This window comes from Reyranella soli (genome assembly GCF_007992495.1).
Taxonomy (GTDB): domain Bacteria; phylum Pseudomonadota; class Alphaproteobacteria; order Reyranellales; family Reyranellaceae; genus Reyranella; species Reyranella soli.
Genome location: NZ_BKAJ01000048.1, coordinates 1 through 57,306, shown reverse-complemented (window position 1 = coordinate 57,306; position 57,306 = coordinate 1). Strand labels below are relative to the sequence as shown.

At 65.9% G+C, this 57,306-nt stretch carries 50 protein-coding genes (1 of these 50 only partly in view); 21 read left to right on the top strand and 29 right to left on the bottom strand.

The features are described from left to right. The 6 genes in view from RSO01_RS15260 to RSO01_RS15235 are tightly spaced (at most 52 nt apart) and all read right to left on the bottom strand, a layout consistent with a single transcriptional unit that may run on beyond the window. Positions 1-356: the start of a M24 family metallopeptidase gene (locus tag RSO01_RS15260; protein ID WP_281291459.1), read on the bottom strand. It extends 727 nt beyond the left edge of the window; 356 of the gene's 1,083 nt are visible here — the first part of the coding sequence; its start codon is at positions 354-356; the stop codon falls past the left edge of the window. Positions 357-408: 52 nt separating this feature from the next. Further along, positions 409-1,212 (bottom strand): ABC transporter permease, encoded by an 804-nt coding sequence (locus RSO01_RS15255; protein ID WP_147149968.1) that lies wholly within the window; start codon positions 1,210-1,212, stop codon positions 409-411. Positions 1,213-1,216: 4 nt separating this feature from the next. Continuing rightward, positions 1,217-2,068 carry an ABC transporter permease gene (locus RSO01_RS15250; protein WP_147149967.1) on the bottom strand — a complete coding sequence of 284 codons (852 nt, stop codon included), beginning with the start codon at positions 2,066-2,068 and terminating at the stop codon, positions 1,217-1,219. 2 nt (positions 2,069-2,070) lie between these two features. Further along, complete coding sequence (locus RSO01_RS15245; RefSeq protein ID WP_147149966.1) at positions 2,071-3,138, bottom strand: ABC transporter ATP-binding protein; 1,068 nt, start codon at positions 3,136-3,138, stop codon at positions 2,071-2,073. Next, the gene (locus RSO01_RS15240) at positions 3,135-3,515 is read right to left on the bottom strand and encodes a RidA family protein (protein WP_147149965.1); all 381 of its coding nucleotides are present in this window, start codon (positions 3,513-3,515) and stop codon (positions 3,135-3,137) included. Before RSO01_RS15240 ends, RSO01_RS15245 begins: the two co-directional genes overlap by 4 nt. 15 nt (positions 3,516-3,530) lie before the next feature. Beyond that, complete coding sequence (locus RSO01_RS15235) at positions 3,531-4,607, bottom strand: ABC transporter substrate-binding protein (RefSeq protein ID WP_147149964.1); 1,077 nt, start codon at positions 4,605-4,607, stop codon at positions 3,531-3,533. Between the two features lie 132 nt (positions 4,608-4,739). Between RSO01_RS15235 and RSO01_RS15230 the strand changes: the two genes are divergently transcribed. From RSO01_RS15230 to RSO01_RS15205, 6 genes are all read left to right on the top strand, one after another. Next, positions 4,740-5,690: a LysR substrate-binding domain-containing protein gene (locus tag RSO01_RS15230; RefSeq protein ID WP_147149963.1), complete on the top strand. Its 951-nt coding sequence runs from the start codon at positions 4,740-4,742 to the stop codon at positions 5,688-5,690. A 198-nt stretch (positions 5,691-5,888) separates the two neighbouring features. Further along, on the top strand, positions 5,889-7,046 hold the full coding sequence (locus RSO01_RS15225) for a sugar ABC transporter substrate-binding protein (RefSeq protein ID WP_147149962.1): 1,158 nt from the start codon (positions 5,889-5,891) through the stop codon (positions 7,044-7,046). A 13-nt stretch (positions 7,047-7,059) separates the two neighbouring features. Continuing rightward, a complete protein-coding gene (locus RSO01_RS15220; RefSeq protein WP_147149961.1) occupies positions 7,060-8,610 on the top strand; it encodes a sugar ABC transporter ATP-binding protein in 1,551 nt (516 codons plus the stop codon). After that, positions 8,607-10,610, top strand: coding sequence for an ABC transporter permease (locus RSO01_RS48970; RefSeq protein ID WP_147149960.1), 2,004 nt, complete (start codon positions 8,607-8,609; stop codon positions 10,608-10,610). The genes RSO01_RS15220 and RSO01_RS48970 overlap by 4 nt, the downstream gene beginning before the upstream one ends. A gap of 4 nt (positions 10,611-10,614) precedes the next feature. Next, positions 10,615-11,718 carry an LLM class flavin-dependent oxidoreductase gene (locus RSO01_RS15210; RefSeq protein WP_147149959.1) on the top strand — a complete coding sequence of 368 codons (1,104 nt, stop codon included), beginning with the start codon at positions 10,615-10,617 and terminating at the stop codon, positions 11,716-11,718. Between the two features lie 44 nt (positions 11,719-11,762). Then, positions 11,763-12,737 (top strand): LysR family transcriptional regulator, encoded by a 975-nt coding sequence (locus RSO01_RS15205; RefSeq protein ID WP_147149958.1) that lies wholly within the window; start codon positions 11,763-11,765, stop codon positions 12,735-12,737. Between the two features lie 486 nt (positions 12,738-13,223). On the opposite strand, the gene RSO01_RS15200 is transcribed toward RSO01_RS15205, so the two are convergent. Genes RSO01_RS15200 through RSO01_RS15175 form a run of 6 tightly spaced genes read right to left on the bottom strand, consistent with a single transcriptional unit; the run spans position 13,224 to position 20,715 of the window. Beyond that, complete coding sequence (locus RSO01_RS15200) at positions 13,224-14,441, bottom strand: M20 family metallopeptidase (RefSeq protein WP_147150007.1); 1,218 nt, start codon at positions 14,439-14,441, stop codon at positions 13,224-13,226. Between the two features lie 5 nt (positions 14,442-14,446). Next, a complete protein-coding gene (locus tag RSO01_RS15195; protein ID WP_147149957.1) occupies positions 14,447-16,048 on the bottom strand; it encodes a dipeptide ABC transporter ATP-binding protein in 1,602 nt (533 codons plus the stop codon). Positions 16,049-16,055: 7 nt separating this feature from the next. Further along, on the bottom strand, positions 16,056-16,880 hold the full coding sequence (locus RSO01_RS15190; protein ID WP_147149956.1) for an ABC transporter permease: 825 nt from the start codon (positions 16,878-16,880) through the stop codon (positions 16,056-16,058). Continuing rightward, entirely contained in the window at positions 16,873-17,820 is a 948-nt protein-coding gene (locus RSO01_RS15185; RefSeq protein WP_147149955.1) for an ABC transporter permease, read from the bottom strand. Before RSO01_RS15185 ends, RSO01_RS15190 begins: the two co-directional genes overlap by 8 nt. 13 nt (positions 17,821-17,833) lie before the next feature. Continuing rightward, positions 17,834-19,387, bottom strand: a complete 1,554-nt coding sequence (locus RSO01_RS15180) for an ABC transporter substrate-binding protein (protein WP_147149954.1) — start codon at positions 19,385-19,387, stop codon at positions 17,834-17,836. Beyond that, entirely contained in the window at positions 19,384-20,715 is a 1,332-nt protein-coding gene (locus RSO01_RS15175) for a M20 family metallopeptidase (RefSeq protein ID WP_246158427.1), read from the bottom strand. Before RSO01_RS15175 ends, RSO01_RS15180 begins: the two co-directional genes overlap by 4 nt. A 37-nt stretch (positions 20,716-20,752) precedes the next feature. On the opposite strand from RSO01_RS15175, the gene RSO01_RS15170 reads away from it, so the two are divergent. Next, entirely contained in the window at positions 20,753-21,541 is a 789-nt protein-coding gene (locus tag RSO01_RS15170; RefSeq protein ID WP_147149953.1) for a GntR family transcriptional regulator, read from the top strand. Positions 21,542-21,601: 60 nt separating this feature from the next. Here the strand turns inward: RSO01_RS15170 and RSO01_RS15165 are convergent, their stop codons facing one another. The 3 genes from RSO01_RS15165 to RSO01_RS15155 form a co-directional block, all read right to left on the bottom strand. After that, positions 21,602-22,624, bottom strand: coding sequence for a helix-turn-helix transcriptional regulator (locus RSO01_RS15165; RefSeq protein ID WP_147149952.1), 1,023 nt, complete (start codon positions 22,622-22,624; stop codon positions 21,602-21,604). A 119-nt stretch (positions 22,625-22,743) separates the two neighbouring features. Next, entirely contained in the window at positions 22,744-23,493 is a 750-nt protein-coding gene (locus RSO01_RS15160) for a lysophospholipid acyltransferase family protein (RefSeq protein WP_170303076.1), read from the bottom strand. A gap of 92 nt (positions 23,494-23,585) precedes the next feature. Further along, entirely contained in the window at positions 23,586-24,599 is a 1,014-nt protein-coding gene (locus RSO01_RS15155) for a 1-aminocyclopropane-1-carboxylate deaminase (RefSeq protein WP_147150005.1), read from the bottom strand. Positions 24,600-24,714: 115 nt separating this feature from the next. Between RSO01_RS15155 and RSO01_RS15150 the strand changes: the two genes are divergently transcribed. After that, positions 24,715-25,194, top strand: coding sequence for an Lrp/AsnC family transcriptional regulator (locus tag RSO01_RS15150; protein ID WP_281291458.1), 480 nt, complete (start codon positions 24,715-24,717; stop codon positions 25,192-25,194). Positions 25,195-25,214: 20 nt separating this feature from the next. Here the strand turns inward: RSO01_RS15150 and RSO01_RS15145 are convergent, their stop codons facing one another. Further along, positions 25,215-26,270, bottom strand: a complete 1,056-nt coding sequence (locus tag RSO01_RS15145) for an SGNH/GDSL hydrolase family protein (RefSeq protein ID WP_170303075.1) — start codon at positions 26,268-26,270, stop codon at positions 25,215-25,217. A gap of 102 nt (positions 26,271-26,372) precedes the next feature. Beyond that, entirely contained in the window at positions 26,373-27,515 is a 1,143-nt protein-coding gene (locus RSO01_RS15140) for an amidohydrolase family protein (RefSeq protein ID WP_170303074.1), read from the bottom strand. 119 nt (positions 27,516-27,634) lie between these two features. On the opposite strand from RSO01_RS15140, the gene RSO01_RS15135 reads away from it, so the two are divergent. Next, positions 27,635-28,552: an amidohydrolase family protein gene (locus RSO01_RS15135; RefSeq protein WP_147149947.1), complete on the top strand. Its 918-nt coding sequence runs from the start codon at positions 27,635-27,637 to the stop codon at positions 28,550-28,552. A 30-nt stretch (positions 28,553-28,582) separates the two neighbouring features. Here RSO01_RS15135 and RSO01_RS15130 read toward each other — a convergent pair whose 3' ends face one another. Continuing rightward, positions 28,583-28,888 (bottom strand): hypothetical protein, encoded by a 306-nt coding sequence (locus tag RSO01_RS15130; protein WP_147149946.1) that lies wholly within the window; start codon positions 28,886-28,888, stop codon positions 28,583-28,585. Positions 28,889-29,035: 147 nt separating this feature from the next. On the opposite strand from RSO01_RS15130, the gene RSO01_RS15125 reads away from it, so the two are divergent. Then, entirely contained in the window at positions 29,036-30,316 is a 1,281-nt protein-coding gene (locus tag RSO01_RS15125) for a Rieske 2Fe-2S domain-containing protein (RefSeq protein ID WP_147149945.1), read from the top strand. Positions 30,317-30,338: 22 nt separating this feature from the next. On the opposite strand, the gene pobA is transcribed toward RSO01_RS15125, so the two are convergent. From pobA to RSO01_RS15085, 8 genes are all read right to left on the bottom strand, one after another. Then, positions 30,339-31,511: a 4-hydroxybenzoate 3-monooxygenase gene (pobA, locus tag RSO01_RS15120; protein ID WP_147149944.1), complete on the bottom strand. Its 1,173-nt coding sequence runs from the start codon at positions 31,509-31,511 to the stop codon at positions 30,339-30,341. Positions 31,512-31,559: 48 nt separating this feature from the next. Beyond that, positions 31,560-34,772 carry an autotransporter domain-containing protein gene (locus RSO01_RS15115; RefSeq protein ID WP_147149943.1) on the bottom strand — a complete coding sequence of 1,071 codons (3,213 nt, stop codon included), beginning with the start codon at positions 34,770-34,772 and terminating at the stop codon, positions 31,560-31,562. 54 nt (positions 34,773-34,826) lie between these two features. Continuing rightward, positions 34,827-35,984, bottom strand: coding sequence for a M20 family metallopeptidase (locus tag RSO01_RS15110; RefSeq protein ID WP_147149942.1), 1,158 nt, complete (start codon positions 35,982-35,984; stop codon positions 34,827-34,829). A 17-nt stretch (positions 35,985-36,001) separates the two neighbouring features. Beyond that, entirely contained in the window at positions 36,002-36,988 is a 987-nt protein-coding gene (locus RSO01_RS15105; protein ID WP_147149941.1) for an oligopeptide/dipeptide ABC transporter ATP-binding protein, read from the bottom strand. Continuing rightward, positions 36,985-37,974, bottom strand: coding sequence for an ABC transporter ATP-binding protein (locus RSO01_RS15100; RefSeq protein ID WP_147149940.1), 990 nt, complete (start codon positions 37,972-37,974; stop codon positions 36,985-36,987). The genes RSO01_RS15105 and RSO01_RS15100 overlap by 4 nt, the downstream gene beginning before the upstream one ends. Next, complete coding sequence (locus tag RSO01_RS15095; RefSeq protein ID WP_147149939.1) at positions 37,971-38,813, bottom strand: ABC transporter permease; 843 nt, start codon at positions 38,811-38,813, stop codon at positions 37,971-37,973. Before RSO01_RS15095 ends, RSO01_RS15100 begins: the two co-directional genes overlap by 4 nt. Next, complete coding sequence (locus tag RSO01_RS15090; protein WP_218037343.1) at positions 38,810-39,820, bottom strand: ABC transporter permease; 1,011 nt, start codon at positions 39,818-39,820, stop codon at positions 38,810-38,812. The genes RSO01_RS15095 and RSO01_RS15090 overlap by 4 nt, the downstream gene beginning before the upstream one ends. Before the next feature lie 202 nt (positions 39,821-40,022). Then, entirely contained in the window at positions 40,023-41,612 is a 1,590-nt protein-coding gene (locus RSO01_RS15085; RefSeq protein WP_147149938.1) for an ABC transporter substrate-binding protein, read from the bottom strand. 161 nt (positions 41,613-41,773) lie between these two features. On the opposite strand from RSO01_RS15085, the gene RSO01_RS15080 reads away from it, so the two are divergent. From RSO01_RS15080 to RSO01_RS15045, 8 genes are all read left to right on the top strand, one after another. Next, positions 41,774-42,778, top strand: a complete 1,005-nt coding sequence (locus tag RSO01_RS15080; protein WP_147149937.1) for an isopenicillin N synthase family dioxygenase — start codon at positions 41,774-41,776, stop codon at positions 42,776-42,778. Positions 42,779-42,811: 33 nt separating this feature from the next. After that, the gene (locus RSO01_RS15075; protein WP_147149936.1) at positions 42,812-43,789 is read left to right on the top strand and encodes a Bug family tripartite tricarboxylate transporter substrate binding protein; all 978 of its coding nucleotides are present in this window, start codon (positions 42,812-42,814) and stop codon (positions 43,787-43,789) included. 56 nt (positions 43,790-43,845) lie between these two features. Then, the gene (locus tag RSO01_RS15070) at positions 43,846-45,633 is read left to right on the top strand and encodes a flavin-containing monooxygenase (RefSeq protein WP_147149935.1); all 1,788 of its coding nucleotides are present in this window, start codon (positions 43,846-43,848) and stop codon (positions 45,631-45,633) included. 160 nt (positions 45,634-45,793) lie between these two features. Next, entirely contained in the window at positions 45,794-46,219 is a 426-nt protein-coding gene (locus tag RSO01_RS15065; RefSeq protein WP_147149934.1) for a hypothetical protein, read from the top strand. A 139-nt stretch (positions 46,220-46,358) separates the two neighbouring features. After that, positions 46,359-48,197 carry an FUSC family protein gene (locus tag RSO01_RS15060; RefSeq protein ID WP_147149933.1) on the top strand — a complete coding sequence of 613 codons (1,839 nt, stop codon included), beginning with the start codon at positions 46,359-46,361 and terminating at the stop codon, positions 48,195-48,197. Further along, positions 48,194-48,397, top strand: a complete 204-nt coding sequence (locus tag RSO01_RS15055) for a DUF1656 domain-containing protein (RefSeq protein WP_147149932.1) — start codon at positions 48,194-48,196, stop codon at positions 48,395-48,397. Before RSO01_RS15060 ends, RSO01_RS15055 begins: the two co-directional genes overlap by 4 nt. Positions 48,398-48,407: 10 nt before the next feature. Beyond that, positions 48,408-49,517 carry an HlyD family secretion protein gene (locus tag RSO01_RS15050; protein ID WP_246158425.1) on the top strand — a complete coding sequence of 370 codons (1,110 nt, stop codon included), beginning with the start codon at positions 48,408-48,410 and terminating at the stop codon, positions 49,515-49,517. A gap of 50 nt (positions 49,518-49,567) precedes the next feature. Beyond that, on the top strand, positions 49,568-50,470 hold the full coding sequence (locus RSO01_RS15045; RefSeq protein WP_147149930.1) for a LysR substrate-binding domain-containing protein: 903 nt from the start codon (positions 49,568-49,570) through the stop codon (positions 50,468-50,470). Positions 50,471-50,476: 6 nt separating this feature from the next. On the opposite strand, the gene RSO01_RS15040 is transcribed toward RSO01_RS15045, so the two are convergent. After that, positions 50,477-51,103 (bottom strand): FMN-dependent NADH-azoreductase, encoded by a 627-nt coding sequence (locus tag RSO01_RS15040; RefSeq protein ID WP_147149929.1) that lies wholly within the window; start codon positions 51,101-51,103, stop codon positions 50,477-50,479. Between the two features lie 257 nt (positions 51,104-51,360). Between RSO01_RS15040 and RSO01_RS15035 the strand changes: the two genes are divergently transcribed. Then, on the top strand, positions 51,361-52,203 hold the full coding sequence (locus RSO01_RS15035) for a pirin family protein (RefSeq protein WP_147149928.1): 843 nt from the start codon (positions 51,361-51,363) through the stop codon (positions 52,201-52,203). Between the two features lie 19 nt (positions 52,204-52,222). On the opposite strand, the gene RSO01_RS15030 is transcribed toward RSO01_RS15035, so the two are convergent. Together RSO01_RS15030 and RSO01_RS15025 are read right to left on the bottom strand one after the other, a co-directional pair. After that, positions 52,223-53,422 carry a CaiB/BaiF CoA transferase family protein gene (locus tag RSO01_RS15030; protein WP_147149927.1) on the bottom strand — a complete coding sequence of 400 codons (1,200 nt, stop codon included), beginning with the start codon at positions 53,420-53,422 and terminating at the stop codon, positions 52,223-52,225. 14 nt (positions 53,423-53,436) lie between these two features. Continuing rightward, positions 53,437-54,540, bottom strand: coding sequence for an amidohydrolase family protein (locus RSO01_RS15025; protein ID WP_147149926.1), 1,104 nt, complete (start codon positions 54,538-54,540; stop codon positions 53,437-53,439). A gap of 29 nt (positions 54,541-54,569) precedes the next feature. Between RSO01_RS15025 and RSO01_RS15020 the strand changes: the two genes are divergently transcribed. Both RSO01_RS15020 and RSO01_RS15015 read left to right on the top strand, forming a co-directional pair. Next, entirely contained in the window at positions 54,570-56,003 is a 1,434-nt protein-coding gene (locus tag RSO01_RS15020; RefSeq protein WP_174825934.1) for an APC family permease, read from the top strand. Positions 56,004-56,081: 78 nt separating this feature from the next. Further along, positions 56,082-57,269, top strand: a complete 1,188-nt coding sequence (locus RSO01_RS15015; RefSeq protein WP_147149925.1) for a pyridoxal-phosphate-dependent aminotransferase family protein — start codon at positions 56,082-56,084, stop codon at positions 57,267-57,269. Positions 57,270-57,306 lie beyond the last annotated feature (37 nt).

Here is a 57,306-nt window from a genome sequence, read left to right as displayed (position 1 = left end):
AACTCGACATTGGGCAGCGCGGCCTTGAGCTGGGCGAAGCGACCAAGCGGCATGCCGTAGGAATTGAAGTCGAGTCCGATGCGCGCACCCGACAGCCCGCGATCGGCGAAACGCTCCGCCAGCACGGGAAACGGATCCTCCCAGTCGCGGTACTGCGGCACGTCGGCGATCCAGTTGCGCTTGCGGCACTGTCCGGCATCGAGGGCGCGGATGAGGAAGAACGGTTCCTTGTCGACCGGAACGACGACGCAACGCCAGCGGTTCTCCGAATTGCCGTAGCCGGTGATCCAGGTCATGGCCTCGATCTCGTCAAACAGCGCGGCCTCGACGCCGAGGGCGCGCAGCCGGCTGCGCAGCCGCTCGAGACGGCCGGCGAACTCGGCCGCGAGAAGTGAGGATTAGCGTTCGTCATGTCTCCGTCTTTCTGGTGAGGCTGCCGCGCAGGCGCCGGATGCCGCCGTCGACCAGCAGGACGATGCCGGTGACGCCGATGAGGAAGGTCGCGGCTGCGGCGACCACGGGCTCGATCTCGAGATGCAGGCTGTTCCAGATGCGTACCGGCAGGGTCTGTGCCCGCGCACCGGCCAGGAACAGGGAGATCACCAGCTCGTCGAACGAGGCGAGGAACGCGAACAGCGCCGCCGACATGACGCCGGGAAAGGCGATCGGCACCACGACCTTGAAGAAGACGCGGCTCCGGCTGGCGCCCAGGCTGAGAGCGGCGCGCTCGAGGTTGACGTCGACGCCCTGCAGCGCGGCCAGCAGGATCAGCAGCACCACCGGCAGGGCGATGATGGCGTGGCAGAAGCCGATCCACAGCATGTTGCCGACCAGCCCCATCTTGGCGGTCAGGAAGTACATGGCGATCGCGGTGATCACCGTGGGCACGATGATCGGCATCAGCATCAGCGACAGGATGAACTTCTTGGCCCGCATCTCGCTGCGCACCAGCGCGTAGGCGGCGAGGAAGCCGATGACCGTGGCGATGACGCAGGCGATCAGGGCGATCACGGCGCTCGACGCCAGCGACTGTCGCCAGCGCGTGTCGCCGAAGAAGGTGTTGAACCACTTCAGGGAGAAGGAGGTCGGCGGAAAGTGCAGATAGCCCTCGCCGCCGAACGACAGGATGACGACGATGATGATCGGCGCCAGGAGGCCTGCGCAGGCGAAGGCCACGTAGGTCGACAGGGCGGGGGAGAAGCGCTGCGCCACGGCGTCAGGTTCCCATCATCCGGCGCACGTCGGTCACCCGGTAGTACACCGCATAGAGCACAAGGGTTACCGCCAGCAGCAGCAGCGACATGATGGCCGCACTCGGCCAGTCGAGCGTGATCTCGACCGAGCGCTCGATCAGCATGGCGATCATGACGTCGGACGGCCCGCCCATCAGCGCCGGCGTGATGAAGAAGCCGATGGCGAGGATGAAGACGATCAGGCATCCCGACAGGACGCCATGCGCACTGAGCGGGAGATAGACGTGCAGGAAGGCGTAGGTCCGGCTTGCCCCCAGGGCGTGTGCCGCGCGCAGGAAGCTGGGGTCGATCGCCTTCATCGCCGCGTAGAGCGTCAGGATCATATACGGCAGCAGCACGTAGGTCATGCCGATCACGATGCCGAGCTTGTTGTAGAGCAGCGCGATGGGATGGTCGACCAGGCCGCTGCCAAGCAGGAGCTGGTTGATGATGCCGTTGCGGCCCAGCAGCACCATCCACGAGTAGGTCCGCACGATGACGCTCGTGAAGTAGGGCACGATGATGCAGAACAGGATCAGGGTGAAGCGCAGCCGATCGCTGTTGGCCAGGACGTAGGCGATGGGATAGCCGGCGAACAACGTCAGCAGGGTCACCAGCAGCGCGATCCAGTTGGTGGTGAACATGGCATTGACCACGGCGCGCGAGGAGATCGTGGTCACGGCCTCGTCGACGATGTCGGCGAAGCTGCCGATCTCGCGCAGCGTCTCGACGAAGAACAGGGCCAGAGGGACCGCGAAGCCCAGCACCAGAAAGGCGATCGCCGGCACGATGAGGATGCCAGGATCTCGCCATATCGCGGTGGTGGTGCGGGTCATGGTCAATCCGCCAGCACCAGGCTGTCCTCGACCAACCAACCCAGCGCGATGGGATCGTCGACGGCATAGGCTTGCCGCCGCGAATTCTGGACGTCGACCACGACATGGGTCGAGGACGCGATCTCGACCTGGTAGCGCACGATGTTGCCGAGGAACGAGACGCGCCGCACACGGCCCTCGACGCGATTGCCGGTCGCATCGCCAATCGCAACGCGCTCGGGGCGCACGAACAGGGAGGCGCGCTGCCCGACTTTCGCCGTATCGCGCACCTTGGCGCGAAGAGCGAGGCCGGCGATGCGCAGGATCGCCGTGTCGCCCTCGATCGCTTCGACCCCGCCGTCCAGGATGTTGGCCTCGCCGACGAAGCGGCCGACGAAGGCGTTGGCCGGACGCTCATAGACCTCCGACGGCACGCCGACCTGGGCGATGCGCCCGCGGTTCATGATGGCGATGCGGTCTGACATGTTCATCGCCTCCTCCTGGTCGTGCGTCACGTAGACGACGGTCATGCCCAGCCGCCGCTGGATCTCCTTGATCTCGACCTGCATGTCGTAGCGCAGGTTCTTGTCGAGCGCGCCCAGCGGCTCGTCCATCAGCACGATGTGCGGCTCGAAGACGATGGCGCGGGCGATGGCGACACGCTGTTGCTGGCCGCCCGACAATTGCCGCGCAAAGCGGTCGGCGAAGGCGCCGAGCTGCACGAGATCGAGCGCCCAGGTGACCCGCTCGCGGATCGTCGGCTCGGGCCGGTGGCGGGCGCGCAGCGGAAAGGCGACGTTCTCGAACACGTTGAGGTGCGGGAAGATCGCATAGTTCTGGAACACCATGCCGAAGCCGCGGCGTTGCGGCTCCAGCGCCGACACGTCCGCACCGTCAACGGCAATGCTGCCGCCATCGACCCCGGCAAAGCCCGCAATCATCATCAGGGTCGTGGTCTTGCCCGAGCCGGAGGGCCCGAGGAACGTGAAGAACTCGCCCGGCCGGATGGCGAGGCTGATGTCGTCGACGACGCGTTCCTCGCCGTACCGTTTGGTGACGCCTCGAAGGTCGATCGCGCCCTTGAGGCTCATGCCTTGCCGAGATTGGCGTGGGCCACGATCTCGACCAGCGTGCCTTCGCCCATCAGCTCGGCGACGATCGTCGCCCGGCTCGGATAGGGGTCGTGGAAGAACTCCTTGTAGACCTCGTTCATGCCGGCGAAGTCGGACTTGGCTGTGATGTAGATGATCACCTGGGCCACATCGGCCAGGGTGCCGCCGCCGGCCTCGATCGCCTGCTTGAGGTTGCTGAGCGTCTGGCGCATCTGGACCTTGATGTCGCCTTCCACCGTCTTGCCGGTGGTCTGATCACGCGGCACCTGCACGCTGTAAATCGTCGTGCCCGACTTCACGGTTCCATTGACGGGCGCCGTCGACGGCAGCAGCCCGGTCTTCACTACTTCGAACATGTTGCCTCTGCCTCGTTACTGCGCGAGCCACTTCGACCAGGCGGCATTCACCTTGGTCCGGTTCTCCGACCACCAGACGATGTCGCGGACATAGCCCTTGGACTTGGTCCACGGCACCTTGGTGTCGGGATCCATGAGCTCGGGCGAGGTCGCGGGATAGGCCTTCTGGTTGACCGGTATGGCCTTGTAGGCCTTCAGCCACGCCGCCTGGATTTCCGGGCTCAGGCTGAAGTCGATGAAGGTGAAGGCGGCTTCGCTGGCCTTGCTGCCCTTGGGGATGCCGTAGGCCTGGCCCAGCACGGCATTCTGGTTCCATTGCGCGCCGAGCGGCGCGCCCTTGTCGATCGCCACGCCCAGGCGCGTGCTCCACAACGCGGCGAGCACCACTTCCTTGTCGGCCAGCATCTGGGCCGACAACGCGCCGGTGTCCCAGAACTTGGTGATGGCTGGCCGTACGCGTGACAGCGACTTGAAGGCGCGTGGGATGTCGAGCGGATAGAGCTTATCCATCGCCACTCCGTCGGCCAGCAGTGCGAACTCGAGATCAGGGGCGCCGCTTGCCATGTCGGCCAGCGTGCGCGGGCCTGGGAAGGCCTTGATGTCCCAGAACTCGGCCCACGACTTCGGCTCCTTGCCCTTGGGATAGGCGGCCGTGTGGTAGCCCATCAGCATGGCGTAGTTGAAAGAGCCGACGAACGCCTTGTGCTTCACCGTGGCTTCAATGTCGTCGGGGTTGGTGCGCTTGAACTTCTTGAGATCCAGGGGCTCGAGCGCGCCGGCCTGGTCGAGCTGCAGCAGCACGTCGTCGCCGGTGTCGATCAGGTCAACTTCCATCTGGCCCGATCGGTGCATGGCGAGCAGCTTGGCTACGGTGGCGGCAACGGGAACGATCTCGATCCCGGTCGCCTTCTGGAAGGGCTCGTAGACGGTCGCGCGCTTGACCTCGTCATAGGCGCCGCCGGGCGTGCGGACCGTGAGCTGTTGAGCCGCCTCTGCCCGCCGTGTCCAGAAATAGGGCAGGGCAACCGACGCTCCCGCCAGACTGCCCAGCACCCTCCTGCGTCCGAACCGTCCCGTCGATCTACCGCTCATCGCTACCCCCTTCGCGCTATAGGATGGTTTTGTGAGAAAAGCCTTGCTGAAACAACATCGCAACGCTGCCAAGGCCGGCAAATCTGGTTATGGTCCATCAGCAAATCTTGTTGCGAGGCGATCAGTCGGCTTATGCCGGTCAAGCTCAGGTTCCGACATATAGAAGGTTTTCGAGCCGTCATGCAGACCGGCACCGCCACGGGCGCGGCGTCGCTGCTGAACGTCACCCAGCCTGCTGTCAGCCAGCTGATGACCGAGATGGAGGCGGCCGTCGGCTTCGCTCTGTTCGACCGGCGCGGCGGACGGTTGGTGCCGACCCCCAACGCCGCCCTTCTGTTCGACGAAGTCGAGAGGTGCTTCACCGGCCTCGATCATGTCAACGCCTTCTGCGCCCGGCTGCAGGATTCGAGCGCGCATGCCGTCGTGCTGGCCGCCGCGCCGAGCATGGCTCTCACCCTGCTGCCGATCGCCATCGGCCGCTACGTGACCGACGTCGCCAAGGACTTCTTCACCCTGTTCCCTCGCCATTCCAACGAGGCGATCCGGCTCGTCGGGTCGCAGAAGGCCGACATCGGCTTTGGCTCGACGCCGGCCGAGCTGCCCGGCATACACAGCGAGCCGATCAGCACACACGAGGCCATCTGCGTCCTGCCGCTCGGGCATGCCCTGGCGGCGAAGCCGCAGATCAGCGCGCGCGACCTGCACGGCCAACCCTTCATCACCATGTCGCGCACGGAGGGCGTGCACGAAATCGTCGAGGGCATCCTGCGCCGTGAAGAGGTCGAGGTGGCCAACGTCGCCGAGTGCACGATGACCACTGCGGCCTGTTCGCTGGTCGAGAACGGCGTGGGCCTCACTCTCGCCGATCAGGCGGCGGCGTCCTTCTTCGTCGGCCGGCGCGTGGTCCTGAGGCGCTTCGTTCCCGCCGTTCCCGTCACCTTCTACGCCTACTGGCTCGACAGGGCCGCTCCGCACTTCCGTCGCAGCGCCTTCATCGAGATCCTCAAGAGGGAAGCGCTGCAGATGGAAGCCGAACTGGACCGGCATCTCGACGAGGCGATTCTCTGTCCATCGCCCCTGTGAGCCCCTGCACACTGCGGCGCCCAGCATGGGCGGTCAGAATTGCGATCTCTTTTTGCGCTTAGCGGAATGTCCTCTCATCCTGCGTCCATCTAAAACTTAGATCACACACTCTTCGATGTCTGTAGTTTCGTCCAGTTCGGCAGCACGATAAGCTCGAACGAATAGCGACGCTCATCGCCTCGGCGTGCGTTCGCCAGATTGCGCCACAAGCAATCGACCAAGGAGGAAAACCCAATGTCTTCGTTGCTAGGACTTCGAGTCGGCCGGCTTCGCGCCCTCGCGATCTTTGCTGCAATCTCGTTCACAGGCGCCGCGGTTACGGCAAATGCACAGGAGATGTACCAACCCCAATGCTTCAAGCCGATGCCGGGGACTACGAAGACCATATCCTATCCCGCGAAGCCCGGGCCCTGGCGCTTGGCGCTGGTCAATGGCTTCGTCGGCAACAGCTGGCGCATACAGATGATTCAGAGCCTAAAGGCCTGGGCTACCCGCCCTGAGAACGCCAAGAACTTCCGGGAACTCAAGATCGTCAGCACCGGCACCGATGTCGCCGCCCAGATCGCGGCGATCGATAACCTGATCGCGGCCGGCTATGACGGCATCATCTTCATCGCTGTGAGCCCGACGGCCTTCAAGCCGGTGATCGCCCGCGCCAAGCGCGCCGGCACGGTTCTCTCTTCCTTTGATAACGTCGTCGACTCGGAGGAGATCCTGCTCGTCAACGAACCGCAGGTCGAATTCGAACAGGTGAAGTCGCAGTTTGTCTTCGACAATCTGACGACGAAGCAGGGCAAGGTGCTTGAGGTCCGCGGCCTGCCTGGCAATTCGGTCGATCGCGACCGCTCGATCGGTTTCCACAACGTGTTCGACAAGAAGCCGGGCATCGAGACTGTGACGGTGGTCGGCAATTGGGATGACGGAACCGTTCAGAAAGTCGTCTCCGACGCCGTCGCCACGCACGGCCAGTTCATCGGCATGGTGACGCAGCACGGCACCACCGGCCTCATGAACGCATTGAAGGACGCCAAGCATCCGAAAATTCCGATCGGCGGCGCAGGCGAGAACGGCTCGCTGCGCATGATTCATGACGGCGACTGGACCAGCATCGCGCGCGTGCAATCTCCCGCCTTGTCGGTCGTCGCCATGAAGGGTGTCATCGCCCTGCTCGAGGGCAAGAAGCTGCCTCAGCACGTTGGCTTGCCGGTGCCGACCCTCTATTCGAAAGACCTGAAGGACGGCGCCAATTACTCGACGTCGCTGCCGGACAATTTCCAGGCGGGCGCCGACTTCAAGGACTGCGATGTCGTCCTTCCCTTCCAGGAGCTGCTGAAACAGACACCCGACAATACCTGACATCTGCTTCGTGATGTCCGGTGGCGCGCGGTCAGGACCTCCACTGCTTGCGCTTGCCAATGTGGGCAAGCGCTATGGGGGCGTGGTCGCACTCGATGATGTCAGCTTCGCGGTTCACGCCCAATCGATACACGCCGTCCTCGGCGAGAACGGCGCCGGTAAGAGCACCCTGATCAAGATTGTCGGTGGTGTCGTCTCGCCCGACTCCGGCCGTATCGAGATCGACGGCAAGGCGGCGGCCTTCCTGGCGCCACGTGACGCGATCGCGAACGGCATCGTCTGTGTATTTCAGGAACTGTCGCTGATCCCCGATCTCACGGTCGCAGACAACATCTGCATTACGGATGCGCCGAGGCGTTGGGGCTTGATCGACCGCCGCGCCCAGCTCCGCCGATCGGAGGAGCTGCTGGCGACGATCGGCTGCGAGGACATCAATCCGCGCCTGACCGTCAAGGACCTGCCGCTGTCACGACGCCAACTCATCGAGATCGCCAAGGCTCTCGGGCGCAATCCACGCCTGCTCGTCCTCGACGAGGCGACGTCTGCGTTGACACCGGCGGATGCACAAAGGGTCTATCGCATCGTCCGCCATCTGCGCGAGCGCGGGCTGGCGGTCATCTACATTTCCCATCGCATGCACGAAATCGAAGAGCTTGCCGATACTTGTTCGGTGCTTCGTGGTGGTCGCCATATCGCGACCTTCAAGAGTGGCGACAGGCGCCCCGACGAGATCCTGCAGATGATGATCGGCCGTGATCTCAGCCGCATCTATCCGCCGAAGCCCGCGCCGGCCGCTGCGACGCCGCCCGTGCTCGACGTGTCGCACTTCTCCTGGACCAACAGGCTCTCCGACGTGACGCTTGCAGTCGGTCGGGGCGAGATCGTCGGCCTGGGTGGACTCGACGGTCAGGGCCAGCGCGAGCTGCTGCTCGGCCTTTTCGGCGTGCTGCGCGAGACGCGGGGCACGATCAGGCTCGACGGGCGTGACGTCGTGCTCAAGAGCCCGGCAGACGCTCAAGCCGCCGGCCTGTCGCTGGCGCTGGTACCCGAGGACCGCAAGAGCGAAGGGCTGATGCTGTCGATGTCGGTGCGCGAGAACATGACGCTCGCTGCTCTGCGGCGCGTCTCGCGCGGCTTCCTGATCAACCTTGCCGAAGAGACGAGAATCGCCACGCAGGCTGTCGGCGATCTTGCCATCAAGGCGGCTTCTCTCGACAGCCCGGTCGGAAGTCTTTCCGGTGGCAACCAGCAGAAGGTCGTCCTGGCCAAATGGCTGATGAACGAGCCACGCGTCATCCTGCTCAACGATCCGATGCGAGGCATCGATGTTGGCACCAAGCAGGAACTCTATCGCCTGATGCGCACTCTTGCAGACCAGGGCGTCAGCATCCTGTTCTACAGCACCGACCATGACGAGCTGATCGGCATGTGCGACAAGATTGTCGTGCTCTACCAGGGGCGCGTCGTGCGCGAGCTGAAGGGCGAGGCGATGACGGAGGCCAACATGATGGCAGCTTCGCTCAGCCTACAGCAACCGACCGTCGCCACTGAGGCTTGCCCATGAGCGAAGGAGCCCTGGTGCAGATCGATCGAACGAAGGACGTCAGGGCTCCCGCAGGCCAGAGCGCTCTCGGCATCTGGTTGCGGCGCAACCAAGGCCCCCTGCTGGCTTTCGCGTTGTTCATCGCACTCTTCTTCGTTTTTTCCGTGCTGCATCCACGCGGCTTCTCGCCGCTCGTCCTCCAGACGGCCTCCAATGAGGGAGCGGCCCTCGCGCTGGTCGCGATGGGACAGACCTTGCCGGTGCTGACCGGTGGGCTCGATCTTTCGATCGGTCCAATACTCGCGCTCACCAACTGCCTCGCCTCGAACGTCGTCAGCGGGTCGCCAGTGGAAATCGCGTTGGGCGTCTTGCTCGTGCTCGCGACCGGCGCCGGCTGCGGCTTGCTGAACGGCGTGATCGTGGTCTATGGGCGCATTCAACCGATCATTGCCACGCTCGCGACGGGTGCCGCTTACACCGGCATCGCCTATCTGCTGCGGCCGGTCCCGGGCGGCGAGATCGACGACGCTCTCGGCGAGATGATGACCGGGGCGGTCGGCGGCGTGGTGCCGGTTTCGCTCCTTCTGCTCGCCGCCGCAGCCGGCGTCTGGTGGTACTTCAAGGGCTCGCCGGTGGGGCGGGCGGCCTACGCTGCGGGATCGTCGTCGGCGGCGGCCTACATGTCCGGCCTCGACATCGATAAGGCGAAGCTCGCGGCCTATGCCTTGGGCGGGCTGTTTGCCGGCATGGGCGGGCTGTTCCTGGGATTCCAGACGCTGACCGGCGATGCCCAGATTGCCGGCGATTATACCCTGAAATCCATCGCCGCCGTGGTGATCGGTGGGACGTCGCTGGTCGGCGGCAGCGGCGGGGCCATCGGCTCGATCTTCGGTGCCTATATGCTGCGCACCATCACCGGCGTCCTGTTCTTTGCCGGCGTGTCGCCGTTGACGCAGCCACTCTATGAGGGTCTCGTCTTGCTGGCCGCCATCGGCATAGGCGGAGCGCGCATCCTCAACGTCAAGAACCGTCTCGACCTCATGGCCGCGCAGGAAGTGAGCCGCGGCGAGCCGAAACAGCGTCTTATCGCCGGCGTGGACAATTCAGTCCTCGTCTCGCTTGCAGCGATCATCCTCATCGGCGCCGTCGGCAGCTTCTTCCTACCCGACTTCCTTTCCGTAAAGTACCTGATCCAGCAACTGCGCATCGCCTCGTTCCTGGGCATCATCGCGACAGGAGCGATGGTCGTGATCCTGCTCGGTCATATCGACCTCTCGATCCCTTGGACGATGACTGTCGCCGCCATGGTAGCGACGACGATCACGGGCTTCGGCGGGGCGTGGATCGATTGGGCCATCCCCGGCGGCCTTCTCGTCGGCGTCCTGGTTGGCCTGATCAACGGTATCGGCGTTGGCGTTATTCGCCTGCCGTCGATGATCCTGACACTCGCCGTGAACGCCGTGCTGCTCGGACTGACGGTCGTCTACACCGGTGGGTTCGCGCCCCAGACCAAGGCGTCGCCCCTGATGCGTTGGCTCGGGCGGGAGAGCTCGCTGCTCGGCATACCAAACGTGCTCTGGGTGTGGCTCGCGCTCGGCCTCTTTGTCGTGCTGCTGTTGCGGCGAACGACCTTCGGGCGGGCCATCTTCGCCGTGGGCAATCGCGAGATTGCGAGCTATCTGTCGGGAATCCGAACGGGTCGGGTGATCTGCACGGCCTTCGTTTTCGCCGGCTTCACCAGCGCGCTGGGCGGCATCCTGCTCGCCGGCCGTTTCGATCAGTCCTATCAGGGCATGGGCAACGACTATCTGTTGCCGGCCATAGCCGCCGTGGTGATCGGCGGCACACATATCCTCGGTGGGCGCGGCACCTATCTGGGCACGGTCGCCGGCGTCCTCGTCATCACGCTTCTGTCGAGCGTGCTCGCGGTGATGCAGATGCCGGAGGCGAGCCGACAGATCATCTACGGTGTGGTGATCATCATGATGCTGCTGCTTACCGCCCCGAAGCCAAAGGAGTAACGCCATGAAGCTCGGCCTGTTCATGATGCCCTTGCACGACCCGCAGCGGGACTACACCCAAGTCTTGCAGGAGGACCGCGAGGCCATCCTTCTGGCCGAAAAGCTCGGCTACGAAGAGGCCTGGGTCGGGGAGCACTACAGCGCCCGCACCGAACCCATTCCTGATCCTCTGCAGTTCATGGCGACGCTGATCCCGGTCACCAAATCGATCAAGTTCGGCACCAGCGTCATCAACATGCCGCAGCATCATCCCGCGCAAGTCGCCGGCAATTGCGCCATGTTCGATCATCTCGCCGAGGGCCGCTTCATCATGGGGATCGGCCCTGGCGGGCTGGGCTCGGATTTCGAGCTGTTCAAGGTCATGGACAAGAACCGGTCGGAGATGATGGTCGAGGCGATCGACATCGTGCATCGCATCTGGAGCTCCGATCCGCCTTACAGGATTCCGGGCAAATACTGGGACATCACGATCGACAATTCCTACCAGCCGCGGCTCGGCATCGGACCGATGCTGAAGCCCTTTCAGAAGCCCTATCCGCCGCTGGCCGTCTCTGCGATGAGTCCGTCCTCGGCCACGGCGAGGCTCGCGGGAGAGCGCGGCTGGGGTCTCGTCTCGGCGAATTTCATGCCGGTCGGCCACGCCAAGACCCATTGGGAGCAATACTGCGCCGGCTGCGAAGCCGCGCATCGCCGACCCGACCGCGGGCAGTGGCGCCTTGCCCGCACCATCCTGGTCGGCGAAAGCGACGCCGAAACGGCGGAGTATCTTGCCAACGAAAAATCCAGCATCGGTTGGTACTACGCCTATCTCCGCGATAACCTGGCGACCTACAAGCTGCTCAAGATTTTCAAGCCGCAAGAGTCCATTCCCGACGAGGCTGTCACCATCCGCAAGTGCATCGAATGGATGGTCATCCACGGCAGCCCCAAGCGCGTTCTCGACCAGCTTGTCGCCCTCGTCGACGAGGTCGGCTATTTCGGTACCTTGCTGCTCACCCACAAAGACTGGGATCAGCCCAGGCTGCACAAGCGCTCAATGACGCTTCTCGCCGAGGACGTCATGCCCAAGCTCAATCAGCATCTGGCAAGAAGGCGGGCGGCCGAGTAGTCGCAGGCGATGGCCGCGCCGCGGTACCCGCAGGCAGGACTTCCATGGATGTCAGGCAGCTTCGCTATTTCATGCGCATTGTCGAGAAGCGAAGCCTGTCGCGCGCGGCGGCCGATCTGCGGGTCTCGCAGTCCTCGCTCAGCCTGCATGTCGCCAATCTCGAGCAAGAGCTCGGTGTGGAGCTCCTGGTCCGCAGCAGGCGTGGCGTCGCTCTGACCGAATGCGGCGAGCTCCTGCTCACCCGGGCGCGCGCTATCATCGGCCAAGTCGACGCGACGATGGAAGAGATTCGCAGCTTCGCGGAAAATCCGGCCGGTGTCGTAACACTCGGCCTGCCGGCGAGCATCGCCGCCTTCTTCTCGGCGCCGCTCCTCATGCAGCTCAAGGTCCGATATCCCAAGATCACCTTACGCATCGTCGACGGCGTGACCAGCAGGCTGCTTGCCTGGGCCCACGAGAAGCGCGTCGACCTCGCGATGGTGACCGAAGTTGGCCCCTTGGCGGCGCTCGGCGCGGAGCGGCTCGTCTCCGAGACGCTCTACCTTGTCGGTGCCGGTCCACGGCGCTTCGGCAACGCATTTGCGGTCAACGCCGCCAACCTTGCCTCCGTACCGCTCGTGCTGCCGAGCCGCGAACATGGCACGCGGCTCCTGGTGGAGGAGTACGCCAAGGCGCTTGGGATCGACCTGCTGGTGAAGTTCGAGGTCGACGCCGTGCCGGCCATCAAGGAACTTGTTCGATCAGGGTTCGGCTGCACCTTCCTGCCGGCGACAGCGATCAAGGAAGAGGCGGCACGCGGAGAGTTTTGGACCGTCGAACTCGTCGAGCCTGCACTCGTCCGCATCGTCACGCTGGTGCGCCCCCTGAAGGGCAAGACCAACCCCGCATCTGATGCTGCTCGCGCGGTGATCCGCGACCTTGTCATCAAGCTGGTCGACGGTGGTGACTGGCCTGGGACATTGCTCCTCAAACCCACGACCAACTCGCCATCGATTGCCGATCATATCGATTGGCTTTGACCGGTGCGGGGCCGCTGAGATTGCCAGCACTGCTAGCAGTTCGTCGCGACAGGTCCTCTACGGTGCGAAAAAACTCACAAGACCGAACCGCCGAACAGAACCATAGTTTACATGGTAAGTTACTTGAGTTATAATGACTGTGCGCTCGCCTCTCGGTGGCTCCGCTCTTTGCATCGTTTATCCGATACCCATCGCGCCCGGCCGAAGCCGCCGGCCTTGCTCGAGCTCAGCAGGCGCAATGGATTGGGGGTCAGCTTCCGAGGCGCCACTACGACCTCCGCCGGAAATGCCGGGAATGCCGCAAAATCAATGCGCAGCGGCGAGGACTGCGCATTGTCGTTGCTGTCCTCGTTTAGCGGACAACGCGTGGCCGTCGCCACGACCAGAAAGAGTAGAAGCATCAATGGCTTGCGGGCGTTTCCGCAGACGCGCTGCGAACGCGATCCTGTTCGCCAGCCAGCTGGTCAAAACCCCTGTGCGGAGCTGCTAGGCCGGTTCGCAGATGTCGAGGATGACCCGCATGTAGATGCGGATCATGTCGAGATAGTCGGCGATGTCGACACGCTCGTCGGGCATGGTGTTGTAGCGCCCGCCGGGACCGCAGACGACGCCTTCCATGCCGAGCTCGCGATAGAAGTGGCCGGCGTCGGTGCCGTAGTAGCAGGGTGGGGCGAGCGCACCGGTCGGCTGCGGCTCGCCGCGCACCGCCTGGTAGGCGGCATTCAGGGTCTTCACGATCCTGGCGTCACGCGGTACCTCGAAGGCCGGCATCACCGGCCGGCCTTCGGTGCGCTCCGACGTCACCGTGGCCTTGAGGCCGGGAAAGCGGCGCTCGAGGTCGTCGAGCACGACGCGCAGGTCGGCGAAGGCTTGCGCCTCGGTCTGGCCCGGCGCGTAGCGCACCGAACCCTTCAGGCGCGCAAAGTCGGCGACCTGCGGCGGCCGCCATTCGGCGAGATCGCGCCCCAACGCGGCGTGCACCACGCCGACATGGCAGCGGTTGATCGAGCGGTGCTCGTCGCTCCTGGCGCCGCTGAAGGTGAGCGCATTGAGCCGCGGGACGAGGTCGCAGGCAGCGACGAGGGCATCCACCGCCTGCTCGCGCTTGGAGAGATGGCGGGTGTTGCCGGTGAGCTCGATGATGAAGGTGCCGGCCTCGGCATGCATGGTGAGCGCCTGCAGGTCGGTTGGCTCGCTGTTAATGAAGTAGTCGGCGCGCACGCCCTGGCGGATCGCCGCCAGGGTGCCGACGCCGCCCTGCAACTCGCCGACGACGAAGGTCAACACGACGTCGCCCTTCAGGCGAACGCCCGCATCCATCAGTGCCTTGACCGCGCAGTAGTAGGCGGCATCGCCCGACTTCATGTTGGAGACGCCGATGCCGTAGATGAACTTGTCGTCGACCAGCCCGCCCCACGGATCGACGGTCCAGCCCTCGGTCACCGGATTGGTGTCGAGATGGCCGTTGAACAGCAGGCTTTTGCCGCCGCCCGTGCCCTTCCAGCGGCCGATCGCGTTGACGCGCGTGCCTTCGACCGGCGTCAGCTCGGCCTCGAGTCCCAGCCCGCGCATGCTGCTGGCCATGAACTCGGCCAGTTTCCGCTCACCCTCGGTCTGCGAGTAGCTCTTGTGGCGCACCATTGCCGACAGGAAATCCAGGCACGCCTTCTCGTCGAGGTGGGCGAGCACGGCATTGCGGTCGATCGCGGTCATGACTTGTACTCCCGGGGTGGCGGGACCGCGTCCAAGAGCTTCCGCGTATAGGGGTGGCGCGGTCCGGTGGTGGAAAGGTCGTCGATGTCGAGAAGCTCGACCAGCTCGCCGCGGTACATGACGGCGATGCGATGGGCGAGCTGGCGCACCAGGTTGAGATCGTGGGTGATGAAGAGGTAGGCCGTGCCGTTGCGGCGCTGCAGGTCGACCAGGAGCTCGACGACGGCGGCCTGCACCGACACGTCGAGCGACGACGTGATCTCGTCGCAGATCACCAGCCTGGGCCGGCTGGCGAAGGCGCGGGCGATGGCGACGCGCTGCTTCTCGCCGCCCGAGAGCTGGTGCGGGAAACGCTCGGCATAGGCCGCGGGCAGGCGCACCTGTTCGAGCAGCGTTTCGATGCGCGCCTCGCCGCCGTAGAGCGTCAGCGGTCGCGACAGGATCTCGCGCACGCGCTGTCTCGGATTGAGCGAAGAATCAGGATGCTGGAAGACGATCTGCACGTCGCGGCGGTAGCCGCGGTCCATGTCGCGCCGGCCGGCAATGCGCCGGCCGCCGAAGCGCACGGCGCCCTCGAAGCGGTTGAGGCCGGTCAAAGCGCGCGCCAGGGTCGACTTGCCCGACCCCGATTCGCCCACGATGCCCAGGATCTCGCCGGGCTGGACGGAGAGGCTGACTTCGCGATTGCCGGCGACCTGCGCGGTGCGGCGACCGGCCAGCGCCGAGAGGAAAGGCGTGCGTCCGTAATGGACGCTCAGCCTCTCGACCTCGACCAGCGGCTCGGCACCGGCGGCTGGTTTGCCGGTCATCAGGCGATGGTCGGGCCGCGGCACGGCGGCAAGCAGGCGGCGCGTGTAGTCGTCACGCGGTGCGTCGAACACCGCGTCGACCTCACCTTGCTCGACCAGGCGCCCGCGATGCAGCACGGCGACATGGTCGGCCACGCGCGAAACCAGGGCCAGGTCGTGCGAGATATAGAGAGAGGCGACGGCGGTCTCGGCCTGCAGCTCGGCGAACAGGTCGAGGATCTGCCGCGCGGTGACGACGTCGAGGGCGGTGGTCGGCTCGTCGAACAGGATGCATTCGGGCTGGCAGGCGAAGGCCGAGGCGATGACCACGCGCTGCTTCTCGCCGCCCGAGGCCTCGTGCGGATAGCGGCGCATCATGGCGGCCGGCTGCTTCAGGCCGACGCGCGCCATCATCGCCTCGCCCTCGGCCCAGGCCTGCCGGCGTGTCAGCCCGCGGTGGCGCGCCAGCACTTCGGCCAGCTGCTGGCCGAGCGTCAGGGTCGGGTTGAGCGACGTGCTGGGATCCTGGAACACCATGCCGATGCGCCGGCCGCGGATGGCGGCGATCTCGGACTCGGTCGCGGTCATCAAGGACTGACCGGCCAGGCTGATGGAACCCTGCTCGCGGGCGCGTGGCGGGAGGTGGCGCATGATGGCCCAGGCCAGCGACGTCTTGCCGGATCCCGATTCGCCCACCAGGCCCAAGACCTCGCCGCGCGCGATTGCGAGGTCGATCGAGTCCAGCGCCCGCACGAAGCCCGTCGGCGTGGCGTAGTCGAGGCCGTAGCCTTTGACTTCGAGGACGTTCATCGCCGGCTCACGTTCTCGGATTGAGGGCATCGCGCAGCCCGTCGCCCAGAAGGTTGAAGCCGATCGCGACCAGCGCCACCGCGAGCGAAGGCCACAGGATCATCCAGAAGCTCAGATGCATGAAGCGGCGTGCCTCGGCGACCATCAGGCCCCACTCCGAGGAGGGCGGCTGCGCGCCGAGTCCCAGGAAGCTCAGGGTCGCGAACAGCATGACCGCGAAGGCCACCCGGATGGTCATCTCGACCACGATCGGCGCCACGACGTTGGGCAGCATCTCGCGCAGCACGATGTAGCCGCCGCGCTCGCCGCGCGCGATGGCGGCGTTGACGTAGTCCTGCTTGGTGACCGCGAGCGCCACGCTGCGCGTCACGCGCGTCATCCCGGGCGTGAAGGCGATGCCGATCGCCATCACGGCGCTGAAGCTGCTCTTGCCCAGCAGGTTCACGATCAAGAGGGCGAACAGCAGCGACGGGATCGACAGGATGGCGTCGATGGTGCGCATGATCGCCTCGTCGGCGCGGCCGCCGAGGAACGCCGACGTGGTGCCGATCAGTGCGCCGGCCAGGGTGCCGAAGGCCGTGGCCAGGCAGGCCAGGATCACCGTCGAGCGTGCGCCGTAGAGCAGGCGGCTCAGGATGTCGCGGCCGTACTGATCGGTGCCGAGCAGGAACTCGGCGCTGGGCGCGCGATAGCGCAGGCGCGGGGCCATGGTGTCGGGCCCGTAGGGCGCGAGCCAGGGGCCGCAGACGACGATCACCAGGATCAGGCCGACGATCAGCACGCCCAGCAGGCCCTGCGGCGTGCGCAGCAGGCGGCGCAGAAGCTCAGCCATACTGGATCCTCTTGTCGATCCAGGCGTAGGCGAGGTCGGCCATGAAGTTCACCACCGAGTAGGTCGCCGCCATGATCAGGGCGCCGGCCTGGATCGAGGGCAGGTCGCGTGTCTGGATGGCGACGATCAGGTGACGGCCAATGCCGGGCAGGGCGAAGATCTCCTCGACCACGATCACGCCACCCAGCAGGTAGCCGACGTCGAGGGCGACGATGGTGATGGTCGGCAGCAGCGCGTTGTGCAGCGCGTGGTGGAACAGCACGGACCGTCGCGACAATCCCTTCAGGCGCGCGGCCCGCACGTAATCGGTGTGCAGCACGTCGACCAGCTCGGAACGCACCATGCGCGAGACATGGGCGATCAGGATCACCGACACCGTCAGCACCGGCAGCGCGAGGTGGGCAAGGCCGTCCCAGAAGTTCTCGGTGAGCGGCACGAAACCGGTCGCCGGCAGCAGCTGCAGCCAGTCGGCCAGCACCAGCACGATCAGCGTCGCGGTGACGAACTCGGGCAGCGACACGCCGACATAGGACACGATGCTGACCAGGAGATCGGCGAGCTTGCCGCGCCGCAGCGCCGCCACGATGCCGAGCGGCAGCGCCAGCACCAGCATCAGGGCGATCGTCAGCACCGCCAGGGTGAGCGAGCGGCCAAGCGCCTCGAGCAACACCGGTGCGACCGGCTGGCCGGTGCGCAGAGAGACGCCGAAGTCTCCCTGCAGCACGCCCCACAGCCAGTGGCCATACTGCACCCACACCGGCTGATCGAGACCGAGCTTGTCGCGGATTGCGGCCAGCGCATCGGGCGTGGCGTTCTCGCCCAGCAGCATGACGGCGGCATCGGCCGGCAGCACCTGGGTGATGCCGAACACCACCAGCGACACCACGAACAGCGTGTAGACGATCAGCGCCAGCCGCTTGACGAAGTAGCTCGGTGACACCGGGCTATCTGCCTCAGCCGCGCCGCGGCGCGCCGTCGCCCAGCGACACCTGGTCGATGCGGAACACCGCGCCGCGGGGATGCAGCCTGTAGCCTTCGACCCACTTGCGCTGCGCGGCCAGCAGGTCGAAGAACACCGGAATGATCGAGGGCACGTCCTGGTTCATCAGCCGCTGGGCCTCGGCATAGAGCTCGCGGCGCTTGCCCTCGTCGATGACGGCGCGGGCATCGCCCACCAGCTTGTCGAAGGCCGCGTTGTTCCAGCGCGTCTCGTTCCACGCGGCGTTCGAGGTGTAGAGCAGGCTGAAGATCGCGTCGGCCGTCGGCTGCATGTTGTAGAAGCCGACGTAGAACGGGCCCTTCTTCCACACCTGGTCGAGGTAGGTGGCGTGCGGCATGGTCTGCACGTTGATGGTGAAGCCCGCGGGCTTGGCCATCTCGCGCAAGGCCACGCCAAGCTGGGTGCGCGTGGCCGGCCGGTCCGAGGCGATCAGCGTCGCCGTGAGGCCGCCGGCGTAGCCCGCTTCGGCCAGCAGCGCCTTGGCACGGGCGATGTCGGGCTTCTTGAGCGGCAGCTCGGTATAGAAGTGGTAGGCAGGGTTGAGCGGCGTGTCGTTGCCCGGCGTGCCGTAGCCTTCTGCAACCAGCTCGACCATCGCCGCGCGATCGACCGTGAGCGCCAGGGCCTGGCGCACGCGCGCATCGTTGAACGGCTTCTGGTCGCAGCCCATGTTGACGTTGCAGAACTGGCCGGACGGCACGCGCAGCGCTTGCACGCCGCTCGTCTTCTCGAGACGCGCGTATTCGGTCGGCTGCACCGCCAGCATGAGGTCGGTGCCGCCGGCGATCAGCGCCGATCCTTCGGCCGTCGGATCGGGGTAGACCGCGACCTCGACCCGGTTCAGGTAAGGGCGCTCCTTGTCGTAGTAGGCGTCGTTGCGCGTCACCACGATCAGGCGCTCGGGCTCGAAGGAGACCAGCTTGAAGGGGCCAGTGCCCACCGCCTCGCGGTCGAGGCGCGCCAGGCCGGCGCTGACGATCGCCGCCGGCACGATCTTGGCGCAGGTGTTGGCCAGCATCACCGGCAGGTCGGCGTAGGGCGAAGAGAGGGTGAAGACGACGGTGCTGTCGTCCTTGGCCGTGACCTTGGCGACCGGCCCGATGTACTGGCGCGCCGGCGAGGCGGTCTTGGGGTCGAGAATGGCGGTGAAGGTGGCGACGACGTCGGCCGCCGTGCACGGGCTGCCGTCGTGGAACACGACACCCTTGCGCAGCACGAAGGTCCACTCCGTGAGATCGGGCGAGCTCGTCCACGATTCCGCCAGATCGGGCTCGGCCGTCATGTCGACCTTGAGACGCGTCAGAGCCGAGTACAGCAGCTCGGCGACGAGGTACTCCGGATTGACCCGCGTCAGCAGCGGATTGAGCTTGGCCACCGCCTGGTCGACGCTGATGCGCAAGGTGCCGCCGCGTTTGGGCGCGGCCCGGGCGGGGCCGAAGGAGGTGGAAGCGCCGAGGGCGAGACCACCGGTGGCGGCGAGAAGCAGGCGGCGGGAGAGGGCGGTCATGCGAGGCTCCGTGATGGCAGCGATGCTCGGTCGGGATTGAGATCGGCGGCGAAGTCGGCCGCGAGATAGGCAAGCACACTGCGGGCCAGCGCCACGATGTCGCCGATGGTCGTGTGTTCCTCGGGGCCGTGTCCGTTGCGCTCCGGCCGGCCCAAGCCGGCCAGCAGTACTTCGCGCATGCCGGTGCGCTGGACCCAGCCGAAATCCGAGCAGCTCGCCGCGCCCCATTTGCGGAACGACTCGAGCGGCCAACCGAAACCGAAAGACAGCGCCCGCTGCCAGCGCGGCCAGTGCGGGCCGGTCGGATCGTCAGTAGGAGCGAGATGGCCGATGAGATGGGTCTCCACCGCGAGACCGGACTCGGGCGGCACGGCGGCATGCACCGTCTCCTCGATCTCGGCCAGCGCCCGCTCGAAGCGCTCCTCCGGCGGATAGCGCCGGTTGACGACGATCTCGAACAGGTCCGGGATCTGCCCGCCGCTGGTGCCGCCGTGAGCGCTGACGATGCTGAGCTGCGCCGCGAGGGGACCGCTGGCGTGCGGTGGTGGCGGCAATGCGGACTGCCGGCGAGCCACGAGGGGCTTCAGCGCCTGTAGAGCGCCCAGAACCGGTAACGCCTGCTCGATGGCGTTGACGCCGCGGCCGGCGCGATTGCCGTCGCCGGCATGCACCGTTACACCGCGCAGCCGGATCAGAAGATTGAACAGGCCGAAGCAGCCGGCCCAGATGCGGGGTGCGGCGCTGCCATTGAAGTTGAGGATATGGCCCTCGAGCATGCCTTGCTCCGCCAGGTAGCGAACGCCGGGATAGAGGCCGCCTTCCTCGTCGGTGCAGAACAACAGCATGGGATCGTACGCCAGCTCGATGCCGCACGCCTCCGCCGCGCGCAGCGCCAGCAGGACGGCGGCGATAGTGCCCTTCATGTCGGACGTGCCGAGCCCGTAGAGCCGCTCGCCCTCGCGCGCGAGGCGGAACGGGTCGCGCCGCCAGCCCGCTGCCGCGGGCACCGTGTCGACGTGGAAGTAGAGCCCGCACACCGGCTTGCCGGTGCGGCGCGTCGCCAGGAGGTTGGTCCGCGCCCCGGACGCCGGACCGTCGGGCACGCGCCACAGCGCCTCCGGCACGTCCAGGCGCCGATGCTCGAAGCCCAGCGGCCCTGTGAGGTCCTCCATGAGGTCGGCGAAGGCCGGGTAGCCGCGGCCGGGCGGGAATGACGTGTCGATCGCGATCATGCGCGCGAGCTCGTCGACGGCTCGCTCGGCATCGCGCGCGATCGTAGCGTCGGCCGCGCCGCCAGCCTGAAGAAAAGCCGTTGTCCCGTTGGTCATTTTCTATAAACTTTATAGTAATAGAAAAGGACAGAGCGTGCGAGTCAACGGCAAAGCGCAGAAGGCGGCGGCACCCCCCGGCCCGGTCTTCGCGCGGCTCAGCGAGGCGACCGGCGCGCCGCTGCACGAGGCGGTGAAGCGGCGGGTGTCGGAAGCGATCCTGCTCGGCGAATGGCCGCCCGGCACGGTGCTGCCGAGCGAGGTGGCGCTGGCGGCCATGTTCGGCGTGGCCGTGGGCACGGTGCGGCGCGCCCTGGGCGATCTCACCGCCGAAGGCATGTTGAGCCGGCGCCGCAAGACCGGGACCGTCGTCACCGGCCGCACGCCGCATCACAGCCTGCGCCACTTTTTCCAGTACTTTCGCCTGCACGACCGCGACGGCGGGCTGGTGCGATCGACGGCGAAGGTGCTGTCGGTCGGCGTCGCCCGGGCGAACCGGCAGGAGAGTTCCAGCCTGCAGCTCGCGCCCGGCGCCGAGGTCGTCCACGTGCATCGCCTGCGCATCGTTGGCGGCAAGCCGGTGATGCGCGACCGCCTGGTCCTGCCGGCCGCCGCGGTGCCGGATTTCCCGACCGTGCCGGCGCGCGTGCCGGAGCTGCTGTATCTCCATCTGATCGAGCGCTACGGCCTGCGCGTCTCGGCGGTGCGCGAGCAGATCACGGCGGCGCTGGCCGATGCCGAGGACCTGCGCCTGCTGAAGCTTAAGTCGCCGGCGCCGCTGCTGGTGATCGACGAGGTCGCGTTCGACCAGTCGGGTGCGCCGGTGCTGCTCGGCAGCCATCGCGCCACGACAGCGGGCCACTGCTATGTCAATGAAGTGAGGTGATCCTGCTTCGCGCTATGCGCTTCGCAGGATCTAACCCTCCGAAGCCTCGGCGAAGGAGGACTAAAAGGCCCGCAGGCAGTCGCTGAAGGTCCGTATCGCCGGGCCGGTGATTTCCTTTGCCGGCGGGGCAGGCGGCAGGCCTGCGTGCGACAGGGCGCGGACTTCCTTGGGGCTCATGCCAAACTCGCGCCGGAACGCGCGGCTGAACGTCGAGGGATCGGCGAAGCACAGCATCTCGGCCACTGCGCCGATCGTGACGTCGTTTCGGGCATCGCACAGCAACGAAAAGCTTTCCAATAGGCGCCGGCGCTGAATGTACCGCGTAACGCCGCCTTCGCTCTCCAGCAGCCGGTAGAGCTGCGATCGCGATGTCGCTGCTTCCCGGCAGAGCTTGTCGGGGCCAAGCAGGTGTGAGCGCAGGTTGCGGCGAACGGCCTGCCGGACTCTCTCCATGAGCGTCAGGTTGATCTGGTCACGGGCGGCGGCAAGACCCTTTGCGGTAGGCGCCAGGCACGCTACCAGCATGGCCTCCACGGCGCTCCGCAGCCGTTGCGAGTTTTCCGCCTCAAGCACGGGCATGTTCCGCTCGAGCAGCAGCATGTAGTCGGCGAGCATCCGGGCACCGGGAGTGTTGATCGTCCTGCCTCTTGCGGCGTCGATCAACGGGGCGATCGTCGGGAAACTGTCACGGGCCAGGATGACCTGAATCCGTCGGTCGTCCGTCCTGCGCCGGATGGCCATCTCTTCGCCGAACGACAGGATAAAGGGTGTCTGCGGCGGCGCTTCGAACGAGATGCCGCCACGCGCCGTCACGTCGCTCGCGCTTTGCTTGCTGAGCGTGAACACCCAATGGTCGATCGCGTTGCGGCGGATGACCGAAGTCGTGCGGTTGACTGTGTTGGCGGGAGAGTTGACGCGGCTCAGGGTGATCCCGGGAACGCCCCACGTCTCGTTCTGAGCGACAAAACCCTCGTCGCGGGTTGGAGCCGGCATGACGTCGAACATCTTGTCATACCAGGCCTGCCAGCCTTCCAGCTGCCGGATGGCCGGTAGCGAGGCGGTGTCGAAATGCTCGGCCAGCATGGTTCTCTCTACAGGTGATGCGTTGCGCGCAGCCTATTACATCAGTGGTTGTGTTCCCGGGAACATCGCTCCGTGCATAGCAGCCGACCGCGCTGACGGGCGGCGTCAGCATGGGCCAGTCACGCCGGTGTGAGAATCGCCAATTCCAGGCGTTTCTTTTCTGCTTCTTCGTCAAACCTCTGGCCGACGATCTTGTAGGGGCGGCGGAACTCGAGCCTGATCGGCCAGCATTTCGGACTGAGTAGCAGGCGCCGCAGACTCTCTCCGAATCCCGGCAGATCCCGGCTCATGTCGTCCGTCATCTTGACGTGCAGCGGCATTATCCAAGCGCCCTTTTTCCAAGCAGCCTTGAGGATCTGGCCGTTTTTTATCCTGCCCATCCTGTTCGGTCCGACCGACACGTGTTCGGCTTGCTTGCTCGTTCGACCGCCTTCGAGGTGCGCAACGAAGCACTGCTGTCTGTCGAAGAGTTCCATGACCCTTTTCATTGCAGACCAGTTGAGTTTCCGCGACTCCAGCGTGTCGTCGCGGCCGACTCGAATGCAGCGTAGCCACTCATGATGCTCCGGCGTGAACCCCTTGAAGAGGTTCTTGTCCGGAAGACTCCATGGAAACATCCTGAGCCTGAACATCGCCCAGGGCCAGAACACGAGAGGGATGAAAAACGTTTCGATGAGCGATGGATGGTTTGCAACGATCAGAACGCGGCCGCGTCGCATGTAGCCCACTGCGCGCCAATAGCCGCTGATCCTGATGACGCGGAACAGTCCGAGGAACCAGAAGGGGATCCCAAGAAGAGTTCCGAGCATCACCGCCATGGCGAGGCCGCTCAAGAGCGACGCGAGTCGGTCTTTGCGCCCCCGTTGCATGAGTTTACCGTAATTCGTGTTCTCCGAATTTCAAACCCTCGAATTCAGGGAAAGAACGCCGCGGAGAATTCAGCGCGTGAGTACGCGGCGCGTCATCCGTTGCGGAAGGCGTAGCCGTAGCCGTTGAGCGCCGGCGCGCCGCCGAGATGGGCGTAGAGCACCTTCGATCCCTTGGGGAAGAGGCCCTTCTTCACCAGGTCGATGGTGCCCTGCATGGACTTACCCTCGTAGACCGGGTCGGTGATCATGCCCTCCAGCCGGGCGGTGAGGCGGATCGCCTCCTTGGTCTCCTCCGACGGCACGCCGTAGGCCGGGTAGGCGTAGTCTTCGAGCAGGACGACATCGTCGTCGGCGATCTCCTTGCCGAGCTTCACGAGCTGGGCGGTGTTGCGCGCAATCTCCAGCACTTGCGCCTTGGTCTGCGCCGGCGTGCCAGAGGCGTCGATGCCGATTACCTTGCGCTGGCGTCCGTCCTTGGCGAAGCCCACCACCATGCCGGCATGGGTCGAGCCGGTGACGGTGCAGACCACGATGTAGTCGAAGGAAAAGCCCAGCTCCTTCTCCTGCTCGCGCACTTCCTCAGCGAAGCCGACATAGCCCAGGCCGCCGAACTTGTGCACCGAGGCGCCGGCCGGGATGGCGTAGGGCTTGCCGCCCTTGGCCTTCACGTCGTCGATCGCTTCCTGCCAGCTCTTGCGAATGCCGATGTCGAAGCCGTCATCGACCAGGCGCACGTCGGCGCCCATGACGCGGCTCAGCATGATGTTGCCGATGCGGTCGTAGACGGCATCCTCGTGCGGCACCCAGCTCTCCTGCACCAGTCGGCACTTCATGCCGATCTTGGCCGCGACCGCCGCCACCATGCGGGTGTGGTTCGACTGCACGCCGCCGATCGAGACCAGCGTGTCGGCATTGGAGGCGAGCGCGTCCGGGATGATGTACTCGAGTTTGCGCAGCTTGTTGCCGCCGTAGGCGAGACCCGAGTTGCAGTCCTCGCGCTTGGCGTAGAGCTCGACCTGACCGCCGAGATGGGCGGAAAGCCGCTCCAGCTTCTCGATATGGGTGGGGCCGAAGGTGAGGGGATAACGCGGGAAGTCCTTGAGCATGGGCGGATTCATAGCAAATCGCCTCCTGAAGGTGCTCCCGAATAAGTGGATGCGTTTGCGCTCAGATTTCACTGAGGTGCTTTGTCTTTGTTGATAGTCTCATTATGAGTTAATAATCCGGAAGAATCTTCCGGAGGCCCATATCGACCGCATCGACCTCAAGATGCTGCGGCTGCTGCAGGCCAATGGCCGCTTGAGCAATGCCGAGCTGGCCAAGAAGGCGGGCGTCAGCGCCGCGACCTGCCATCGTCGCACGCAGCGCCTGTTCGAGGAGGGCCTGATCGCCGAGGTGCGGGCCATGGTCGATCCGCGCAAGGTCGGCCGCGGCGCGCTGGTCATGGTGGGCGTGGTGCTCGACCGCTCGACGCCGGAGAGCTTCGCCCAGTTCGAGAAGGCGGTGGCGAAGCTCCGCTTCGTGCTCGACTGCCACCTGGTGGCCGGCGACTTCGACTACTTCCTGAAGATAAGGGTCGGCGACATGGCCGACTTCAACCGCATCCACGGCGAGCAGCTGATCGCGCTGCCCGGCGTGCGCCAGACCCGCACTTTTTTCGTGATGAAGGAAGTCGTCGACGGCGCGCCGCTCGATTTTTGAGGTCAGGGTGTGAGGATCTCCTAATCGAACAACGTGAGATCGATCGCGTGGCCCATCTTGCAATAGCCGCTATCGCTCGGGTGCAGGCCGTCGCCGCAGTCGTCGACTGTCCGCATCTGGGTCGGGATCTGGGGATCAAGCAACGCGGCGTCGAAATCGGCGACGCCGTCGAAGGCCCCGCTTTCCCGTATCCAGGCATTCACCGTGACCCGGTGCCTTTCCCGCGTCGGGTTCCAGGCATTTGCCATGAAGGTTTCATTGCCGAACGGGGTCAGCGTCGCGCCGAACAGCTTGATGCCGGCGCTGTGGGCGCGAACCACCATCTGCTGCAGCCCGGCGATCATCTGCTCGGCAGTGACTTCCTCTTCAGGCCTGGCCCAACGGTTGCGCAGATCATTGGTGCCGAGCATGACGATTGCGTGCGTTACTCCCGGCTGCGCCAGCACGTCGCGGTCGAAGCGTCGGAGACCGCTATCGCCGCGAATGTCGTGCAGAATCCGGTTGCCGCCCAGTCCGTTGTTGACGACGCCAAACGGGCGTCTGCCATGGGCGACGAGGCGACGCGCCAGCTGGTCGGGCCATCGACAGTAGGCGTCGATCGTCGAAATGTTGCCGTCGGTCAGCGAGTCCCCGAGCGCCACGACCCCGCAAGCCTCGCTCGAGGCGAGCACATCGACGCCGCACAGGAAGAACCACTGATCCGACAGATTGCCAACCGGCATCACCCGATCGGCAACGAAATTGCCCGGCGGCGATATGTAGTTGGTCTGCCTTGCATAGCGGCCGGTGATCGAGAAATTCGCCAGCACTTCGCCCGGCAGATGAAAGCTGACCGCAAGATCAGCTAGCGGCGGAACGGAAAGCTCGACCGGGTCGCTGAACAGCACCGCACCGGCCGCAATGACGGTCGAATCACTGCCGCCGAAGCTCAACTTGCGGCCGCTATCCTCGACGATCGCGGGTCCCTTGTCGCGCAACGCAATTTGCGCCGCGCCGATGGTAAGCGGGCGATTGCCGTATGCGTTTGAGATCCGCACCCGCAGTCGGTCGCCACCGAGGCTGATGCGCGGGTTCATGCGCAGCGTATGGTTGTTGAACCCGACAACGCCTTCAGCCGGCGCAGGCGCTGCCGCCCAGGTTCCGACCCAATGTCCGTCGCTTGGCATCGGTATCCCAAACTAGTTCATGAGGCCGTAGAACTTGCCGGCGTTCTCGCAGGTGATCTTGTGAGTGACGTCGTCCGGCAGGTGGCCGAACTGCTTGGCGATGTATTCCGAGGAATCCGGCCAGATGCCGTCGGGATGCGGGTAGTCGGAGCCCCACATCAGGGTTTCGACGCCCATGTCCTCGATCAGCTTGGTGCCGATGCGGTCATACTGGAACGTGGCACGGCACTGGCGGCGCCAGTATTCGCTCGGCAGGAGCTTCATCTTTATGTCGCGGTATTGGTCGAGATACTCGTTGTCCATGCGGTCGATCAGGTAGGGAAGCCAGCCGATCCCGCTCTCGCCGAACACCACCCGGAACCGCGGGAAGCGCTCGAACACCGCCGCACCCATCAGCGCCGTCAGGATGTGGCCGAGCGTCATCTGGAACATGCAGATGCTGCTGTAACGCATGGCGAGGCCGGCAGCGCCGGTGGTCTGGGCGCGGAGCTTCGGATCGACCGACGGGAAGGTGTGGAAATGGAGCGGCAACTGCGTCTCGTCGATCGCCGCCCATAGCGGATCCCACATCGGATGCCACATCGGCGTCATGTTCCAGGAACAGCTGAGCTCGACGCCTTTGACGCCGAGCTTGGCGACGCGATGCACTTCCTTCACCGCGGCGGGGATGTCGCCGAACGGTAGGCAGGCCAGGCCGATCATCCGCTGCGGATGGCGCTTGCAGAAGTCGATGATGAAGCTGTTGTAGATGCGCAGCATTTCCGCTGAGGCGCCGGCGTCCTCCAGCTTCGCCGCGGCGGCGAGCACGCCGTAGATCACCTCGGCGTCGACGCCGTCCTTGTCGAGCTCCTGGGCGCGCAGGTCGGGGTCGCCCGGGCGGCGGACGCCGTTGAGACCGGCGTCATACAGACCAGTCTCCGCCATGCGGTCGGCGCGGTGCTGCTTGCCGGGTTCGTACTTGCGGCCTGCCGAGCCGACGCCGGCGATCAGCCCGAAGGAGGCGCCGTTGCGCGCGACCCACTCCTTGCCGTTCGGTCCTTCGCTGACGAAGGGCATCCGCTCCTTGAGATCGCCTGATGCTTCCGAAGTGAAGAGATCCGGCGGCAACCAGATCATATCGAGATGGCAATCGGCCGAGATTCGTTTGTATTGCATCTGCTTCAACTCCCTACGGCGGATCAGATACCGAGTACTCGAGAGCACTTGCCAACGGATTGAAGACCGCCATCCTGCACGTGTGGGATGTCCATGTCGAGCAACCATGGAGGAAACGCATGCGGCGAGTCATCGATCTGGAATGCGTGCTGCCACCGGATGAGAACGGCGTTGCGCGGCAATATTTCGGTGCCGCCGGTCACCGCATCGGCGAGGGCGATCCCGAGCTGCTGCCGCCATTGCCGGGCTACGGCTTCGAGAACTACCGCAACATCTTCACACGCCGTGAGGGCGGCGCGCGCCAGCCGGACGCCGCGAAGCCCGCCGGCAAGTCGCTGGCCGAGATCGTTGCGCAGATGGATCGCGACGGTGTTCAGACCTCGGTGATCCATCGCATGCCGAACGACCTGCTGGCGAGGATCGTGCAAGCCTATCCGACGCGCTTCTTCGGCCTCGCCACGCTCAGCCCGTTCGACGGCATGCGTGGGGTGCGCGAACTGGTGAGGCTGGTGCGCGAGGAGAAGGTGCAGGGCCTGCGCGTCGGCGCCCTGTACAACGGCCTCGCCGCCAGCGACCGGCGCTACTACCCGCTCTATGCCAAATGCGTCGAGCTGGACATTCCGGTGCGCATCTACACCTCGATGAACTACGCCAACGACCGGCCTTACGATCTCGGCCACCCGCGCCACCTCGACCAGGTGGCGATCGACTTCCCGGAACTCAGGATCATCGCCGGCTTGGCCGGCTGGCCATGGATCAACGACATGGTCGGTCTTTTGCGCCGGCACCCGAACCTCGTTTGCGACACCGCCTCGCACCATCCGCGCTACTTCGGCACCGCAGGCTCGGGCTGGGAGATGCTGCTGCAGTTCGGCAACACGCTGCTGCAGGACAAGGTGATGGTCGGCTTTTCCGCCGAGCAGTTCGGCCTGTCGATTGCGGAGATGGTGAAGCTGTACGAAGCACTGCCGCTGAAGGAAGCCGTGGTGGAGAAGTGGCTGTACGGCAACGCCAGGCGCTTCCTTCGGCTCCCCTGACGTTCGTAGCCTGCCCGTGCGAACTTGACTTCAAATCTCCTTGTACGGAACGAGATTGTCCGTAGTCAGCAGCAGAAGCTGATCGGTCCTGAATATCTGCCGAGCAATGTCTCGCACGACCTTGATGGCGTCCGAATCCGATTCTTTGAGTCCGGATTGGATGCTCATGTCGCTCCCGTTGTCGTACTTCCTCGCCTTCAAGGTCAGCCCGTGACCTTCGATGGTCACATAGTAGCCGTGGTAGCTTGGGCCACCGGATACAGTGTCCTGATCGAACCGCTCGAGCGTGACGGAATAGTCCCTTCCGTTTACCGCTATGGCCTTTCTGTCGATCATGCCAGTTCGCCTCTCGCCGCCGTTCCAGGCACAGTCTAGCCGGTGCGGCCGTAGCGGTCGGCGGAAAATGGGGCTATCCTCGCGTGGCGCGTTCATGAAGTCGAGGCAACAGCATCGTCCAAGGCCCTTTAGCCGAGGAGAACCCGCATGCTCTCGAAGGAAGACAACGAACTGATTTCCCGCACCGGCCCCGGCACGCCGATGGGCAATGCGATGCGGCGCTACTGGGTCCCTGCCTGCCTGTCGAGCGAGATCGGCGAAGCGGACGGTGCGCCGGTGCGCGTCAAGTTGATGGGCGAGGAGCTCGTCGCCTTCCGCGACACCGAGGGGCGCATCGGGCTGGTCGAGGAGTATTGCCCGCATCGTCGCGTGTCGCTCTATTTCGGGCGCAACGAGGAGTGCGGCCTGCGCTGCGTCTATCACGGCTGGAAGTTCGACGTGACCGGCGCCTGCGTCGATCAGCTGAACGAGCCGGAGGAACACCAGTTCAAGCACAAGGTGAAGCTCGTGGCCTATCCGACCTGCGAGCTCGGCGGGATCGTCTGGGCCTACCTCGGACCGGCCGAGAAGATGCCGCCCTTGCCGAAATTCGCCTGGACCCAGGTGGCGGAAGCCCGCCGCCACGTCACCAAGGTCGTCGAGGAATGCAACTACCTGCAGGCGCTCGAAGGCGGCATCGACACCTCGCACGCGCCGATCCTGCACCGGTTGCTGACCGACAAGTCGACGCGCGGCGGCCTGAAGCCGTCGAGCCCGTTCGTGCGCGGCAAGGCGCCGAACTTGCGTGTCGACATCACCGACTACGGCTATCTCTACGCCGGGGTGCGGCCGCTTGCCGAGGGCGACATCCACGTGCGGACCTATCACTTCATCATGCCGTTCCACCAGATCCGCCCGTCGCGTTCGGAAAGCGGATTGCGGACCGACGCCGGCCATATCTGGGTGCCGATCGATGACCACAACTGCATGGTCTACAACTGGATCTACAGCATCACCGATCAGCCGCTGACCGCGGAAGACCGTCTCGAACGCGGCCTCGGCAATGGGCCGTTGCATGTCGACCAGACGACCTTCCGTTCGTTCCAGAACCGGACGAACAACTACGGCCTCGACCGCAAGGTGCAGAAGACCGAGAGCTACACCGGCATCGACGGCATCAACCAGCAGGACCGCGCCCTGCAGGAAAGTATGGGCCGGGTCGTCGACCGCAGCCGCGAGCATCTAGGCCCCGCCGACAAGGCGATCATCCAGGCCCGCAAGCTGCTGCGCGAAGCGGTGAAGGCAGTCGAAGCTGGCCAGCAGCCGGCCGGCACCGGCATCAGCTACTACACGGTCAAGGCCGGCGAAGACGTCTTCGCGCGCGATGCCGACTGGCACCAGGCGTTGGCGCCCGACATCACCAAGGACAGGATCCTGCAGACCGTGTAGGCGCTCTGAGCGAGCGCCCGGGTCAGAACGGCAGGCCGACGTAGTTCTCGGCCAGCATGACCTGGGCGGCACGCGAGGAAGCGAGATAGTCGAGCTCGGCGATCTGCATCTGCCGCTCGAAGCTTTGCGGGGCATGCAGCTTGTGCAGCAGCATCGTCATCCACCACGAGAAGCGCTCCGCCTTCCAGACGCGCGCCAATGCGGTGTCGCTGTAGGCAGCGAGGAGGTCGTCGTTGTTCGTCTTGTAGTGCGCGACCAGGGCGCGGCAGAGGTAGTGCACATCGGAGGCGGCAAGGTTCAGGCCCTTGGCGCCGGTCGGCGGCACGATGTGCGCGGCATCGCCCGCCAGGAACAGGCGGCCATGCTGCATCGGCGTCGAGACGAAGCTGCGCAGCGGGGCGATGCTCTTTTCGATCGACGGACCCGTCGTGATGTTGGGTGACGCCGAACCCAGCCGCACCTTGAGTTCATCCCATACCCGCGCGTCGGACCATTCTTCGATCTTGTCGTCGAGATCGCATTGCAGGTAGTAGCGGCTGCGCGTCAACGACCGCATCGAGGCGAGTGCAAAGCCATGGTCGTGGCTGGCATAGATCAGCTCCGGTGAGCAGGGCGGCACGTCGGCCAGGATGCCGACCCAGCCGAAAGGATAGACGCGCTCAAAGGTCTGCCGGATCGACTCCGGCAGGGTCGGTCGACTGACCCCGTGGAAGCCGTCGCATCCGGCGATGAAGTCGCAGACCAGCTCCCGTCTTTTGCCGGCGACGTCGAAAGCCAGGCGCGGGCGATTGCTGTTGGGGTCGTCAATGACGACGTCCGACGCCTCCCAGACGATCAAGCCGTCGCCGGACAGCCGCGCCGCGATGAGATCCTTGGTGACTTCGGTCTGCCCGTAGACGGTGACTGTCTTGCCGACGAGCTCGCGAAAGTCGATGCGAAAGCGTCGGCTGCCGCTGCCGATTTCCACACCGTCATGCACCAGCCCTTCGCGGTGCAGGCGTTCGGCGACGCCCGCCTCCTCGAGCAGGCCGACCGTGCCCTGCTCGAGCACGCCGGCGCGGATGCGATTCTCGACGTAGCTCCGCGAGCGCGCCTCGACGATGACGCTCTCCACGCCATGCACCTTCAGGAGCCGCGCCAGCAAAAGGCCGGCCGGGCCCGCGCCAATGATGCCGACCTGGGTCCTCTCTTCCATCGCGGTAGCCTACTATCAAACTGTTTGGCTACAAAACAAATTGGCCAGCTACCAGCTCATGCGCACGCCGGCGGTGAGCGCATGCGCGCTGTCCTGGCCCGCGATGTTGCCCTCGTAGCGGAGATAGGCCGACGTCCCGTCGGCAATCGCGGTGTTGGCCGAAAAGCCCACCACCGCACCGTCGCGCGTCGGCGAAATGCCGTAGGTCGTGAACGGCATGAGCGGCGCGCCCGCCAGGGTCGCCGTCACCGGCCTCGCCGTGTCGGCATACTCGTGGCTCCAGCCCAGCCGCAGCTGCAGCGCGAGCTTCTCGCGCCAGCCGAGGTCGATCGCGGCGCCGAGCTGGGCACCGAGCACCGACCGCAGCGAGTTCGTCGTCTGGCCCGCCACGGTAAGATTGAGCGACTGTGCCCCGTTCTCGGTGAAGCCGTTCATCGCGCCGGTGTAACCCTGGAGCCGGGCGAACGGCGTGACGGCGGCGTCGGCCGGGGTGCCGATATCGAAGCGGTAGCCGCCCTCGATCTGACCGTACCACTGATTCGCCCCGGCGCTGCCCTGCGCGGTGCGCGGCTGCAGGCCGGGGATGAAGATTTGCCGCCACATCTGATTGTAGCTGTAGGCGTAGCCGAGCACGGCGTCGGCATAGACCTTGTCCTGCCGATAGCCGCCATAGAGGCCGGCGAGAAAGGTGTCGGTGGTGCCGTTGCCGCTGAAGCCCGAAGTCCACTGCGTGCCGGCGGTGTAGCCCGCCGTCACGCCGACACTGAGGCCGGGTGCGACCACGCGATCCAAACCGGCCGCGAAGCCGCCGACGCTATAGGTGACCGCGCCTGTACCCGCGTTGGCGCCGATCGTGCCGAGGCCGCCCAGCGCGCCACCCCACGCTCCCCAGGCGGCCGGCGGGCTCACGTCGCAGGCGACATCGCACGCTTCGGCCAGGGCGACGCGATTGCTGGCCGGGCTGCCGCCGCCGCTCGTCTGGTTGGCGAAGTTGTTCATGAAGAGCAGGGCGCCCTGCACCAGGGTGCTCGAGAAGCTCGAGTAGTTCTGGCCGCTCAGCGACGTCAGCGTCGCCTGTGCCAGCGCCGGCGACTGGGTGTTGGTGGCCATGGTGCCCAGCACCGTTGCGAAATCGCCGGTCGCGGTGAAGACGTTGGCGTCGAGCACCCGGCCGACGGTCTGTTGCGTCGCCGTCTGACCCGCTGCGGCGAAGCCGCCCACCTGCAGGGTCAGATAGACGTTGTTGGCGTCGTAGCTGAGCGACGGCAGCAGGAACGGATAGAGGCTGTTGGCCGACGCGAAGGTGCCGGCAACGCCGCCGGTGGCATTGAGGATGGTGTAGGTCGTGCGTGGCGCCTGCACGCCCGAGGCGCCGACGACGCTGACCGTGCCATTGAGGGAAGCGGTGCCCGGCGTTCCCGTCACGTTGATGCGGTCGCTCTGGCCCACTGCACTGGTTTCGACCTGATAGGTGCCACCGTTCTGCGCCAGGCTGCCGTTCACCGTCATGGTGCCGATCGAGTTGCCCGGCGCCAGCGCGCCGAAGTTGGCCACGTTGCCGACGATCGTGCCGGTGCCGGAGAGCAAGCCTGCATTCACGATCGAGCCGGTCACCACGCCGTTGTTGGCGAAGCTGCCGGCGTTGCTGATGCTGCTCAGCATCGTGCCGTTATTGACGATCGTGCCCTGGTTCAGCAGCGAGGCATTGACCGACTGGAAGGTACCGGCGTTGTTGAGCGTCGCGCCGGGCGAGACCGCATAGCCGCCGCCCGTCACGAAGGTGGCGCCCGGCAAGGTGGTGAGGTTGCCGATCAGGGTGCCGCTCAGCGCCAGGGTGCCGCCGCCGACGATGGTGCCGCCGGTGTAGGTGTTGTTGCCGCCGAGCACCAGGATGCCCGTGCCGAGCTTGGTGAGGCTGCCCGGGCCGCTGATGTTGTTGCTCCACATGTCGATGGCGTGGAAGCCACCCTTGGAGGCATCCATCGTCACCGTGACGTTGGAGGTGAAGGCGCCGTAGCCGCCCGCGGCGGCGAACAGGTTGAGCCGCTCCCAGCCGGAGCCGTCGTCGAGCGGTGCGCCCGACGGCAGCTCGGTGCTCGCCAGCACGTCCCGCCGCTGGCTCGCCGAGAGATAAGGGAAGCGCGAGGCGATCAGCAGCTCGGCATTGGTGGGGACGACCGGCGCGAGATTGGTCGGGCCGGTGGTAGGCAGGCCGTAGTTGGTCAGCGCGGCATAGGCCTGGCTGGCGGCGGTGAACTGCGCCGCCGTCGGGAAGGTTCCGTTGGCGATGCAGGTCGCCACGTTGGTGGCGCAGGTCGCATAGGGTACGGGCACGCCGCCTGCGATCGCTCCGCGCAGCGTGGCCGCCGTCGACTGCAGCAGGGCCTGATAGTCGCCGGTGACGAAGGATTGGTTGTTCGCCAGCACCTGGACCATCGTGTAGTAGGCCGCGATGCGACCGCCGATGATGTCGGTCGGATAGTGCACGCCGATGAAGTTGCGGCTGAGGCCGAACAGCTGGGCCGACACCATCAGGTCCTGATAGGCCTCCGGCATCATGACGGCATAGGTCAGGGCGGCGAGGCTGCTGCCCATCATGTGTGCACTGGGGAAGGACCCCGACGTCGACTTTGCCGAATCCGACTCCCAGTTGGCGGTTTGCACCGCCGCCGGACAGTTGGCGGCCGCCGTGCCCGCGGGACAAGGGACCGTGGCATTGGTCCACTGGTTTCCCCAGATGACCGCGTTGGTCTGGAAGGGGTGCGGATCGATGTTGGCGAGATTGTAGGGGCCCGACTGTCCGAAGCTCTGGTACGTGGTGAAGCCGGTGTAGCTCTTCAGGAACGTCGCCTGGGAGGAGATGTTGGGGACCTGGAAGGCGTTGTTGACGGCGGTCATCACGCTGCTGTTGCCAAGAGCGGCCAGGACGTTGGCATCCAGCGACGAGGGGTTGTTGTAGGGTTGCCAGATCTGGGTCAGCACGGCCGCGAGGTTGGCGTTCGCCGCCGCCTGGAGTTGCTGGTTGTAGGTCGGGCTCTGGTAAAGGCTGGTCTGGGTCTGGAAGCTGGCAGACAAGGCGTTTGTCCCGACCAGGGTCGTGAAGGGCGACAGGAGTGACGTCAGCTGGTTCTGCTGGGTGGTGGTGCATGCGGCGGTGACGCAGGCCGTGGCGGTTTGTGCACCCGCCGGCGCGGCATGGATCAGCGATCCCGTGGCCAGCGCGAACGCCGCACTGAGCCCGTATTGACGCGCCTGTCTCATAGTCCTCCCCCTCGCGCGCCCAACGCGGCGTGCTTTCTTGGTTGTAGCGCCGCGTCAGGTCAGCGTTTCGAGCATCCGCACCAGGAGCTGGGCGCGCGGCACCAGCGAGGCGTAGCTGATCTGTTCGTCGAGCGCGTGGGCGCCGCGGCCGTCGGCGCCCAGCCCATCGAGAGTCGGGATGCCCAGCGCGGCGGGAAAGTTGCCGTCGCTGACGCCCCCGGTGAGCGGCGTGTCTTCCAGCACAAAGCCGATCTCGGCGGCGCACGCCTTGGCGTGCTCGAACAAGGCGGTGATGCCGGCGTTCTTCTCGTAGGGCGGCCGGTTGATACCGCCCGTCACCTCGACGCGGCAGTCGGGATCGAACGGCGTGCGCTGCAGCACTCGGTTGACGACGGCATCGACGTCAATGCCGGGCGGCACGCGCAGGTCGATGGTGGCGGTGGCAAGCGCCGGCACCACGTTGGGCGCGCTGCCGCCGCTTGCCATGCCGACCACGACCGAGATGCCTTTGTCGTAGTCGGTCATCGCTTCGAGATCGAGGATCTGGCGCGCGAGCTCGCGCAGCGCGCTGCGGCCGTCCTGCGGCCGCGAGCCGGCATGCGAGGCACGGCCGGTGATGGTCATGTCGAAGCGGCCCCATCCCTTGCGCGCCGTCACGCACTTGCCGCCGTCACGCGCCGGCTCCATGACCAGCACGTACTTCGACTTCAGCGCGGCGGCCTCGATGGCGGCGCGGCTGGTCGGGCTGCCGACCTCCTCCTCGGGGATATAGAGCACGCGCACCGGCAGCTTGGTGCGCCGGCCTTCGCGGACGAAATGTTGCAGGGCATAGAAGCCCATGTAGGAGCCGGCCTTCATGTCGTAGATGCCCGGCCCGAACACCGCATCGCCTTCGCGGCGGAACACGTGGGTGGTCGCCAGCGCGCCGACCGGATGGACCGTGTCGAGATGGCCCATGATCAGGATGCCGGGCTCGTCCTCGTCGCCCCACGGTGCGCGCGCTTCGAGGATGTCGCCGAAGCCGTCGCGTCCCGGCGTGCGCTTGGTCGGCGCGCCGATCCGCGCCAGGTCGCTCTCGACCACGTCGACCAGGCGGTTGACCGCGACGCCGTCGTGGCTCGGCGTCTCGATTTCGACCCAGCGGCGGATGCCGGCCAGGATCTCCTCGCTGTCGAAGGTGGGAATGTTGGAACGGGCGGGGGAGTCGGTCATGTCACGCCAGAGTTCGGTTACGGGGGAAGCTCGCGCCAGCGCAGGCAGCTTACCAGATGGCCGGTCGTTGCCGGCTCGGGCTCGGGGCGACTCAGCGCGCATTGCAGCTCGGCGGCCGGGCAGCGCGGATGGAACGCACAGCCCGCCGGAACGGCGCCCGGCTTGGGCGGCTCGCCCAGCACCGGCGCGTTCTGCACCAGTTCGCTGTCGAGCCGCGGCGAGGCCGCGAGTAGGGCGCGGGTGTAGGGATGGCGCGGCATGCTGAACACTTCGTCGGTCGGCGCGATCTCGACGATGCGGCCGAGGTACATGATGGCCACGCGATCGCACAGCCGGCGCACGACCGAGAGGTCGTGGCTGATGAAGAGATAGGTGAGACCGAGCCGCGCCTGCAGGTCACGCAGCAGGCGCAGCACCGTCGCCTGCACCGACAGGTCGAGGCCGGCGGTGGGCTCGTCCAGGATCACCAACCTCGGCTCAAGCACCAGGATGCGGGCAATGCCGACACGACGCAGCTGGCCGCCCGACAGCTCGTGCGGATAGCGGCCGGACGTCGCCGGATCGAGGCCGACCTCGGCGAGCGCGCGACGCATGCGCACCTGCCGGTCGGCGGCCGAGCGGTTGCCGCGGATTTTCAGGCCCTCTTCGAGCGAACGGCCGATCGACCACCAGGGATCGAGCGCGGCGCCGGGATCCTGATGGACGTACTGGATGTCGCTGCGCACGCGCCGGGCTTCGATGGGCGCCAGGCCGCCGACGGCGCGACCTTCAAGGATGATGTCGCCCGCGCTCTCGCGCTGCACGCCGAGCAGGGTTCTGGCCAGGGTCGACTTCCCGCAGCCGCTTTCGCCGACCAGCCCCAGGATCTCGCCGCTCCTGACCTGGAGATCGACGCCATCGACGGCGCGCACGCCGGCGCTGTGTCGGCCGATCAAAGGTCGGGACTGACCGAGCACGGTCGCGAGGCTGCGCGTTTCGAGGAGCACGTCGCGCGCGGCGGTCATGGCGTGGCGCCCTGCGGGAGGGGAAGGCGGTAACGAGGGCAGGCCACGTCGTGGCGCTCCGACGTTTGTTCGATGATGGGCCGCGCACTGGCGCAGTCTGCGACGGCGATCGGGCAGCGCGGGTGGAAGCGGCAGCCTTGTGGCGGCGCGAACGGGCTCGGCACGCTGCCCGGGATGCCGCCGAGATCGGTCGCGCGATCGGGGTGGCAGGCCAGCAGCAGGCGGGCATAGGGATGGGCAGCCTCGTTGATCAGTCGCCGCGTCGGCGCGGCCTCGACGGTCTGGCCGGCATAGATCACGCTCACCTCGTCGCAGAGCTGGGCGACGACGCCGAAATCGTGGGTCACGAACAGCATCGAGAGGTCGAATTCGGCGACCAGATTGCGCAGCAGCATCAGCACCTGCTGCTGCGTCGTGACGTCGAGCGCCGTCGTCGGCTCGTCGGCGATTAAAAGCCTCGGCTGGCACGACAGGGCGGCAGCGATCAGCAGCCGCTGACGCTGGCCGCCAGAGAATTCGTGCGGATAGCGTTCGAGGGCGCGCTCCGGATCGGGCACCTGCACCGCGCGCAAAAGCTCGACCAGGCGTTCGCGATGGCGCCCCTTCCACTGCGGCGGCGCGTGCCAGCGCATGGTCTCGAGCATCTGGGTGCCGACGCGGAACACCGGATTGAGGGCAAGGAACGGATCCTGAGGAATGAAGCCGATGGCGGCGCCGCGGACCTCGCGCGCCAGCACGTCGGGCGGCAGCTTCGCGAGATCGCGACCTTCGAACACAATCTCGCCGGCATCGATGCGCGCGCGCGTCGGCAGGACGCCCAAGATGGCCTTGATCAGGGTCGACTTCCCGCAGCCCGATTCGCCCACGACGCCGACGATGCGGCCGCGCGGAATTTCCAGGTCGACGCGATCGAGGATGCGCGCGATGCCTTCGTCGCCCCTGATCGACACGGCGAGGTTTGAGACTTTCAGCAGCGCGTCGTTCATCGCGAGCGCCTCAGGCGGGGATCGACCAGGTCGCGCAAGCCGTCACCCAGCAGGTTGAAGCCCAGCACGGCGATCAGGATGGCCAGGCCGGGGAAGGTGGCGAACCACCAGGTCTCGGGCAGGAACTTGCGGCTTTCGGCGATGGCGAGGCCCCAGTCGGGATCGGGCGGCGTGGCGCCGACCCCGAGGAAACCCAGCACGGCCGCGGTCAGGATGGTGAAGCCCATGCCGATCGTGGCGCGCACGATGATGGGCGAGGCGGCGTTGGGCAGGATATGCAGGAACACGATGCGCACGGTGGAGGCGCCGACGCCCTGCAGGGCCTCGACGAACAGCGAGGTCCTGAGGCGGCGCGTCTCGGCGTAGACGGTGCGGGTGAAGAACGGCCAGTAGGTCAGGGCGAGCGCCAGCATGGCCGTGCTGAGGCCGGGCTTCATGAGCTGCGCCAACGCGAGCGCCAGGATGAGCTGCGGCACGGCCAGCACCACGTCGGTGACGCGCATGATGAGCTCGCTGCGCCAGCCGCCGAGGTAGCCGGCGAACAGCCCCAACGGCACGCCGATCAGCATCGCCGAGCCGACCACGGTCAGCGCGATGACGAAGGCGCTCTGCGTGCCCAGCACGACGCGGCTGAAGATGTCGCGGCCGAGATTGTCGGTGCCGAACCAGAACTCCGCCGACGGCGGCTTGAAGCGCGCCAGCAGGTTCGACTGGAAGGCGGCCTCGGGATGGGGCGCGAGTTCGGTAGCGAACACCGCCACGAACAGGCCGAACAGCACGATGGCGAGACCCATCACCGCCGGCACATCGCGCAGGAATTTCAGCGCTATCAGCCTCATAGCTGCTCGGCGACGCGCGGATCGAGCAGGCCGTGCACCAGGTCGACCAGGATGTTGATCACGGCGTAGATCACGCCGACAACGAGAGTCACCGCCAGCACCGCCTTGTAGTCGCTGCTCAGGATCGCCTGCACGGCGTAGCTGCCGAGGCCGGGCCAGTCGAAGATCGCCTCGACCGCGACCGCGCTTGACACCAGGGCGCCGAACAGGAGCCCGATCTGCGTGACGGCGGCGATCACCGAATTGCGCAGGACGTAGATCCAGACGATGCGGTGCCTCGGATAACCGACAGCGGTCTCGTACTGCACGAAGTCGCGCTGCATGGTGTCGAGCACGCCGACACGGGCGAAGCGGGCGATGGTGGCGAGTGCCGGTACGGCAAGCGTGATCGCCGGCAACGCGATGTGCCGCAGGCTGCTGACGAACTGGTCCCAACGCCCGGCCAGCAGCGAATCGACCAGGAAGAACCCGGTCACGCTGGGCGGTGCGCCGATATTCACCCCGATGCGGCCGCGCAAGGGCAGCCATTCGAGCTCCATCGAGAACAGGAGCTGCAGCATGATGGCGAACCAGAACGACGCCACGGCGAGCCCGCCCACAGTGACGACGCGCACGACATGGTCGAGCAGGCCGTTGTGGTGAACGGCCGACAGCGTGCCGAGCGGGATGCCGATCAGCGTCGCCAGCAGCAGCGAGACGAAGATCAGTTCGAGCGTGGCGGGCAGGGTACGGCGCACGTCATCCATCACCGGCCGGTTCGAGAACACTGAGTTGCCGAGGTCGCCCGACGCGACCTGGCCGACATAGATGGCGAACTGCTCGTAGAGCGGCCGGTCGAAGCCGTACTTGCGCCGAATCTCCTGGACCTGCTGCGGAGTCGCGGTTTCGCCCGCGAGCGTGGTGGCGGGGTCGGCCGGCACCACGCGCACCAGCACGAAGGTGAGCACCATCAGCCCGAGCAGGGCCGGGATGGCCAGAAGCAGACGGCGGATCAGGAAGAGGAGCAACGAGTAAATTCTCTGATGAGCAAAACACGTCTTAACAACCTAGGCTCCTCTCACCCTCATGCTCCTCTCCCCCGCTAGAGGGAGAGGTTGGGAGAGGGGGCTACGCACGTCGATTCCCCCTCTCCTAGCCTCTCCCTCTAGCGGGGGAGAGGAATATGAAGTCGAAGAGAAGAGCAGGAGCGCGGCGCGTTCAGACCTTGGCTCACTCCGACAGCGACATCCAGCGCAGGTCACCGCCGCCGCCGACCGGGCTGAACTTGTAGCCCTGCACGCGCTTGCTGAGCCCACGCAGCTGGATGGTGTTGTAGACCCAGATGTCGGGCGAATCCTCGACGATGCGCGCCGTTGCCTGCTGGTAGAGCTTGTCGCGCTCGGCCTTGGTGCTGGTCGAGCGCGCCTTGCGCAGCAGCTCGTCGACCTCGGGGTTGCCGTAGTAGGACGACGCCTTCCAGGTGCCGAAGAACTGCGTGTCGTACATCTGGCCGATCCAGTTCTCGGGATCGACGAAGTAGGTGCTGACCCAGTGGATCCAGAGGTCCGGCGAGGTTTCGGGCTTGCCGGTCGCCGAGGTGATCTGCGGCCAGGTGCTGGGCACGATCTTCATCTTGATGCCGAGCTTCTGCAGGTCGGCCTGGAACATCTGGGCAGCCTGCGAGGTCTGCTCGAGCTCGCTCTGGATGTGGATCTCGACCTCACGATCGAGCTTGGCGCCTTCGGCCTTGGCCTTGTCGCAGTACGCCTTCGCCGCCGCGGGATCGAATTTGTAGCCCGCGAGGTTGGGCGGGTTGCCCCACAGGTTGCGCGGATTGGGACCGGGATTGCGGTCGACATAGCCCTTCAGGATCACCTGGTTGAAGCCGTCGTAGTTGAAGGCCGAGGCGAAGCACTTGCGGGCGTTGGCGTTGTCGAACGGCGGCTTCTTGTTGTTCATGCGGATAATGAAGACGCGCATGGATTCGTCTCGGGCGACGCGGGTGCGCGCGTTCTTCTCGACCCGTTCCACCTGGTCGGTCGGCAGGTAGGAATCGGTGGCGTCGATCTCGCCGCGCATCAGCGCCAGCACGCGCGTCGACGTCTCGGCCACGGGACGGGAGCGCACCAGGTCGATCGGCTTGGCATTGTCGGCCCAGCCCTTGAAGTGATCCTTGTTGCGAATGAGGTCGAGCGCTTCGCGCGGCCGGTAGGACGCCGGATCGAGGCGATAGGGGCCGCTGCCGGCGTCGTTGGCCGAGAGCCACGTCGAGCCGAAGTCGTTGTCCTTCACGTTCGCCTCGACCTGCTTCTGGTTGACGATGGCAACCAGCGGGATGGCGGCGAGGAACGGCGCATAGGGCTTGTCGAGCACGAAGCGCACCGTCTCGGCGTCGGGTGCCGTGACGTTGTCGGGCTTCAGCACCGGCAGGAAGGCGCCAGCCGGCCCGCGCTTCATGCCGAGCAGGCGGCGGAAGCTGTAGACCACGTCGTTGGCGCTGACCGGGCTGCCGTCGTGGAACTTGGCGCCCGGGACCAGCTTGAAGGTCCAGGTCAGGCCGTCCTCGCTCACCTGGTGGGCCGAGGCCAGCCACGGCTGCAGCTCCGGCGGATTGCCCGAGTAGCGATAGAGCGTGTCGTACATGTTGAGCAGGATGAACTGCATCGGCACGTCGAAGATGGCATGCGGATCGAGGCCCGCCGGCAGAGTGTCGCCCCAGACCAGGACGTTCTTGTCCTGCTGGGCCTGCGGCGGCGTCGGTGCCGCCCAGAGGCCGAGCGCCAGTGCGCCGGCCAGGGCCAATGTCGTGAAGCGTGTCATGCGGTCCCCCTTCTTCCCTTCCTGTACTGCCGTGATCCCCGGTCGCGACTCTGAGCCCGCTGGTATCGCAGGGCAAGACCCGCAGGCGCGATGCTCCTTGCCGCAGGCAGGAACGCTGCCCTAGGCTTGCCAAAAGCGTGCCAGCGATCGGGAGAGTTTCGATGTCCGGCGTGAGCAGCGAAGAGATTCCCATTATCGACGTGTCGGGCGCCATCGCTGGCGACGCCGATGCACTTGCGCGCTGCGCCCAGGAACTGCGCCATGCCTACGAGGATGTCGGCTTCTGGTTCATGACCGGGCACGGCGTGCCGCAGTCGCTCGTCGACCAGGTGTTCGTCGAAGCCAGCCGGTTCCATGCCCAGCCGCTGGACGACAAGCTCAGGCTCAAGATCAACGAGCACAATATCGGCTACCTGGCGATGAAGGCGGCAACCACGCGCCATTCGGACGTCAGCACCAACAACAAGCCCAACCTCAACGAAGCATTCTTCGTCAAACGTGACCTGCCGCTCGATCATCCCGATGTGATCGCCAACAAGCGCTTCCGCGGCGCGAACCAGTGGCCGGCCGGATTGCCGGGCTTCCGCGAGACGGTCGTTGCCTACTGCGATGCGCTGGAGCGGGCGGCGCTGTCGATCCTGCCGGTCTACGCCGCCGCGCTCGACATGCCGCCACAGCACTTCGCGCCGGCTTTCCGCGAGCCGCAATACACGCTCCGCATGTCGCACTACCCTCACACACCGGTGCTGACGGACGGCGAGTACGGCCTGGCGCCGCACGCCGACACCTCGTTCATGACCTTGCTGGCACAGAACAAGGTGCCGGGACTGTCGCTGCGCACCGCGTCGGGACGCTGGATCGACGCGCCGGTGATCGAAGGCGCATTCCTGGTCAATAGCGGGCAGATGCTGAACCGGTGGAGCAACGGCCGTTTCCGCGCCACGCCGCATCGCGTCGTGAATCGTTCCGGCGGCGAGCGCTACGCCATCCCGTTCTTCTTCGACTGCACGATCGACCACGAGATGGTGTGCCTGCCCTCGTGCACCGACGCGGCGCATCCGATCAAGTACGAGCCCACGACCTACACGGCGTTCATGACCTGGTACCAGAACCAGAACTACGACCATGTCCGCAACGCCGAAGGAGTGCGATTGCAGGCGAACTAAGCCAACTAAAAAAGCCAATGGGAGGAGAGCACCGTGAAGTTTTCTCGCCGCTTACTCTTGAATCTGGGCATAGGGGCAGCCGCGTTGCCGGCCGTATCCGGCGTCGCGCAGGCACAAGCCTGGCCGTCACGGCCGGTACGCATCGTCGTCGGCTTCCCCGCCGGCGGGGCGACCGACATCATGGCGCGCCTGATGGGCGAATGGTTGACGCAGCGCCTCAGCCAGCAGTTCATCATCGAGAACAAGCCCGGCGCCAGCGGCAACATCGGAACCGAGCTGGTCGCCAGGGCACCCGCGGATGGCTACACGCTGCTGCAGGCTGTAACTCCGAATGCGATCAACGCCGCGCTCTACAGCAATCTCAGCTTCGACTTCGTCAAGGACATCGCGCCGGTCATCTACCTCGCCCGGCTGGCTTACGTCGTCGTGGTGAATCCGTCGGTCCCCGCCACGACGCTCCCTGAGTTCATCGCCTACGCCAAGGCCAATCCGGGCAAGATCAACTACGGGTCGGCCGGCCAGGGCACGCCGCAGAATATTGCCTGCGAACTCTTCAAGATGATGACCGGGGTGAATCTGGTCCACGTCCCGTACAAGGGAGGCGCGCCTGCGGTCGCCGATCTGCTCGCCAATCAGGTGCAGGTGATCTTCGCACCGGTGTCGGAGTCGATCCAGCAAATCAAGGCCGGCAAGCTGCGCGCGCTGGCGGTAACGCCGGCGAAGCGATTGGATGTGCTGCCCGACGTGCCAACGGTGGCAGAGTTCGTGCCTGGCTATGAGGCCAGCGGTTTCGCCGGCATCGGCGTGCCCAAGGGCACCCCGGCCGCAATCATCGACCTGCTGAACAAGGAGCTCAATGCCGGCCTCGCCGATGACAAAGTCAAAGGCCGGATCGTCGAGCTGGGCGGCACGGTGATGGGCGGCTCGCCCGCGGAATTCGGGACGATCGTCGCGGAGGCCACCGAAAAGTGGGCGAAGGTGATCAAGTTCGCGGGCATCAAGGCCGAATAGGCCAATCCCCAGTACAGGGTAGCCGAGCAGGGGGCGGCACGGTATAGGCCGGCCCCATGACTGCGATCGACCGTGAAGCGCTGCGGCGCAAGTACCGCGAGGAACGCGACAAGCGCCTGCGCTCCAACGGCAATGCCCAGTATGTGCAGGCAGCCGGCGTGTTCGCCCGCTACCTCGACGATCCCTACACGCCGATCGAGCCGCGCGCTGCGAAGACCGATCACGTCACCTTCGCCTTCGTCGGCGGCGGCTTCGCCGGGCTGGTGACGGCGGCGCGCCTGGTCGAGGCCGGCGTGAAGGACGTGCGCATCGTCGAGAAGGGCGGCGACTTCGGCGGCACCTGGTACTGGAACCGCTATCCCGGCGCGCAGTGCGACACCGCATCGATGGTCTACATGCCGTTGCTCGAGGAGACCGGGCACCGGCCGACCGAGAAATACGCGCACGCGCCCGAGATCCTGGAGCACTGCCGCCGCATCGGCCGGCACTTCGGCCTCTACGACAACGCCCTGTTCCACACCGAGGTGCAGGACCTGTCGTGGGACGGCGAGCGGTCGTGCTGGGTCGTCCGCACCAACCGCGGCGACGTCTTCACCGCGCAGTTCATCGGCCTCGGCACCGGTCCGCTGCACGTTCCCAAGCTGCCCGGCATTGCGGGCATCGAAACGTTTGCCGGCCACTCCTTCCACACCAGCCGCTGGGACTACGCCTATACCGGCGGCGACCCCTTCGGCGCGCCGATGACCAGGCTCGCCGACAAGCGGGTCGGCATCATCGGCACCGGCGCCACGGCCGTGCAGTGCGTGCCGCACCTTGCGCGGTCGGCAAAGGAGCTCTTCGTCTTCCAGCGCACGCCGTCTTCGGTCGATGTCCGCGCCAACGCGCCGATCGATCCCGGGTGGTTTTCCGGTATCGCCACGCCGGGCTGGCAGCAGCGCTGGCTGGAGAATTTCACCGCGAACCAGGCGGGAGGGACGGCGACCGAGGATCTGGTGCAGGACGGCTGGACCGACCTGTCGCGCCGCATTCGCCAGCGCATCCTGACCTTGCCCAAGGAGCAGCGGACGCGTGAGAACATGCTGTCCGCGTTCGAGGACGCCGATCACGAGAAGATGGAAGAGATCCGCGCCCGCGTCGACGCGATCGTCGGCGATCCGGCGACGGCGCAGCACCTCAAGGCCTGGTACCGCCAGCTGTGCAAGCGGCCGTGCTTCCACGATTCCTACCTGCAGGCCTTCAACCTGCCGGGCGTCCATCTGGTCGACACCGACGGCAAGGGCGTGGAGCGCATCACGCCGGCGGGCGTGGTCGTGGCCGGCGTGGAGTATCCGCTGGATTGCCTGATCTACGCCTCGGGCTTCGAGGTCGGCACCGAGTATCGCCGCCGCGCTGGGTTCGACCTGGTGGGCCGCGACGGGCTGAAACTGTCCGAGTATTGGAAGGAGGGGATGCGCACCAAGCACGGCATGCACGTCCATGGTTTCCCCAATGCCTTCTTCGTGCAGCCGACCCAGGGCGCGAACCTGATCTCCAATGTCCCGCACAACCTGACCGAGGCCGGCCGCACCATCGCGCTCGAGGTCCGGCACGCCCTCGACGGCGGCTTCCGCGAGATCGAGGTGACGAAGCAGGCCGAGGATGAATGGGTGAAGCTGTTGTTGACGGGCATGGGCCGCATGACCGGCGGCGCCGACTGCACGCCCGGCTACTACAACAACGAGGGACAGGACGCCGGTTTGGCCGCCCGCCTGGCCGTCGGTTACCCAGCCGGCGCCTCGGCCTATTTCAAGTATATCGACGAATGGCGCCGGTCCGGCCGTTTCGAGGGGCTGACGTTCCGCTGAAACGCAGGTCTTCATACCAACAGGCATCGGAGGCAAACCTCCGTACAACAGACCGACGGGCATGGAGTGCCTACCTGTTGTCCATGATCACGTCCCCGAGTCGTGATCCAGACCAGTTGTAGGAGATTGATATGCGCGTCCCTTTTTGAGTGTCGCGGCAATGTTGATCTTGGCGGGATGCGCGGGGCAGCGCCCGGCGACCACGGCGACCCCAGCACCCGTCTCGGCACAAACAGCGCAGCTCACCCCTGAGAACGACCCTCAGAATTGCCGCGAATTCACCGCGCCGGTGACGGTTGGAGGACAGCAGCAGCAAGCCGTCGGGTGGGCGTGCCAGCAGCCCGATGGCCGCTGGCGGGTCACCCAGAATACGCCCGGCCTGCCGGAGCAGGTCTATACACTGCCGCCGCAGGCGATCCATTTGTATCAATACCCCGAGCCATACTGGGATCCCTGGTTCTATGGGCCGGCCTTTGTCGGGGGGCCGGTCTTCTTCTTCACCGGTGGTTTCCACCATTTCCATCACTTTCATGGGTTCCACCGTGGCAGTTTTCACCATGGCGGCTTTCATGGCGGCCGCAGGTGACTCAACTGCGTCGCGCGCGAGTCGGCCACGATTCATACGAAGGTTTAGGGCCGATTAGACGAAGAAGCGGAAAGACCATCCGGACATAGGCACGGATAGTCCCTTCACTCGTGCACGACGGCAGGGCAGGGACGAACTCATGAGTGTCACGACAGCGCTGGCTCCGCGATATTTTGCTGGTCTTCCCGTCGCCTCCTGGGCGTTCGGCGTTCGCGTCTGGCTCGCCGTCGTTGTCGCGCTGTACGCCGGCTTCTGGCTTGAGCTCGAATCGCCCGCCTCGGCCGCCATCACCGTCGGAATCCTGGCAGTCCCGACCCGCGGCCAAGCCCTGGAGAAGGCCGGCTTCCGGCTTGGCGGAACGGTCATCGGCGTGATCGCGTCGATCGTCCTCGTCGGCAGCCTTTCCCAGGCGAGGGACCTGTTCTTCCTGGCGTTCGCCGCATGGGTCGGCTTTTGCGTCTATGTGGCGACCCTTTCGGATGGCTTCCGCGCCTACGGCGCGGTGCTCGCCGGCTACACGGTGGCGCTCGTCGCCATTCAGCAGATCGACACACCAAATAACGTTTTCGACTTCGGCATGCAGCGTGGGGCCGCCATTGCGCTGGGAATCGCCGCCATCGCCCTCGTCAACGACCTGCTGGCCGCGCCCGACCGGCACCTGGCGTTGGCGGCCCAACTCGCCGCCCTTCATCGCCGCGTGCGCGACAATGCGACGGCGGTCATCCGCAGTGAGGCGGCCGATCCCCTGGTGACGGCGGGGCTGCTACGGGAAATCGCCGCGTTGCGGCCCGAGATCACGAGCCTGGTGGCCGAATCGAGCAATGGCCCGACCCTGGTCGCCGCTGCCCGCAGCACGGCCGTGGCGCTGGTGGCGGAAGTCCACGCAGCGCGTGTCCTGCAAGCGCTGCCGGCTGACGCCGATCTGGCCGTCCGCGATCGCATGACGTGGGCTCTTGAAGCGGGCGATGACTGGCTTGCTTCGATGGCCCCCATGAGTGCGCCCCTGGAGTGGGCCTTCCGGGAGCTGCTGCGACGCGATCGCGATGTGCGCGAGGCCCTTGCGGCTCTGCGATCGGGCAATCGGCCTCTGCGCACCTGGCGGACACCGTTCTACGCTTGCCATCGCCTCGCCGCGGAGACCGGGGTGCGGGCCGCGCTGTGGCTGGCGCTGGCGTCGGTCGTCTTCATCCTCGCCGGCTGGCCGGCCGCGGCGGCCTCGCTCGTCCTGATCACCGCCTTCATGGGATTGGGCGTGATTACGCCCAATCCCCGTGCGTTCACGATGGCCGCGCTCATTGCCTGCCCGATCGGCGCCCTGCTTGCCGGCGTGCTCGACTTCCTGGTTCTCGGCGACGTCACGGAGTTCCCGCTGCTGGCGCTGGGGCTTGCCCCCTTCATGATCGGTTCGGCCGTGTTGACGACCCTGGCGAACCCGCTGCTGGCCGGCATCGGCCGAATGAACCTGATCGTCATCCTGGTCGTTGCCGGGCTCACCAATCAGCAGACCTACAATGCGGAAGTCTTTTTGGAGACGGCGCTGCTCGTCTGCCTGGGGCCGGCCGTGTTGTTGGCAGCACAGATCCTCGTCCAACCCGTTTCCGATGAGCGCCGCCAACGGCTGCTGATCGCATCGGCCCGGCATGAGGTCGGGCGGGCTCAGCCCTATGAACCGGAAGAAGCGATGTTCCGCGACGCCGTGCGGATCGGCCAGATCGCGGGGGTCGGCGTGCCCGGCCCGCAGCACCGGGTCATCGTGGAGGAAGCGCTCGCGCTGTTCGACCAGGCTGCGCTGATCCGGCTGAGCGACACGAGGCTGCGCGGACTGCCGGCAGGTCTCGCAGATCAGGCGCGGCGCTCCCTGGTCGACCGGGACACGCAATCCATCCGACGGGTCGCTGCCTACATCCAGGAGGCTGCACCCGCAACAAGCCTCGCACTCCAGGTCGCAAGTCTCGTCATGGGGGAGAAGGCGCCATGACGCATCCATTTAGCGAACTGGTCGTAGGCGGCGTGCTGCTGGCGCCGTTCGTCACCTATGCCGTGGCGGCGCTGGCAATCTTCCTGGTCCTTCGGCCGATCCTTCGTCTTTCGGGCTTTGCCCGACTGTTCAGCCATCCGCCGATTGCCGAGCTCAGCGTCTACGTGACGGTGCTGGGCCTGCTGACGGTGTTTTTCTAGGGGGATGCTCATGGGCCGCGCGATCCAATTGTTGCTGCCGTGGATGCGGAGACTGGCGACGCTGGCGATCATGGCCGTGGCGGGCGTCGTGGCTCTCGTGACCTGGGACTATTACGTGACGGCGCCATGGACGCGCGATGGACGGGTCCGCGTGCAGGTCGCCAGCGTGGCCCCGCAGATATCAGGTCAGATCACCGAGCGGCGCGTCGTTGACAATCAGTTCGTTCACAAGGGCGACGTGCTTTACGTGATCGAGCCCTTCGATTTTGAGGTCACCGTGCGCACCAACAAGGCGATACTGGAGCAGAAGGCGGCCGATCTGCAGGTCAAGCAGGTCCAGTCCGACCGGCGCCAGCATCTGTCGAACATCGCCACCACGCCGGAGGAGCAGCAGGTCTTTGCCGGCACGGCGCTGCAGGCGAAAGCAGCCTTCGATGCGGCCCAGCAGCAGCTCGCGCAGGCCGAGATCAATCTGCGACGCACCCAGATCCGCAGCCCGGTCAACGGCTATGTCACCAACCTCCTGATCGGCATCGGCGACTACGCGCAGCAGGGAAGCGTCATTGTTTCCGTCATCGACAGCGACAGCTACTGGATCGACGGCTACTTCGAGGAGACCAAGATGGCGCGGGTCTGCATCGGCGACCGTGTCGAGGCCAAGCTGATGGGCTATGCGCAGCCGATCGTGGGTCATGTCGCGACGGTCACCCGCGGCATTGGCGTGGCGAATGCGGCGTCGGGCGTGCAGGGATTGCCCAATGTCGATCCGGTCTACACCTGGGTGCGCTTGGCGCAGCGTGTGCCGGTGCGGATCGCGATCGACCGGGTGCCGCCGGGTGTTCCCCTGGTCGCCGGCATGACGGCGACGGTGACGGTGCGGAAACCTGCGGAGGGCCGGAGCGGCCAGGACGGGAGTGGGCCGGGCGCCGTACTGGCGGGACTGAAAGCCCGGCTTGCCGATGTCTTCGACGGACCGCCTGCCAAGCCCGAGTGTATCAAGGCGACCACAAACGGCCAGACCGAATCACTCACCGAGGAAGTCGAGGAAATGGGCCTGACGCCGGGACAGATCAATCCCGGCCTGGCTCCCGGCATGACCGCCTCGCCGACAAGCCGCTAAGGGAATAGTCTCAGCCCCTTGTTCGGGATTTCCGAACACAAGGAGAGCCTATGGCCGAGCCAAGCCTGGCCGAGACGAATGCCTTCGTGGCCGTCCTCGAGCAGAAGAGTTTCACCAAGGCCGCCAGGCATCTGAGCCTGTCGCCGCCCAGGGTCAGCGAGATGGTGCGCCAGCTCGAGGAGACGCTGGGCGTGCGGCTCATCGAGCGCACGACGCGCTCGGTGGCGCCGACCGTCGCGGGCGAGCGCCTGCTGGCGCGGCTGCGACCCGTGCTCGACGACTATCGCGCCGCGCTCGACCTCGTGAACGACTTTCGCGAGAAACCCGCTGGCGTCGTGCGCCTCACCGTCGCTCCGCCCGTAGCCTATCTCGGGCTGATATCCAGCATCAGCCGCTTTCTCGTTGCCTACCCGGAGATCAGCGTGGAGATCTCCGCCGACAGCGCCCTCACCGACATAGTGGCCGGCCGCTTCGATGCCGGCATCCGCCACGCCGAGCGGCTGGAGCGCGACATGATCGCCGTGCGCATCAGCGACGAGGTCCCGACGGTGACGGTTGCGGCGCCGTCCTATATAGCGCGTCGCGGCAAGCCGCAGACACCGCAGGAGGTTGCCGAGCATGATTGCATCCGCATTCGCCTGGGCGGCGGCGCGCTCATCCCATGGCGCTTGCGGCTCAGCCGGCGCGTCGTCGAAGTGCCGGTCGGGGCACGCTTCATCGTCAATGACGGCCGGATGGCGATGCAGGCGGTCCTCGAAGGCGCCGGACTGCTGCAGATGCCCCGCAACGCGGTCGAACGCGACTTCGCGGCGAAGCGGCTGGTCACCGTGCTCGACGATTACCAGCCGCCGCCGCTCGCGGGCTTCTTCCTCTACTATCCCAGTCGCCGCCAGATCCGGCCGGCGCTCAAGGTGCTGGTCGATTTCCTGCGCAAGCGCGACCGGCGCCCCTAGGCCAGGTCAGGCGGCGGCCGTAGCGACCACATCGCCGGTCAGGCGTCCGATCTCGGCCAGCGCCTTGCCACGATTGGTGTTGGCCGCTTCCGGTCCCATGGCCAGCCCCTCGAGATGGATGAAGGTCACGTCGGTCAGGCCGAGAAAACCCAGCGCGGCCCTGAGATAGGGTTCCTGGAAGTCGAAAGCTGCCGCCGGTGCGCCCTTGCTGTAGACGCCGCCGCGGGCGGCCAGGACGAACACCTTCTTGCCCTTGAGCAGGCCCTCGGGACCGTTCTCCGAATAGCGGAAAGTGCGGCCGCGGCGCGCCACGTGGTCTATCCACGCCTTCAAGGTCGAGGGGATCGAGAAATTGTACATCGGCACCGCGAGCACGATCGTGTCGGCAGCCTCGATCTCGGCGATCAGCTCGTCGGACAGTGCGGCGGCCGCCCGCTGGCTGCTGGTGTGCTCATTGGCCGGTGTGCCCATGGCGGCGAAGGTCGCGCCATCGAGATGCGGCATGGTTTCCGGCGTCAGCGCCCGCTCGACGACCGAACGATGCGGATAGCGCTTCAGGAAGTCGCGCGCGAGACCCAGCGACTGGGAGTTCTCGCCGAACACGCTGGAATGGATGAGAAGGACATTGCTCATGACGGGCTCCGTGTCGTGATGGGTGGACGTGTTGACGGAGCAAAGATGGTCGGAACGGGCCTCCCGGATAAGCCGGAACAATGTGAATGGGCCTTGTGGCTTTCCCGAATAATGCCTCGGGCTTCATTGTTCTGAAAAGCCGCATAGGCTATTCGCACTATTCCATATTATCGATCGGTATGCCTGGTCCCAAACATCGGGACCGTCGGGGCGCGCGAGTTCGCCCGCGGCGCGGGCCACCTGAGAGGAGACCGACGATGGATTCGCTCGTTAAGGATGTTGGAACCGTGCGGCCGATCATTCACCGCACGTTCGGCCAGACGCATGGCCCGATCACGCGACTGGCGAGCCCAGGCGATCTGGGCGGATTGCTCAAGCCATTCGTCTTCCTCGATCTCTTCGACAACGGCGGCCGGGCGTTTCCGGGCTTCGGGCTGCATCCACATTCCGGCATCGCGACGTTGACTTACCTGGCCGAAGGCAGCGCCGGTTACGAGGACACCACGGGTGCCCGCGGTGTGCTGGCAGCGGGCGGTATCGAGTGGATGCGGGCGGGCGGTGGTGTGTGGCACGGCGGTGGCGCCGGCAAGCCCGGCCGCGCCCGCGGCTTCCAGCTCTGGATCGCCTTGCCGCCGCATCTCGAGCTTGGGCCGTCCGTCAGCATCTACCAGAGCGTCGACGATGTGCCGGTCGCTGGGCCTGCGCGTGTGCTGCTCGGTGCCTATGAGGGCGCGAGCAGCGCGATCGAGGCGCCCTCGAGCATCAACTATCTGGCCGTCCGGCTCGCCGCCGGCGAGCGTTGGCGGTACGCGCGGCCGGTGGGCCATGATGTGCTCTGGGTCGCCGTCGGCAAGGGTGCCATCGCGACCCCGGACCGGGTCGCCCACGGCGAGCTTGCGATCTTCGCGCCGGGCGAGGGTGCCGTCGAATTCCTGGCCGAGGCGGACACGGAGTTCATGCTGGGCTCGGCAGTGCCGCATCCCCACGATCTCGTGCTGGGCTATTACTCGGTCCACACCAGCGCCGATGCCTTGGTGAAGGGCGAGCGCCGCATCGACGAGATCCGCGCGGAGCTTGTCCGCCAGGGTCGGCTCCGCTGAACGACAGGCGTGACGACGCCTAGTTCTGCAACACGCCGAGCGCTTTCAGCTTCGCGATCTCGTCGGCGGAGTACCCGGCATCGCACAGCACCGCCTCCGAATGCTGGCCGACGGTGGGGGCGCGGGCCGGCGCGACCTTGGTCACACCGTCGATGTGGAAGGGACTCGACACGGTGAGGTGGGCCCCGTCGGCGAACGGAACGAGAGCGCCGATCTTGCGTGACTGCTCGTCGTCCGCGGCTTCATCGACGGAGCACACGGGCCCGAACGTCACGCCCGCCTTCTCCAGGATTGTCCGCCATTCGGCGAGATCACGCTTGGCAAAGACCTCGTCGAGGATCGCGGTCAGCGCCTTGGCGTTCGCACGCCGCGATGGCTGCGTTGCAAAGCGTGGATCTTCGGCAAGATGCTCGGCCTCGATCGCCTTCAGGAAACTCGGGAGCTGACGGGCCTCGTTGTGCAACGCCATCAGGAACCACCGCCCATCTCGACAGCGATAGTGGTTGGCGAGCGCGCTTGGTGTGGCCTCCCTCGGCGGCCGGTGGGCGACGTGCTCGCCGAACAGGCGATTCTGTACATAGCAGCCATTGGCCCACAGGCCATTCTGCAGGAGCGAGGTCTGCGCGACGCCGCCCCGTCCCGTTTTCTCGCGACGATAGAGCGCTGTCACAATGGCCGCATACAGCGCCGTCGCGGTCGGATGGTCTCCCATGCCCGGCATTGATCGTACCGGCTCGGTCTCGGTCGTGACCCGCACCATGTCCATCAGGCCTGTGCGCGCCCAGTAGGCAGTTGCGTCGAAGCCAGTGCGGGCCGCCTCGTCGCCAGCTTCGCCATAGGCCGTGATCGAGCCGTAGATCAGTCGCGGGTTGACCTTCAGGAGGTCGGCGGCGGCGATCTTCAGGCGCTCGCGCACCGGCAAGGGGAAGTTGGTGACGAAGACGTCTGTCGAGGCCAGCAGGCGGTAAAGCACGGCGAGGCCCTCGGGGGCCTTGAGATCGATGGCCAGGCTCCGCTTGTTGCGCGACGTCAACTGCCACCAGTAGTCGGTGACCTTGCCGGGGACCGGCGTCGATGCTCGCCACGGATCGCCTGCGCCCGGCGGCTCGAGCTTGATCACCTCGGCGCCGAAGTCCGAAAGAATGGTGGCCGCTGCCGGACCCGCGATCCAGCTTGCGCAGTCGATCACCCGCAGACCTGAAAATATTCCGTCGCTCATCGTTACAAGCCCTCTCAAACTCGCGGTTTGCCGATGCCGTAGAATGCGGCGCAGTTGTCGCCCAGGATCAGGTCCTTCTCCCGCGCCGTGAGGAACGGACAGTATTTGCGTACGTAGTCGATCGATTGCCTGTAGGTGCAGAAGCGCTCGACGTTGGGCATGTCGGAACCCCACATTAGCCGCTCCACGCCCAACTGGTCGCGCATACTTTCGATTAGCGATTGCGCCTCGGAATAGGGGTAGTCCCAGACGCCGCCGTAGGTGATCGGGAACATGACTTCCAGCACCAGCGGCTCGTGGCGGTAGACAGCCAAGAGCTCCTCGGGGAATTCGTAGCGGCCGTTCTTGGCAAAGAAGGCGACCGGCGGGCTCATCGCCAAGTGCACGCGAAGATCGCGATGGCGCACCAGGACCCGCCCCAGTGCCACGATGTGGGCCATGTAGCCCGCTTTGTCGTAGGTCGGTCCCGAGCTTAGCTCGAGGCAGAGCACGATGCCGAGCTCGGCAAGCCTGGTCCAGAACGGCGCCATCTCCTTGGCATCGAGCGGCCAGGGGAAGCCATGGCGGCTCATCGAATCGACGTTGAAGTAGAGGCCGCGCTGCTTCAGCACATGGAAGGCATGATCGACCTTGGCGAGCTCGGCCTTGGTGCCCGCCATCGCCTCGTCGACATGCATCAGGCCGGTCATGCGATCGGGATACTGCTGCTGGGCGAAGGCGTTCATCTCCGTCATCGCGCCGTAGGCGCCGCCCGCCTGCAGGACGCAGTGGTCGACGCCGGCATACATCATCTGCGCCAGCATCAGCTCCGGCGGCGCCGTCATCTCCTGCATGCCGACCGGCATGTACTGGATGACGTGGTCCTCGCCCTGGTGGGTGAACTCGAGCTGGCCGAAGCGGCCGACGCGAAAATCGACGTCTGTCAGGCCGCTCCAGCCCGCATCGTCCGGCCGGTACAGCGCCTTGGTGTCGGCGGACGCCCAGTCGCGCGTGCGGAAGGTCGAAGCGGCCGTTCGCGTGATCATGCGCTGCAGGTAGCGGTTATGGACGTCGCGCGACGGATGCCCACAGGCGCCGATCCAATGCGTGAACACGTGGGCGTGACAATCTATGATCATGCTCCCCCTCACAAAACGTGCGGAAGTCTATGGGAATTTCAGGCATCGCGCTCGGCCAGTCAGACCCCCGCATCGCCGATACCTTGCGCAAGAACGCGCTCGGGGCGCCCCACATCGTCTTCTTCGTCATTGCGGCGGCAGCGCCGCTTACGGCCGTGGTCGGTGTCACGCCGGCCGCCTTCCAGCTCGGCGATGGACCCGGCGTGCCGGTCACCTTTCTCCTGGCCGGCGGCCTTTACCTGCTGTTCTCCGCCGGTTTCACCGCGATGAGCGGCTTCGTGATGAGCGCCGGCGGCTTCTATGCCTACGTCAAGGCGGGTTTGGGCCCTGTGTTCGGCCTGGCGGGTGCGTTGATCGCGCTCTCGACCTACACCAGCGTCGCGGCCGCCCTGTACGGGTTGTTCGGCTTCTTTCTCAACGACCTCGTGCGCCTGAACGGCGGACCCGACGTTGCCTGGTGGATCTATGCCGTCGCACTGGCGATCGTCATCTTCGCCTGCGGTTCGCGCAGCATCGAGTTCAGCGGTCGCCTGCTGGGCTGTTGCATGGTGGCCGAGATCACGATCCTGCTGGTGCTGAGCGTTGCGATCCTGGTGACGGCAGGCCCGGCGAGGCCGATCGCCTTTGCGCCGTTCGGCCTCCAGGCCGTGCTTGCGCCCGGGCTGGGCGTGGCGCTCGTCTTCGTCGTGTCGTCCTTCCTCGGCTTCGAGGCCACCGCGATCTTCGGCGAGGAAGCGCGCGAGCCCAGGCGCACCATCCCGCGGGCCACCTACATCGCGGTAACGCTGATCGCCGTCTTCTATGCATTCACGACCTGGACGATCTCGCTCTACTACGGGCCGGACCATATCCAGCAGCAGGCCGCCAGGAACACGGCCACGCTCTATCTCGATGCCATCAACACGCTGCTCGGCCGTCCGACCGGCTTCCTGATGGAAACGCTGCTGGCGGTGAGCCTGTTCGCCTGCGGGCTGTCCTTCCACAACACCATCAACCGCTACCTGTTCGCGCTCGGCCGCGAGGGCTGTCTGTGGCGGGGTTTCGGCCGCACGCATCACCGCCACCATTCGCCGCTGGTATCCGGCGTGGCGCAGATCGCGAGCGCCATGGCCATCGTGCTGGCGTTCGCGCTGGCGGGATCGGATCCGTATGGCGTGGTGTTCGATTGGATGAGCACGTTCGGCGCCCTCGGCATCTTGGTCGTGCAGGCGATGGTCTCGCTCGCGGTCATCGCCTTCTTCTGGCGGGACAAGAGGGGGCTGACCGTCTGGCGGCGATTGATCGCGCCGGCACTGAGCGCCATCGGCCTCGCGACATGCACCGTTCTGATGGCCGCGAATCTTGACCTGGTCAGCGGCTCCAAGTCGCTCGTGGTGCAAAGCTTTCCTGCACTGTTGCTGCTGATCGGACTGGCTGGTGCGGGACTCGCCGTCTGGATCAAGCGGCGTATCAGCAGCCAATAGGAAAGCTGGTCCATTACGTCCGGCAGAAATCGGCCGGCCTGTGCTATCTTGCGTTCACACCGTGGAGGAAGACAAAAGATGAGCGTGCGTGCAGGCCGCGAGTTCCTGGCCATTCCCGGACCGACGACGGTTCCGGACGAAGTGTTGCGGGCCATGCACCGCCCGGCCGTCGATATCTACTCCGGGCCATTGCTGGCGCTGACCGACGGGCTGCTGAAGGACATCGCCCGTGTGTTCAACACCACGGGCCGCGCCTACATCTACATCTCCAACGGCCACGGTGCCTGGGAAGCCGCCCTCACCAACGTGCTGTCCAAGGGCGACAAGATCCTGGTGCTGGAGAGCGGCCGCTTCGCCATCGGCTGGGGCGAGAGCGCCCGCCGCATGGGCGTCGAGGTCGAGATCCTGAAGGGTGACATGCGCCGCGCCGTGCGGCCGGCCGAGGTCGAGGCCCGGTTGAAGGCCGACAAGGGCAAGACCATCAAGGCCATCCTGGTCGCGCAAGTCGACACCGCCTCGGGCGTGGTGAACGACATCGCCGCCATCGGCCAGGCGGTGCGCGCTGCGGGTCACGATGCGCTGCTGATGGTCGATGCCGTGGCGTCGCTGGGCTGCATGCCGTTCAACATGGACGAGTGGGGCGTCGACGTCGCCATGTCGGGCTCGCAGAAGGGCATGATGGCGCCTCCGGGCCTGGGCTTCGTCGTCGCCAACGACCGCGCGCGCGAGGTCCACAAGAAGGCGGGCCTGCGCACGCCGTACTGGGACTGGACCGACCGCGAGGGCGACCAGCACTACCAGAAGTACGCCGGCACGCCGCCCGAGCACCTGCTGTTCGGTCAGCGTCAGGCGCTCGACATGCTGTTCGCCGAGGGCCTCGACAACGTGTTCCGCCGCCACCAGCTGCTGGCCGAAGCGGTGCGCCGCGCCGTCGGCATTTGGGCCGAAGGCCAGGCGATCGGCTTCAACATCATCGAGCCCAGCGAGCGCTGCGACACGGTCACGGCCGTGCTGGTGAACAGCGGCCGCAATCCCGAGGCGCTGCGCGCCTATTGCAACGAGAAGTGCGGCGTCATCCTGGGGCACGGCATCGGCGAGCTGTCGGGCAAGGCCTTCCGCGTCGCCCACATGGGCCACGTCAATGCGCCGATGATCCTCGGCACCTTGAGCGTGATCGAGATGGCGCTCAATGCGCTGGAGATCCCGCACGGCAAGGGCGGCGCCCAGGCCGCGATCGATTGGCTGGGCCAGCAGGTCAAGGCTTAAGGGAGCGCGGGCCTCTGGCCCGCATCATGATCATGAG

Bases quoted from the DNA above. Each gene is read 5' to 3' on its own strand.
- RSO01_RS15110 (WP_147149942.1), bottom strand. From the start codon at position 35,984: ATGACCGACTCCCCCGCCCGTTCCAACATTCCCACCTTCGACAGCGAG.
- RSO01_RS15250 (WP_147149967.1), bottom strand. From the start codon at position 2,068: ATGACCCGCACCACCACCGCGATATGGCGAGATCCTGGCATCCTCATC.
- RSO01_RS15180 (WP_147149954.1), bottom strand. From the start codon at position 19,387: ATGACCGCCCTCTCCCGCCGCCTGCTTCTCGCCGCCACCGGTGGTCTC.
- RSO01_RS15055 (WP_147149932.1), top strand. From the start codon at position 48,194: ATGACGCATCCATTTAGCGAACTGGTCGTAGGCGGCGTGCTGCTGGCG.
- RSO01_RS15190 (WP_147149956.1), bottom strand. From the start codon at position 16,880: ATGGCTGAGCTTCTGCGCCGCCTGCTGCGCACGCCGCAGGGCCTGCTG.
- RSO01_RS15080 (WP_147149937.1), top strand. From the start codon at position 41,774: ATGTCCGGCGTGAGCAGCGAAGAGATTCCCATTATCGACGTGTCGGGC.
- RSO01_RS15115 (WP_147149943.1), bottom strand. From the start codon at position 34,772: ATGAGACAGGCGCGTCAATACGGGCTCAGTGCGGCGTTCGCGCTGGCC.
- RSO01_RS15025 (WP_147149926.1), bottom strand. From the start codon at position 54,540: ATGATCATAGATTGTCACGCCCACGTGTTCACGCATTGGATCGGCGCC.
- RSO01_RS15195 (WP_147149957.1), bottom strand. From the start codon at position 16,048: ATGAACGTCCTCGAAGTCAAAGGCTACGGCCTCGACTACGCCACGCCG.
- RSO01_RS15145 (WP_170303075.1), bottom strand. From the start codon at position 26,270: ATGAACCCGCGCATCAGCCTCGGTGGCGACCGACTGCGGGTGCGGATC.
- pobA (WP_147149944.1), bottom strand. From the start codon at position 31,511: ATGGAAGAGAGGACCCAGGTCGGCATCATTGGCGCGGGCCCGGCCGGC.
- RSO01_RS15205 (WP_147149958.1), top strand. From the start codon at position 11,763: ATGGATGTCAGGCAGCTTCGCTATTTCATGCGCATTGTCGAGAAGCGA.
- RSO01_RS15060 (WP_147149933.1), top strand. From the start codon at position 46,359: ATGAGTGTCACGACAGCGCTGGCTCCGCGATATTTTGCTGGTCTTCCC.
- RSO01_RS15070 (WP_147149935.1), top strand. From the start codon at position 43,846: ATGACTGCGATCGACCGTGAAGCGCTGCGGCGCAAGTACCGCGAGGAA.
- RSO01_RS15135 (WP_147149947.1), top strand. From the start codon at position 27,635: ATGCGGCGAGTCATCGATCTGGAATGCGTGCTGCCACCGGATGAGAAC.
- RSO01_RS15125 (WP_147149945.1), top strand. From the start codon at position 29,036: ATGCTCTCGAAGGAAGACAACGAACTGATTTCCCGCACCGGCCCCGGC.
- RSO01_RS15140 (WP_170303074.1), bottom strand. From the start codon at position 27,515: ATGCAATACAAACGAATCTCGGCCGATTGCCATCTCGATATGATCTGG.
- RSO01_RS15165 (WP_147149952.1), bottom strand. From the start codon at position 22,624: ATGCTGGCCGAGCATTTCGACACCGCCTCGCTACCGGCCATCCGGCAG.
- RSO01_RS15045 (WP_147149930.1), top strand. From the start codon at position 49,568: ATGGCCGAGCCAAGCCTGGCCGAGACGAATGCCTTCGTGGCCGTCCTC.
- RSO01_RS15095 (WP_147149939.1), bottom strand. From the start codon at position 38,813: ATGAGGCTGATAGCGCTGAAATTCCTGCGCGATGTGCCGGCGGTGATG.
- RSO01_RS15050 (WP_246158425.1), top strand. From the start codon at position 48,408: ATGGGCCGCGCGATCCAATTGTTGCTGCCGTGGATGCGGAGACTGGCG.
- RSO01_RS15100 (WP_147149940.1), bottom strand. From the start codon at position 37,974: ATGAACGACGCGCTGCTGAAAGTCTCAAACCTCGCCGTGTCGATCAGG.
- RSO01_RS48970 (WP_147149960.1), top strand. From the start codon at position 8,607: ATGAGCGAAGGAGCCCTGGTGCAGATCGATCGAACGAAGGACGTCAGG.
- RSO01_RS15175 (WP_246158427.1), bottom strand. From the start codon at position 20,715: ATGACCAACGGGACAACGGCTTTTCTTCAGGCTGGCGGCGCGGCCGAC.
- RSO01_RS15015 (WP_147149925.1), top strand. From the start codon at position 56,082: ATGAGCGTGCGTGCAGGCCGCGAGTTCCTGGCCATTCCCGGACCGACG.
- RSO01_RS15065 (WP_147149934.1), top strand. From the start codon at position 45,794: ATGTTGATCTTGGCGGGATGCGCGGGGCAGCGCCCGGCGACCACGGCG.
- RSO01_RS15030 (WP_147149927.1), bottom strand. From the start codon at position 53,422: ATGAGCGACGGAATATTTTCAGGTCTGCGGGTGATCGACTGCGCAAGC.
- RSO01_RS15235 (WP_147149964.1), bottom strand. From the start codon at position 4,607: ATGAGCGGTAGATCGACGGGACGGTTCGGACGCAGGAGGGTGCTGGGC.
- RSO01_RS15210 (WP_147149959.1), top strand. From the start codon at position 10,615: ATGAAGCTCGGCCTGTTCATGATGCCCTTGCACGACCCGCAGCGGGAC.
- RSO01_RS15130 (WP_147149946.1), bottom strand. From the start codon at position 28,888: ATGATCGACAGAAAGGCCATAGCGGTAAACGGAAGGGACTATTCCGTC.
- RSO01_RS15020 (WP_174825934.1), top strand. From the start codon at position 54,570: ATGGGAATTTCAGGCATCGCGCTCGGCCAGTCAGACCCCCGCATCGCC.
- RSO01_RS15085 (WP_147149938.1), bottom strand. From the start codon at position 41,612: ATGACACGCTTCACGACATTGGCCCTGGCCGGCGCACTGGCGCTCGGC.
- RSO01_RS15230 (WP_147149963.1), top strand. From the start codon at position 4,740: ATGCCGGTCAAGCTCAGGTTCCGACATATAGAAGGTTTTCGAGCCGTC.
- RSO01_RS15155 (WP_147150005.1), bottom strand. From the start codon at position 24,599: ATGCTCAAGGACTTCCCGCGTTATCCCCTCACCTTCGGCCCCACCCAT.
- RSO01_RS15245 (WP_147149966.1), bottom strand. From the start codon at position 3,138: ATGAGCCTCAAGGGCGCGATCGACCTTCGAGGCGTCACCAAACGGTAC.
- RSO01_RS15220 (WP_147149961.1), top strand. From the start codon at position 7,060: ATGTCCGGTGGCGCGCGGTCAGGACCTCCACTGCTTGCGCTTGCCAAT.
- RSO01_RS15105 (WP_147149941.1), bottom strand. From the start codon at position 36,988: ATGACCGCCGCGCGCGACGTGCTCCTCGAAACGCGCAGCCTCGCGACC.
- RSO01_RS15240 (WP_147149965.1), bottom strand. From the start codon at position 3,515: ATGTTCGAAGTAGTGAAGACCGGGCTGCTGCCGTCGACGGCGCCCGTC.
- RSO01_RS15035 (WP_147149928.1), top strand. From the start codon at position 51,361: ATGGATTCGCTCGTTAAGGATGTTGGAACCGTGCGGCCGATCATTCAC.
- RSO01_RS15160 (WP_170303076.1), bottom strand. From the start codon at position 23,493: ATGCAACGGGGGCGCAAAGACCGACTCGCGTCGCTCTTGAGCGGCCTC.
- RSO01_RS15040 (WP_147149929.1), bottom strand. From the start codon at position 51,103: ATGAGCAATGTCCTTCTCATCCATTCCAGCGTGTTCGGCGAGAACTCC.